51 protein-coding genes and 2 pseudogenes (2 of these 53 cut by a window edge) are annotated in these 57,671 nt (G+C 46.5%); 32 read left to right on the top strand and 21 right to left on the bottom strand.

From position 1 onward, the window contains the following. Positions 1-232, top strand: partial view of an S-layer homology domain-containing protein gene (locus FS628_RS20695; RefSeq protein ID WP_145324906.1) — the 3' end only. The gene continues 5,123 nt to the left of window position 1, outside the view; only the last 232 of its 5,355 coding nucleotides appear in the window; its start codon lies beyond the left edge, outside the window; its stop codon occupies positions 230-232. Positions 233-570: 338 nt separating this feature from the next. Further along, positions 571-2,679: a TerD family protein gene (locus tag FS628_RS20690; protein ID WP_145324905.1), complete on the top strand. Its 2,109-nt coding sequence runs from the start codon at positions 571-573 to the stop codon at positions 2,677-2,679. Between the two features lie 80 nt (positions 2,680-2,759). Here the strand turns inward: FS628_RS20690 and FS628_RS20685 are convergent, their stop codons facing one another. Next, the gene (locus tag FS628_RS20685) at positions 2,760-3,485 is read right to left on the bottom strand and encodes a glycosyltransferase (protein ID WP_145324904.1); all 726 of its coding nucleotides are present in this window, start codon (positions 3,483-3,485) and stop codon (positions 2,760-2,762) included. Further along, positions 3,485-4,222 (bottom strand): glycosyltransferase, encoded by a 738-nt coding sequence (locus FS628_RS20680; protein ID WP_145324903.1) that lies wholly within the window; start codon positions 4,220-4,222, stop codon positions 3,485-3,487. The genes FS628_RS20685 and FS628_RS20680 overlap by 1 nt, the downstream gene beginning before the upstream one ends. A gap of 307 nt (positions 4,223-4,529) precedes the next feature. Here FS628_RS20680 and FS628_RS20675 point away from each other — a divergent pair, with 307 nt between their 5' ends. The 4 genes from FS628_RS20675 (at position 4,530) to FS628_RS20660 (ending at position 8,946) form a co-directional block, all read left to right on the top strand. Continuing rightward, on the top strand, positions 4,530-5,402 hold the full coding sequence (locus FS628_RS20675; RefSeq protein ID WP_145324902.1) for an AraC family transcriptional regulator: 873 nt from the start codon (positions 4,530-4,532) through the stop codon (positions 5,400-5,402). A 215-nt stretch (positions 5,403-5,617) separates the two neighbouring features. After that, complete coding sequence (locus FS628_RS20670) at positions 5,618-7,243, top strand: rhamnogalacturonan lyase B N-terminal domain-containing protein (protein WP_145324901.1); 1,626 nt, start codon at positions 5,618-5,620, stop codon at positions 7,241-7,243. A 216-nt stretch (positions 7,244-7,459) separates the two neighbouring features. Continuing rightward, positions 7,460-8,419, top strand: a complete 960-nt coding sequence (locus tag FS628_RS20665; protein WP_145324900.1) for an SMI1/KNR4 family protein — start codon at positions 7,460-7,462, stop codon at positions 8,417-8,419. Between the two features lie 164 nt (positions 8,420-8,583). Then, positions 8,584-8,946 (top strand): winged helix-turn-helix transcriptional regulator, encoded by a 363-nt coding sequence (locus FS628_RS20660; RefSeq protein ID WP_145324899.1) that lies wholly within the window; start codon positions 8,584-8,586, stop codon positions 8,944-8,946. A 66-nt stretch (positions 8,947-9,012) separates the two neighbouring features. Here the strand turns inward: FS628_RS20660 and FS628_RS20655 are convergent, their stop codons facing one another. Both FS628_RS20655 and FS628_RS20650 read right to left on the bottom strand, forming a co-directional pair. Beyond that, a complete protein-coding gene (locus FS628_RS20655) occupies positions 9,013-10,083 on the bottom strand; it encodes an SDR family oxidoreductase (protein ID WP_145324898.1) in 1,071 nt (356 codons plus the stop codon). A 248-nt stretch (positions 10,084-10,331) separates the two neighbouring features. Continuing rightward, positions 10,332-10,829 (bottom strand): DinB family protein, encoded by a 498-nt coding sequence (locus FS628_RS20650; RefSeq protein ID WP_145324897.1) that lies wholly within the window; start codon positions 10,827-10,829, stop codon positions 10,332-10,334. A gap of 173 nt (positions 10,830-11,002) precedes the next feature. On the opposite strand from FS628_RS20650, the gene FS628_RS20645 reads away from it, so the two are divergent. The 4 genes from FS628_RS20645 (at position 11,003) to FS628_RS20630 (ending at position 17,655) form a co-directional block, all read left to right on the top strand. Next, positions 11,003-12,154: a response regulator gene (locus FS628_RS20645; protein ID WP_145324896.1), complete on the top strand. Its 1,152-nt coding sequence runs from the start codon at positions 11,003-11,005 to the stop codon at positions 12,152-12,154. A gap of 10 nt (positions 12,155-12,164) precedes the next feature. Further along, entirely contained in the window at positions 12,165-15,302 is a 3,138-nt protein-coding gene (locus FS628_RS20640) for an ATP-binding protein (RefSeq protein ID WP_145324895.1), read from the top strand. Between the two features lie 168 nt (positions 15,303-15,470). After that, entirely contained in the window at positions 15,471-16,790 is a 1,320-nt protein-coding gene (locus tag FS628_RS20635) for an ATP-binding protein (protein ID WP_145324894.1), read from the top strand. Further along, entirely contained in the window at positions 16,762-17,655 is an 894-nt protein-coding gene (locus FS628_RS20630; protein ID WP_145324893.1) for a response regulator, read from the top strand. Before FS628_RS20635 ends, FS628_RS20630 begins: the two co-directional genes overlap by 29 nt. 123 nt (positions 17,656-17,778) lie before the next feature. Here FS628_RS20630 and FS628_RS20625 read toward each other — a convergent pair whose 3' ends face one another. Beyond that, positions 17,779-18,396, bottom strand: a complete 618-nt coding sequence (locus FS628_RS20625; RefSeq protein WP_145324892.1) for an NUDIX hydrolase — start codon at positions 18,394-18,396, stop codon at positions 17,779-17,781. 213 nt (positions 18,397-18,609) lie between these two features. On the opposite strand from FS628_RS20625, the gene FS628_RS20620 reads away from it, so the two are divergent. Both FS628_RS20620 and FS628_RS20615 read left to right on the top strand, forming a co-directional pair. After that, positions 18,610-18,978, top strand: coding sequence for a DUF4180 domain-containing protein (locus FS628_RS20620; RefSeq protein ID WP_145324891.1), 369 nt, complete (start codon positions 18,610-18,612; stop codon positions 18,976-18,978). A gap of 64 nt (positions 18,979-19,042) precedes the next feature. Then, positions 19,043-20,173 carry an SGNH/GDSL hydrolase family protein gene (locus FS628_RS20615; RefSeq protein WP_145324890.1) on the top strand — a complete coding sequence of 377 codons (1,131 nt, stop codon included), beginning with the start codon at positions 19,043-19,045 and terminating at the stop codon, positions 20,171-20,173. A 127-nt stretch (positions 20,174-20,300) separates the two neighbouring features. Here FS628_RS20615 and FS628_RS20610 read toward each other — a convergent pair whose 3' ends face one another. After that, positions 20,301-20,840 (bottom strand): dihydrofolate reductase family protein, encoded by a 540-nt coding sequence (locus tag FS628_RS20610; protein WP_145324889.1) that lies wholly within the window; start codon positions 20,838-20,840, stop codon positions 20,301-20,303. 69 nt (positions 20,841-20,909) lie between these two features. Between FS628_RS20610 and FS628_RS20605 the strand changes: the two genes are divergently transcribed. From FS628_RS20605 to FS628_RS20595, 3 genes are all read left to right on the top strand, one after another. Further along, a complete protein-coding gene (locus tag FS628_RS20605; protein WP_145324888.1) occupies positions 20,910-21,818 on the top strand; it encodes a helix-turn-helix transcriptional regulator in 909 nt (302 codons plus the stop codon). Between the two features lie 264 nt (positions 21,819-22,082). Continuing rightward, positions 22,083-22,352, top strand: coding sequence for a CD3324 family protein (locus tag FS628_RS20600; RefSeq protein ID WP_145324887.1), 270 nt, complete (start codon positions 22,083-22,085; stop codon positions 22,350-22,352). A gap of 184 nt (positions 22,353-22,536) precedes the next feature. Further along, the gene (locus FS628_RS20595; RefSeq protein ID WP_145324886.1) at positions 22,537-23,085 is read left to right on the top strand and encodes a hypothetical protein; all 549 of its coding nucleotides are present in this window, start codon (positions 22,537-22,539) and stop codon (positions 23,083-23,085) included. Positions 23,086-23,164: 79 nt separating this feature from the next. Here the strand turns inward: FS628_RS20595 and FS628_RS20590 are convergent, their stop codons facing one another. The 5 genes and pseudogenes from FS628_RS20590 to FS628_RS20575 all read right to left on the bottom strand — a co-directional run bounded on the left by FS628_RS20590 (position 23,165) and on the right by FS628_RS20575 (position 28,403). Then, positions 23,165-24,025, bottom strand: coding sequence for a GNAT family N-acetyltransferase (locus FS628_RS20590; RefSeq protein WP_145324885.1), 861 nt, complete (start codon positions 24,023-24,025; stop codon positions 23,165-23,167). Positions 24,026-24,185: 160 nt separating this feature from the next. After that, a pseudogene (locus FS628_RS32740) lies at positions 24,186-24,575 on the bottom strand (AbfB domain-containing protein); the annotation flags it as partial. A 54-nt stretch (positions 24,576-24,629) separates the two neighbouring features. After that, positions 24,630-26,055: pseudogene (locus tag FS628_RS20585) on the bottom strand (family 43 glycosylhydrolase); the annotation flags it as partial. Between the two features lie 284 nt (positions 26,056-26,339). Then, positions 26,340-27,785, bottom strand: coding sequence for a DEAD/DEAH box helicase (locus FS628_RS20580; protein ID WP_091035459.1), 1,446 nt, complete (start codon positions 27,783-27,785; stop codon positions 26,340-26,342). A 261-nt stretch (positions 27,786-28,046) separates the two neighbouring features. After that, a complete protein-coding gene (locus FS628_RS20575) occupies positions 28,047-28,403 on the bottom strand; it encodes a hypothetical protein (RefSeq protein ID WP_145324884.1) in 357 nt (118 codons plus the stop codon). A gap of 431 nt (positions 28,404-28,834) precedes the next feature. Between FS628_RS20575 and FS628_RS20570 the strand changes: the two genes are divergently transcribed. Both FS628_RS20570 and FS628_RS20565 read left to right on the top strand, forming a co-directional pair. Further along, positions 28,835-29,767: a macrolide 2'-phosphotransferase gene (locus FS628_RS20570; RefSeq protein ID WP_145324883.1), complete on the top strand. Its 933-nt coding sequence runs from the start codon at positions 28,835-28,837 to the stop codon at positions 29,765-29,767. Between the two features lie 53 nt (positions 29,768-29,820). Then, entirely contained in the window at positions 29,821-30,507 is a 687-nt protein-coding gene (locus FS628_RS20565; RefSeq protein ID WP_145324882.1) for a hypothetical protein, read from the top strand. A 105-nt stretch (positions 30,508-30,612) separates the two neighbouring features. Here the strand turns inward: FS628_RS20565 and FS628_RS20560 are convergent, their stop codons facing one another. After that, positions 30,613-32,901 carry a 5'-nucleotidase C-terminal domain-containing protein gene (locus FS628_RS20560; RefSeq protein ID WP_145324881.1) on the bottom strand — a complete coding sequence of 763 codons (2,289 nt, stop codon included), beginning with the start codon at positions 32,899-32,901 and terminating at the stop codon, positions 30,613-30,615. A gap of 252 nt (positions 32,902-33,153) precedes the next feature. Here FS628_RS20560 and FS628_RS20555 point away from each other — a divergent pair, with 252 nt between their 5' ends. After that, the gene (locus tag FS628_RS20555) at positions 33,154-34,116 is read left to right on the top strand and encodes an endo-1,4-beta-xylanase (RefSeq protein ID WP_145324880.1); all 963 of its coding nucleotides are present in this window, start codon (positions 33,154-33,156) and stop codon (positions 34,114-34,116) included. 121 nt (positions 34,117-34,237) lie between these two features. Here the strand turns inward: FS628_RS20555 and FS628_RS20550 are convergent, their stop codons facing one another. From FS628_RS20550 to FS628_RS20540, 3 genes are all read right to left on the bottom strand, one after another. Further along, positions 34,238-35,416, bottom strand: coding sequence for an MFS transporter (locus FS628_RS20550; RefSeq protein WP_145324879.1), 1,179 nt, complete (start codon positions 35,414-35,416; stop codon positions 34,238-34,240). 308 nt (positions 35,417-35,724) lie between these two features. Beyond that, positions 35,725-37,065 carry a glycoside hydrolase family 30 protein gene (locus FS628_RS20545; protein WP_145324878.1) on the bottom strand — a complete coding sequence of 447 codons (1,341 nt, stop codon included), beginning with the start codon at positions 37,063-37,065 and terminating at the stop codon, positions 35,725-35,727. 286 nt (positions 37,066-37,351) lie between these two features. Beyond that, positions 37,352-38,869, bottom strand: a complete 1,518-nt coding sequence (locus FS628_RS20540; protein WP_186327901.1) for a leucine-rich repeat domain-containing protein — start codon at positions 38,867-38,869, stop codon at positions 37,352-37,354. Between the two features lie 358 nt (positions 38,870-39,227). Here FS628_RS20540 and FS628_RS20535 point away from each other — a divergent pair, with 358 nt between their 5' ends. From FS628_RS20535 to FS628_RS20505, 7 genes are all read left to right on the top strand, one after another. Then, positions 39,228-40,118 carry a diacylglycerol/lipid kinase family protein gene (locus FS628_RS20535; protein WP_145325025.1) on the top strand — a complete coding sequence of 297 codons (891 nt, stop codon included), beginning with the start codon at positions 39,228-39,230 and terminating at the stop codon, positions 40,116-40,118. 147 nt (positions 40,119-40,265) lie between these two features. Then, entirely contained in the window at positions 40,266-41,183 is a 918-nt protein-coding gene (locus tag FS628_RS20530; protein WP_145324876.1) for an aldo/keto reductase, read from the top strand. Positions 41,184-41,457: 274 nt separating this feature from the next. After that, the gene (locus FS628_RS20525; protein WP_145324875.1) at positions 41,458-42,840 is read left to right on the top strand and encodes a helix-turn-helix transcriptional regulator; all 1,383 of its coding nucleotides are present in this window, start codon (positions 41,458-41,460) and stop codon (positions 42,838-42,840) included. A 242-nt stretch (positions 42,841-43,082) separates the two neighbouring features. After that, positions 43,083-43,253, top strand: coding sequence for an aspartyl-phosphate phosphatase Spo0E family protein (locus FS628_RS20520; protein WP_145324874.1), 171 nt, complete (start codon positions 43,083-43,085; stop codon positions 43,251-43,253). A gap of 99 nt (positions 43,254-43,352) precedes the next feature. After that, on the top strand, positions 43,353-43,733 hold the full coding sequence (locus FS628_RS20515; RefSeq protein WP_036611682.1) for a GntR family transcriptional regulator: 381 nt from the start codon (positions 43,353-43,355) through the stop codon (positions 43,731-43,733). Continuing rightward, the gene (locus FS628_RS20510; protein WP_145324873.1) at positions 43,730-44,605 is read left to right on the top strand and encodes an ATP-binding cassette domain-containing protein; all 876 of its coding nucleotides are present in this window, start codon (positions 43,730-43,732) and stop codon (positions 44,603-44,605) included. Before FS628_RS20515 ends, FS628_RS20510 begins: the two co-directional genes overlap by 4 nt. Continuing rightward, positions 44,602-45,300 (top strand): hypothetical protein, encoded by a 699-nt coding sequence (locus FS628_RS20505; RefSeq protein WP_145324872.1) that lies wholly within the window; start codon positions 44,602-44,604, stop codon positions 45,298-45,300. The genes FS628_RS20510 and FS628_RS20505 overlap by 4 nt, the downstream gene beginning before the upstream one ends. A gap of 220 nt (positions 45,301-45,520) precedes the next feature. Here FS628_RS20505 and FS628_RS20500 read toward each other — a convergent pair whose 3' ends face one another. The 3 genes from FS628_RS20500 to FS628_RS20490 form a co-directional block, all read right to left on the bottom strand. Then, the gene (locus FS628_RS20500; RefSeq protein WP_145324871.1) at positions 45,521-46,036 is read right to left on the bottom strand and encodes a hypothetical protein; all 516 of its coding nucleotides are present in this window, start codon (positions 46,034-46,036) and stop codon (positions 45,521-45,523) included. Between the two features lie 50 nt (positions 46,037-46,086). After that, the gene (locus FS628_RS20495) at positions 46,087-46,860 is read right to left on the bottom strand and encodes an isocitrate lyase/PEP mutase family protein (RefSeq protein WP_145324870.1); all 774 of its coding nucleotides are present in this window, start codon (positions 46,858-46,860) and stop codon (positions 46,087-46,089) included. Positions 46,861-46,925: 65 nt separating this feature from the next. After that, positions 46,926-47,981: a bifunctional transcriptional activator/DNA repair enzyme AdaA gene (locus FS628_RS20490; protein ID WP_145324869.1), complete on the bottom strand. Its 1,056-nt coding sequence runs from the start codon at positions 47,979-47,981 to the stop codon at positions 46,926-46,928. 309 nt (positions 47,982-48,290) lie between these two features. Here FS628_RS20490 and FS628_RS20485 point away from each other — a divergent pair, with 309 nt between their 5' ends. Next, positions 48,291-48,668: a LysM peptidoglycan-binding domain-containing protein gene (locus tag FS628_RS20485; protein ID WP_186327900.1), complete on the top strand. Its 378-nt coding sequence runs from the start codon at positions 48,291-48,293 to the stop codon at positions 48,666-48,668. 369 nt (positions 48,669-49,037) lie between these two features. Further along, positions 49,038-49,607, top strand: a complete 570-nt coding sequence (locus tag FS628_RS20480; protein ID WP_145324867.1) for a hypothetical protein — start codon at positions 49,038-49,040, stop codon at positions 49,605-49,607. A 109-nt stretch (positions 49,608-49,716) separates the two neighbouring features. Here FS628_RS20480 and FS628_RS20475 read toward each other — a convergent pair whose 3' ends face one another. Next, on the bottom strand, positions 49,717-50,634 hold the full coding sequence (locus FS628_RS20475) for a phosphatidate cytidylyltransferase (RefSeq protein ID WP_076213755.1): 918 nt from the start codon (positions 50,632-50,634) through the stop codon (positions 49,717-49,719). Between the two features lie 96 nt (positions 50,635-50,730). Between FS628_RS20475 and FS628_RS20470 the strand changes: the two genes are divergently transcribed. The 3 genes from FS628_RS20470 to FS628_RS20460 all read left to right on the top strand — a co-directional run bounded on the left by FS628_RS20470 (position 50,731) and on the right by FS628_RS20460 (position 54,015). Continuing rightward, positions 50,731-51,285 (top strand): hypothetical protein, encoded by a 555-nt coding sequence (locus tag FS628_RS20470; RefSeq protein ID WP_145324866.1) that lies wholly within the window; start codon positions 50,731-50,733, stop codon positions 51,283-51,285. A 245-nt stretch (positions 51,286-51,530) separates the two neighbouring features. Next, complete coding sequence (locus FS628_RS20465) at positions 51,531-52,826, top strand: GntP family permease (RefSeq protein WP_145324865.1); 1,296 nt, start codon at positions 51,531-51,533, stop codon at positions 52,824-52,826. 22 nt (positions 52,827-52,848) lie between these two features. Continuing rightward, positions 52,849-54,015 carry a glycerate kinase gene (locus FS628_RS20460; RefSeq protein WP_145324864.1) on the top strand — a complete coding sequence of 389 codons (1,167 nt, stop codon included), beginning with the start codon at positions 52,849-52,851 and terminating at the stop codon, positions 54,013-54,015. A 145-nt stretch (positions 54,016-54,160) separates the two neighbouring features. On the opposite strand, the gene FS628_RS20455 is transcribed toward FS628_RS20460, so the two are convergent. Both FS628_RS20455 and FS628_RS20450 read right to left on the bottom strand, forming a co-directional pair. Then, positions 54,161-55,207, bottom strand: a complete 1,047-nt coding sequence (locus FS628_RS20455) for a CdaR family transcriptional regulator (RefSeq protein ID WP_145324863.1) — start codon at positions 55,205-55,207, stop codon at positions 54,161-54,163. A 125-nt stretch (positions 55,208-55,332) separates the two neighbouring features. Next, positions 55,333-55,908, bottom strand: a complete 576-nt coding sequence (locus tag FS628_RS20450) for a GbsR/MarR family transcriptional regulator (protein WP_145324862.1) — start codon at positions 55,906-55,908, stop codon at positions 55,333-55,335. 199 nt (positions 55,909-56,107) lie between these two features. On the opposite strand from FS628_RS20450, the gene FS628_RS20445 reads away from it, so the two are divergent. Next, positions 56,108-56,983, top strand: coding sequence for a carbohydrate ABC transporter permease (locus tag FS628_RS20445; protein WP_145324861.1), 876 nt, complete (start codon positions 56,108-56,110; stop codon positions 56,981-56,983). 35 nt (positions 56,984-57,018) lie between these two features. Then, on the top strand, positions 57,019-57,671 hold the 5' portion of the coding sequence (locus tag FS628_RS20440) for a carbohydrate ABC transporter permease (RefSeq protein WP_145325024.1). Its footprint extends 217 nt past the window's final position; 653 of the gene's 870 nt are visible here — the first part of the coding sequence; its start codon is at positions 57,019-57,021; the stop codon falls past the right edge of the window.

The following is a 57,671-nucleotide window of genomic DNA, read 5'->3' as shown; positions in this document are numbered from 1 at the left end:
CGAACCGGAAGCAGTAATCAGCCCAGATCAGATGAACACTGAATTGGAACGTTACAGTGATGCAGCCGATGTATCGAATTGGGCGAAAGAAGATGTAGCCCAGTTGATTGCAGCGGGTATCATCCAGGGTAACGGGCCAGAGGTTCTGAGTCCGAAGACCACGATGACCCGTGCTGAGGTTACTGCATTGATTGCAAGAATGTTGAAAGTAACAAACTTGATTGATCAATAAACACAATCTAAAATGAAAAGCCTTTGCTGACATTGGGGGTCGGCAAAGGCTTTTTTCTATTTCATTAAAATCTTAAATCTATGTCGTAATACTTTCGCCCTGTTGGAAGATCATGGAATCTGAGATGATGGGTTCACCAGAGGTTCGGGTGATGAACTTCGAACCGCTGGCCTTCAGGCTATTGCGATCCTTCCTTCTACAATCATTGGAGATCATAGGGTCGCAGCTCTCCTGAAGATTTCATTTCAGAGAGGAGGCGTCCAGGCTATCATATTCCTTCCTTCTAACCCTAACCTTTCACGTTATATAGGGATGTGGCTTTCCTGGACTCTTTTATCATGAACAATACCATCTATTTGCGCAGAGCGAACAAACTCATTATCGAATCAAACGAAGGGAAACAACAGTTGCCGAAGACTCATCTGGCGACTGCCCTTAAAAATATCGAAGCACTCGGATACACCTTCTCGCACGAGTTGATGCAAGCAATGCGGCAGCTATCCAAGGAACAATTTGAAGCAGTATATATTCAACTCGTGGCTGATCTGAGAGTCATGGTCGGCGCACATGTGAAGTACACACCGATGTATGCAGGATTCCCGATGCAGGTGATGCAAGCGGATGAAGCGGAGTTATACCTTAATGCGATTATTCATTATCTGACTCATCTGACCGTGGTCTATCCGGATCAACCATCGGTGGAGAGAACGCCTTTGCTGGAGAAGACGGACTTGAAAGTCATCGGTTTGGGAAACAAACAAGCGTTTCAAGCGCTAATCCGTCAGATCATTGAAGCCAAGGGTTCCATCTCTGAAACGGACAAGAAAGATATCGATACAGTATTGGAGCATGCAGACCCAAGTGAAGTGGATGCGATTCTGCCTGATGAAATTCCGTTCAAGGAAAATGTAGGCTTCGTTGTCTCCTCACTGTTGAAGCATGAAAAAGCAGGTATCGACCGAATCGGCCTGTATTTTAAAACGGCAAGTGATGTCCTCCGTCTGGCTGTTGCCTGGTCCAATGGTGACGTTAGTCTGGCTACGGCTTCTCCCTTCCGGAAATTCAAGCGGCGTGAGAGACGCCTTTTGCTCGGATTGCTAGAGCATTGTGGTTCCATAACAGAGGATATGCTGCGATATAAGGACCGCTGGATTCGCCTCGGCGAAATCCTTCATCCTTCGGAGTATAAGCTTCGGTATCCGCGATGCGAAGAAGCCTTTGATATTTTGCGTAATGATAAGCCGTATTCGACCTTCAACGGAAGTGTGGAACTTGCGTTCCAATATCGAAATGTCTGGAGTCTGATCGATCTGTTGTCACAGCGTCCAGGTGAATTCGCGAGAAGACTGGATCACTTGCTGCGGATGACCGAAGATGAAGCGTATGTGCTGCTGGCATTTGGTGAAGTTATACCACAGGTATCTACCCCGGTATTGTTGCAGGTGCGACAGCATTTTGCCCGCCGTAATGAACCGCAGGATCTGCGTATCTTTTTCCCGAAAGGTAATGTAGCCAAAGCCTTTGCCGTTCCGAATGAGCTGCCAGAGATCGATGAAGTGACGTGTCAGGATGTCGTACAATTGTGCGAGCAGGCACTGGTAGAACGATTCGCTAACCTTTCCCCGCTTGGGAAGACCTATGTTGATCCACAGCTCCATGATTATCTGGTGCCCTTTTCTCAGAGATCTGCGAGCAAGGCTCTGCATACCATCGTACGTGGAAGCCGTGTGCCGATGGCAGAGGGTGATACGATTCGTTTCTTCAACTGGTGGAAAGAGGGGGATGTGGATGGCAAGTCAACAGGGCGCGTGGACATTGACCTGTCTGCGGTGATGTACGATAAGGATTGGAACTATGTGGAGCATATTTCCTACACGAATCTGCGATCCTCTAACTATAAGGCTGTTCATAGTGGAGATATCGTGACAGCACCATATGGCGCAAGTGAGTTCATTGATCTGCATATTCCTTCGATCGTTGATTATGGCGGACGTTATGTGGTGGCGAGTCTGCTTTCCTTTACGAGTCATCCGTATTGCGATTTGCCGGAATGTTTTGTGGGTTGGATGATGCGGAAGAAGCCGGGTTCTGGTGAGATCTTTGAGCCGTCCATGGTGGCTAACAAGATTGATATCAGTGCGGATACGCAGATAGCGATTCCCGTCATTATGGATCTGGTGGAGCGTACGGTAATCTGGACGGATCTGGCGCTAACCAGACACCCGGATTATTACAATAATGTCGAGGGCAATCAAAAAGGGATGGTCCTGATGGGCAAAGCCCTGACAACGTTGCGTAAACCGGACCTGTACGACTTGTTCACGCTCCATGCCAAGGCCCGAGGTAAACTGGTGGATACGTTGGATGAGGCCGATACGATCTATTCGGTGGAGAAAGGGGTTACCCCATTCAATATTGAGCAGATCATGGCGGAATATCTGGCTTGAGTCCAACCACATATGACTATCGGGTCGAGAACAGAGAAGAGCAGCGGAATGCTGCTCTTTTTTTGAGATTCAATCTGCCGTTAATTTGCATTTCGACAAACAAAATTTTTGGGGTTTTTCACTTTCAGTACCTTAACATTTCTTGTTAAGAGGTCTTTATCGCTTACGATCCACGTGTGATCTGCAGAGTTCCTCCTGCGGATCGCAAGGAAGTTGGATGGACTTCCCGCGTAAATCTTGTAGCCTTTTGCCAGACTATCGGAACAAAACGTTACGCATTCGCCTCGATTTTTATCACGAAAACCAACCTCGGTGACCACATGTCGTTTTACGAGAAGGGTCGCTCCTTGAATCAGGGGAACATATTGATTCGCCTTGGTAGGGTAACGAAGCAGAAGGAGATTTTTGCTGCTCAAATACATATAGTGGGCTCGTTTCCCAACAATATCTGCGTTGGTCTTTAAGAGGGTTTGCACGCTATCCGTTAAATAGCGCGGAGCATAATAATCATCGTCATCCAATTTAGCAATGAGATTGTACTTAGATAGTGAAGCCCCATAATTCAGGCAATAGCCAAGCGATACATGTTCCGGCTGTGAAACGATCCTTACGTTCCTATATTTTTTTGCCTCCTTCATATATTCGTTCACACGCAGATTATTATTATTTAATATGATGATAAGCTCTTTACTCCTATAATTCTGCCTGTTGTAGTTACGAAAAAGGTTGCCCATGCATTGTCGCCTTTTGGTACAAACAATGATGGAAACCCCATTCAGATCACGAGAATTGCCTGAGTTCACCATTACAATACGCCCTTTGGCTTTTTCTGCACATATCTCTTGTAATGCGTAACGGATGGTATTTTTTGGCTTTGAGAGATTAGTTCTTTGTCGCTAATGATCCATGTATGGTTGGATGAGTTTTTCCTGCGTATCGCGACAAAATTACTTTTTCCAGCAGAATAAACGTTGTACCCGTTTCGTTTACTTCTAATGCAAAAAAGATCATCCTCACCGACACTTCGATTCGGGAACTGAACTTTGTTGACTACCTTGCGTTTAAAGACAAGCGTTGCGCCAGGGATTAGGGTCACAGGTCGATGTTCATCTTGTGGAAAACGAAGGATAAACGTCTTTGATCCGCGTAAATACATGTAATGTGCCCGCTTGCCAATGACATCGGCATTGGTTCTTTGAAAGGTCTGCACGCTTTCCGTCAAATAGTAGGGAGCGTAATAATCATCATCATCAAACTTGGCAATATAGTCGTATTTCGTTTTCTTAATAGCGTAATTTAGACAAGCGCCGAGGGAGGTACGTTCCGGAAGACGATAAACGTGTACGTTTGGAAGTTTTTTGGCTAAGCTTAGATAAGGAGTAAGGGGGATGTTATCGTTGTTAACAATAATGATAAGTTCTTTCTTGGCGTGGTTCTGTCGGCTGTAGTTATTAAACAGGTTTCTTATATAGCTTTGGCGTTTCGTGCAGGCAATAATAGAAACTCCCTGCTTTTTGATAGATCTTTTTGGCCTGGCTCCCATTTTGACCGCTCCCCTTATCCGTTATGATCAAAACTATCTCTCTTTAAAATATGTGAACGGCAAATAAGAGGAACGGCATATCTGCAAAATGGAGAATACGCACAAAAACCTGTCAATGTACCTGTCTGCTCCATTGTTTTCTTCATTCGATTCTTTTCTTTTCTAGAGGAACATATCCTTTCATCAACTTTTTTCCTGTTTCAGGACGATTCGAACGATGTGGGAGCTACCTGCAGAATGGTGCAGGAAATGTCGGATGCGATGGGAACGGCTTTGCTATCCTTAAATTAACGAGGGAGGGAATGACATGGATACGCTGGCGCGATTGAACGAGGCTTTGAGTTATATTGAGGAGAATCTGACGGACACCGTGGATATGAAGGAGATTGCACGGATCGCCTGCTGCTCGGAGTACCATTTTACGCGTATGTTTTCCTTTCTTAGCGGCTTTACGCTGTCGGAATATATTCGACGTCGACGCTTGACGCTGGCGGCACTGGAGCTAAGCCGGAATGACAGCAGAGTCATTGACGTTGCACTGAAATATGGGTATGCCTCGCCGGATTCCTTCGCCAGGGCTTTTCAAAGCATGCATGGAGTTACACCCTCCGAAGCGCGGAGTCATGGTCCATCGCTCAAAGCCTTCCCTCGGATGACATTTCAATTGACCATTCAAGGAGGAAGCGAAATGAATTACCGCTTTGAAGACAAAGAGGCCTTTCGGATTGTAGGTATCAGTAAAAGGGTGCCGATCGTATTCAACGGGGTGAATCCGGAGATCGCTGCGATGTATCAGCGTCTTACACCGGAACTGATCGATACAATCAAGGGATTATCGAACATCCAGCCTACGGGCTTAATCAGTGCATCGGCCCATTTCAGTGAAGGGCGAATGGCAGAACAGGGAGAACTGGATCACTACATTGGTGCAGCTACGACCAAAGAAGCGCCTGAAGGCTTGGCACAGCTTGAGGTTCCTGCCTCGACGTGGGCCGTATTTACCGTCGTTGGTCCGTTTCCAAGGACGCTTCAGGAAGTGTGGGGCCGGATCTACGCAGAGTGGTTTCCTTCATCAGACTATGAGCTGAGTGAGGGTCCGGAAATGCTATGGAATGAGCACAAGGATGTTACTGTTGAGCAATATAGAAGCGAGATATGGATACCCATTCGGAAGAGATGATATTATCTCTAGATAGGTATCTGCGGACGCAGCTTTTGAAGCTGCGTTTTTTGCTTTCAGAATATTCTACCAGGTCAATGCTCTGTTTTCATTGCAAATATATGTAATATAATGGTATTATTTTATTGGAATTGTAAGATATGAGACGGAAGTTTAGGTTGTTATACATCATAATGTAAGCGCTTTATAAAATGAATTCCAAGGAGGGATTACTCATGACCCAACGGAGTTTGAGAAAGGCACTTGGCTTGTTTTTAATTGTCGTTATGATCGCAACAGCTGCTGTATACCCTGCATCTACCGGACACGCGGCAACCATTAATGTTTCCGATAACGGCTCCAGAATCGAAGTAAACACCGGTTCAGGATTAGTCTATGTGGTGAACAAAACCAATGGAGATATTATATCGGCCAAAATGAACGGTATGGAGCTGAACAGCAACAGGGGATCGCATATCGGATCAGGCTTGGGTTCCTCTGCCAATGTAACTTGGAACACCTCTCCTTCAGGATCAACCGTGTTAATCACGGTATCCACAAGCACACTAACTCACTATTATGCTTCGCGTGGTGGCGAGAACATCATTTACATGGCAACGCATATCACGGCTCAACCTTCAATCGGGGAGCTGCGGTACATTTTCCGCGGTAATGGTAGTGTGTTGACAGGCGTTCCGGCGAATTCCAATAATCGGGGTAACACAGGAGCAATTGAGAGTCAGGATGTGTTTGGTTTCGCGAATGGTCAGAGTGCCTCGAAATACTATGGTAATGATCAGGCTAAAGACTTATCGGTTCGTGGGGTTACGGGTAATGGCGTCGGTGTATTTATGGCTTATGGCAATCGGGAAAAAAGTTCTGGTGGTCCATTCTTCCGTGATATCCAGTTCCAAAGTGGAACAGAGACGGAAATATATAACTATATGAACTCGGGACATGCACAGACGGAGAATTGGCGCCTGGGTCTGCATGGACCGTACGCTTTGATCTTCACAACGGGTGGCACGCCTAGTGTACCTGATTTCAGTTGGATGTCTGGCTTGAATCTACAGTGTTGGGTATCCAGTCGGGGGAACGTGGTACTCAATGGTCTCTCGGGGATGGATACGGGTTATGCGTACACGATTGGGTTCGCCAATAGCAATGCACAGTATTGGACGGGTACGTCTTCAAGTGGGGCGGCCGCCAAATATAGCATGATCCCAGGGACGTACACCATGACAGCCTATAAGGGAGAACTGGCCGTATATACGGAAACGGTTAATGTCACGGCAGGACAAACGACGACTCTGAATACACGTACGATTAACAATGACCCGAGTAAAGCCTCTAGCATCTGGCGAATCGGTAACTGGGATGGTACGCCACGGGAATTCCTGAATGGACAGACGATTCCAATTCGTCACCCTTCTGATAGTCGCAATCCAAGCTGGGGCCCTGTTACCTATGCTACCGGTAGTGCGACCAACCGATTCCCAGCAATCCAGTTCCGTGGTGAGAATTCTCCAACTACAATAACGTTTAACTTGAATGCATCCCAAGCTTCATCTTCTCATATGCTCAACATCGGTATTACCGCAGCCTACAATAATGGCAGACCTAGCGTAACGGTTAATGGACATGCATTAACTAATCCTGCCGCGTCTTCACAGCCCAATTCTCGCAGTTTCACCATTGGTACCTATCGTGGCAACAACACAACCTTTAGCTGGAATGTTCCAGCATCCTACTTTGTGAATGGTTCCAATACCATGACCATTACGCCGATTAGCGGTTCCAGTGACTTGGGTAACTGGTTGAGTGCGGGTTGGGTCTACGATTGTGTTGAGTTGCTGAATTGAATGAAGAATGCAATGTAGTGGAAGGAATAAAGGAGGTAGCCTGCCTGGTTCTCTTAACAGGGTTCAGGTTACCTTTTTTTTAGCCTTTTCATCGGAAATGAAAAGATATCGATTCCTGATATCCCTAAGGATCTTGCTTTGCTGGAGATGGTGATCCGGATAGTGGTATAATTTTCAATACGTAATCATGAGAGAATGAACGGGGAGGCCAAAGGAATGAGAGACGAGCTGTTGGTTCAATTGCAAGAGTGGCATGAAGAAGATGAATTTCAGGAAATTGTAGATGCAATTCAAGCGATTCCTGTGGAAGAAAGGGATTATGAGCTTGTAAACCATCTGGGACGAGCGCTGAATAACCTGGAACGATATGAAGAGGCAGTCGAACAATTCCTGACGGTTGCTAAAGAGGGCACAGCTGACCCGCTCTGGCATTATCGGATTGGACTGGCTTATTACTATCTGGAGCAATATGCTCATGCGCTGCAGGCGTTCGAAAGAGCGGATGAATTGGATCCTGAAGATGAAGATACGCTGGAATTTCTGGAATGGATTCGAAGCAAAATGGAGGAGCCATCTGAATCTGCAGAGAAGCCCGCGGATACCGTCCCATCAGTCTCAGAAATCTCAATCGCACCTGTTGGTGTTAGCCATCTGGAACCAATGGGTTTTTGGAATGACAGTGCTGAAGCTGCGGATCAATATGTATTGGCCCCGCCTACCGATGGACAGGTCGAGTCAGTGGAGGAGCAGTTGGTGTTCAAGCTGCCAACTTCCTATATTAACATGATGAAATTACATAATGGTGGTGTTCCCCACTATCGGTATTATCCTGTTACCCAAGCAGAGGCTGCCAAGAAGATCCGCGTTGAGGTAGCGGGAATATTGGGTATTGGACGGGAGAAAGCACATTCGTTAGGTGGCGAAGCTGGCAGCCGGTATATCATCGAACAGGGGGGTTACCCCGAAATCGGTGTTGTTCTATGTGAGTGTCCTTCCGATTCGGAGGTAGTGATGCTGGATTATCGTGAATCCGGCAATGCGGGTGAGCCCGAGGTTGTTCATGTGGATAAAAAAGAAAGCTACAAGATCACTTGGCTTGCACCCAATTTTGAAACCTTTATTCAAGGTCTGTTGAATGAGGAAAATCAGCCTGCAAACCTTCAAGGTTCACTGTAAGTAAGGGGTGGAAGTCCTCGAAAGAGCAATATTGGAGGGCCAGAAGTTGCGTAAGAAATTATTCCAGAAATTAAACGAAGAGGATCGAGCGCAATTAGTCCATATTTTTGAGAAGATGAATCGGGAAGATTGAGCAATAGTCTGGAAGGGAGACAGAAGGTGATATGGAGGAACCGCTCAAAGTATATAACACCGCAGTTGAAGCTTTTCTTGAAGTGATCGGGGGAAAGTGGAAGCCCGTTATTCTATTCCATCTTACCTTTGGCAAGAAACGTAATGGCGAACTGATGAAGCTGATCCCTGCGATCACCCAGAAAGTGTTGACTCAGCAACTTGGTGAACTAACGGAGGCGGGGGTTATTGTCCGTATTTCCCATCACCAGGTCCCTCCTAAAGTGGAGTATGAGTTAACAGAGTATGGGTGGAGTCTTAAAGAAATTCTTCATCTGATGTGTCGATGGGGTGATACACATGTGGAGAAAGTGTATGGCGACAGAGGGGAAATTCTGTTTAAACCGCCAACCTGACGGTTGTAGTAGCATAATAAGCCGATTCTGCAATTCAGGATTCGGCTTATTATGCATTTTCTTTCTTTATGGAATGATCTTGCGATCACGCAGATTCTCAAAAATATCCATGAACATAGCCTCCGTGTCGATGAATTCGTGAAATCCGAATCGGCGAGCCTTGGAACCATCTGCGAAGAAATCGTAATCCCATGAGAAGACAAAGTCACCGAATGCCCAGGAAGAGACATCATCATAAGGGGTATTTACCAAACCATACTTCTCAATCATGGAACTCCAAAGAGCTTCTTTATCTGCCATTACCGTTGTAAGGGAGAGGGGGAGTGGAGGAGCCGTTTCCAGTTCGAAAAATGAAGCGATTTTGGGCCAGAGTTCATTCCAGCGAAACAGATCGCCATTGGTGATATTAAATGCCTGATTGGCACAGCGAGGTTCGGTTGCTGCCCATACAGTTGCATGAGCCAGCAATGTCGCATCAGTCATTTCAAGAAGGGAATGATACGCCCCTGGTTTCCCGGGAAAGCGAAGTGGTAAGCCAAGTTCCTTAGAGATGGAGGCATATATCCCGATCACCATCGCAAGGTTCATTGGATTACCCAGAGCGAATCCACATACAACAGAAGGGCGCAGAGCTGACCAGGTCCAGCTGCTTCCGGGTTGCCGATCCTCAAGAAACAGCTGCTGATCGACATTGAATTCAGGAGGCATATGATGTGCGTCCGTTTCTTTGGCAGGTGTTTTAAATGGACCCAGATGTGCACCGTACACCTTATAACCTTGCATCAGACTGATATGTTCGAGATTTGGGGCAATCGGTTCAATCGCATTCACCACATTGACGAGCATAGCCAGATTGGGTTGCACCAATTCGGCCCAGGTTGGGCGATCTTGATAAGCAGCATAAAAGATATGAGTAACTGTCGTTAAATGACTCAGTTTGTCTTGCGTGTCCACTTCGTTCAGTAAATCTGCTGATATATAACGTAACCTGGGGGCATCTTGCCCTCCACGGCGAGATACACCAATGACATTCCATTGCGGGAGTGTCATCAGATAATCAATAAGGTTTCTCCCAATAACGCCTCCAGCACCGATGACAAGCGCAGTGTAACGGGTAACCAATTGTTCGGGTTTCAATGGACATGCTCCTCTCTTCTTCTGTTCATATTGTGGATCAGAAAAAGAAGGATGAGAAGTACGCACCTCAAAGTCACATACGTACTTTGAAGTAATATATGAGGCTGGTACAGGATATGAGCGTTATAATCTGCACTTTAATGGATACTATTCGCCTGTAACCACAAGAAGCTGTAAAAGGAACAATCGTCCTTTCACAGCTTGGATGTGTCTGTATATTCGTTCTAAATAGATCTTTTTTAATATGGTTACGCCGGGAATCCGCCGCCTGGTGGTGGCCATGCGCCGTAGAAGCGGCGAAGCAGAACAATCTCGCCCAGATGGTACGAATTATGGGAGGCGATATTTCGCAGAAGTCCTGCCTTGGTTTCTCCTGGGAAATAGAGCAATGGATCATCTAATTGTGCCGTTTCGGCAATAGCCACCGCTTGATCGACCCCTTTCAGGAATGCCTGAATATCCGCTTTCCATGTAGCTTCATCCAGTGGGCCTTTCTCCTCAGGCCAGCTCTCACTCACGTTAGCAGGGAGCTGTGGCTTGCGCCCTTCCAAGTGTTCGAGCATGAATTGCTGCCAGTAATGCATGTGTTTCACTAACTGATAGATGGTATATGGCATGGCATCGTGTGTACGAGCCGCGAGTGTGACATCAATGTCCGGTAGAGCACGGGCGATGCGGATATGACCGCGTTCCCCTACTAATGATTTGACAAGGGCTTGCCCAAAGCTTTGATTCGAATCTGACATTTGGAACCTTCCTCCTCTGCTGGACCAGATCTGTTAACCTGTCCTCTATTAAGTATTATACAATTAAATTGCTGAAAATTAAAAAAAGGAAACTAGAATCCAAATACTTAAAATTCCTATGATATAATAGTGTAAATAAATCTCAAGACTTTAGGGTCGAGGAGGAAGCTCCGGTGAAAGTGATATTGGTTGACGACGAACGTCTAGCGTTGATAGGCCTTCAAAAATCACTAGAGAAAGAAGTAAGCGGTATTGAAATTATCGCTACATACATGAATCCGACAGAGGCTGTGGGGGGGATTAAGGAGCACCGCCCTGATGTGGTATTTCTGGATATCCATATGCCAGAGATGGATGGTATGGATCTGGGGAAACAGATCCAGGCCACAGTACCTGGGGTCGAAATTATTTTTGTGACCAGCTACGACCAATATGCAGTGCATGCCTTCGATCTACAGGCTTTGGATTATGTCATGAAGCCCATCCAGAAGGATCGATTAAAGCAGACGGTGAGCCGAGTACGGGAGAAACTGAGTTCGAAACGCGAGCAGCGGTCAAAGGATACAGATGTGCCTTTAATTTGCTGCTTTAATCAGATTCAATTCAAGCTTCCAGACAAGGATATCCAAGTTGCCAAGTGGCGCACAAGTAAGGCGCAGGAGCTGTTTGCATATCTGCTCCATCATCGGAATCAGACCATTTATCGCAGTGTGCTGCTTGAGATGCTGTGGCCTGAATTGGAAGAAGAAAAGACGGTACATCAACTCTATACTGCCATGTATCATGTCCGCCAAACCCTCAAAGCATGCGGAATGGATATGATTACAATTCAGAGTGGTCACTTGGAAGCAGGCTACAGGCTTGAATTGGGTGGAGCTCAGTTGGATAGTGAGCAGTGGGAACAGGAAATCAGGCAATGGAAGGTTGTAGACTCAAATACAGTTCATGCATATGAGCAAGCGCTTCATCTGTATAAGGGCACGTATCTTGGCAATTACGAATACATGTGGGCGGAGCCTGAACGAGAAAGGTTACGCTACCTGTGGTTGTATCACATGCGACAACTAAGTCTCTATTACCAGAAGCAGGGGCTAGGAGAGAAAGTCATTGAGAGCACAAGACGTATCCAGCATATGCTTCCGGATGAGGAAGAAAGTTATTTTATTTTAATGAAACTCTATGATGAAATGCACAACGATCTCGGTGTGGAGGAGCAGTACCGTCTCTTAACCACCAGAATGGAGCACGATTTGGAGATACCCATCAGTGAGGATATTAGCAAATGGTATCAGGACTGGAAGCTCGGTTTAACCAAAGTCAGGTAATGATAAATCTATGAATTCACTGCAAATAAAACCTGTAATACGTTACAGATATATAATAATTATGCTGGTCATTTTCGGATTGCTAGTGGGTATGCGATTAACTTGGTCGGAGTTTTTCCGCACGGTTGATGAGCACCGCGCTGTGAATGGAGTGCTAGACTTGCGGGGCGTGGATCTGAATCAATCTCCGGTCATGTACTTGAATGGGGAATGGGAACTCTACTCGAATGAGTTATTAACTCAGAAAGAAATCGCGACGAGGGATGGCAATGGGAAGAGTGTTCAAGTCCCTGGAGACTGGGGAAGTGCACAGAGTCAGGGACAAGAGAGTTCATACGGATTCGGAACGTATCGATTGCGTATTTTGACAGACCCACTTCAGACACCCGTTACCTTCTGGTTCAAGGGGATTCGAAGTTCATCCGAGATTGAGATGAACGGAGTCGCTGACGGCGGTATGGGTGAGGTCTCCGCGAATAGCAGTACATATATACCCAGAAGTACTTCATATACAGCGACCTACGATCGCGAAGGAACAACCTCCATTGAATTATTGGTCCGCGTAGCCAATTACGACAGCCCGTATATGGGCGGAATTAGCAAACCTGTTCGCTTCGGCTCTGAGGCAGCTGTTGATTTTTCGCGGTGGTACTCCATTGGGTTTCAGATGGTCACCTTTCTAATTTTGCTCCTTCACGGCATGTATGCTTGTATTCTCTACGCATTCAATCCACAGGAACGCGCTTTGCTGGTTGGAGCCATATTAACTCTATCAGTTGGTATCGCGGTTATGATGGGTCATGATAATATTTTGATGTTATGGCTTCCTGTTAATTATACTTGGGGTATTAAAATTCGATTGATCTCATTGTTGTTGCAAAACGCTTGTATCCTTCTGCTATTCCAGAGATTAATGATGGTTCATGTACGAAAGGCATGGCTTCAGTTGCACGTTGTCATTACCTTGATCTATACCGTCGTGATTGTGGTGGTGCCTATTCACATTACATATGCCATGATCCATTACAACGTCATTAACATATTCTTTCTTGTATCCATGATCTGGTTTCTATACATCGTCGGAACGATGATCTTCAGGAAACAGGGGGACCGGGACATTGTTTTTCTGCTGCTTACTGCAGGGGGCATTACATCTAACCTGTTATGGAGTGTGGCCGAGACGGCCAGAGATGTGACAACAGTGTACTATCCAATCGATATCATATTTGCCATTACTGGCTTCTCCGCCTATTGGTTCAAGAAGTACTTCAGGAATGCCAGTGAGAATATGAAACTGAATACAGAACTGCAGAAGGGTGACAAAATTAAAGATCAGTTCTTGGCGAATACATCCCACGAACTGCGGACTCCGTTGCACGGGATCATTAACATCGCCTATAACGTGGTCACCAGAGAGAAGAGCAGGTTGGATGAACGGAGCCTGGAGGATATGGAACTGCTCATCACAATCGGCCGAAGGATGTCCCATCTGCTAGGCGATCTGCTGGATGTCGTCCGGTTGAAGGAGCACCGAATTGTGCTGCATCAGGTTCCTCTTTCAATACAGTCAGTAGTGCCTGGCATTATCGCTATGCTGCAATTCATGGCAGAACGAAAACCGGTCCGCCTTCATATGGAAATTTATGAATCGTTCCCTCTAGTCATGGCTGATGAAGAAAGACTGGTTCAGATTTTGTATAATCTGCTGCATAACGCGCTCAAACATACGGAGGAAGGAACGATCTCTGTAAGTGCCGAAATTCGTGAAGGACATGCTCTGATTCATGTGACGGATACAGGTGTTGGTATGGATGAGGACACACGGATGCGCATATTCCTTCCGTATGAACAAGGGTCTTATGGTATAAGTGATGGACAAGGCATCGGGCTTGGATTGAACATCTGCAAACAGCTCGTAGAACTGCACGGCGGGAAACTAACGGTTCAATCGGAACTTGGAAAGGGTTCGGCATTCACCTTCGATCTGCCACTCGCACATGAAGCCGCCGATCAGGCTCAGTCGCAGCTACCTCTAATCTGGGAACAGGCCATGGAGATGATGGAAGATGCACCTGGCGGATTCCTGTTACCCCACCCCGGTCTGAGCGGCGTAGAGTCCTCGGCGACAGCGGAGATTGCTCCTTTGCTAAAAGAGGGGAGAGCCACCATTCTGGCTGTGGATGATGATCCGGTGAATCTGGATGTGTTGGTCAGCATCCTTTCGACGGAACCATACGATATAACTACAGCAGGTTCGGGTCAGGAAGCGATGGAATTGCTCGGCACACGTCAGTGGGATCTGCTCATTACAGATGTGATGATGCCCAATATGTCCGGATATGAGTTAACCCAGAAGGTGCGGGAGCAATTCTCGATGTCTGAGCTTCCTGTGCTGCTGTTGACGGCACGAAGTCAGCCGCCAGATATCTACACGGGGTTTGCGTCGGGTGCGAATGATTATGTCACGAAGCCTGTAGATGCGGTGGAACTGAAATACCGGATACGTGCATTAACCATGTTAAATCAGTCCATCAAAGAGAGCCTGCGCATGGAGGCCGCCTATCTACAGGCTCAGATTCAGCCCCATTTTCTGTTCAATACGCTGAATTCACTTATGGTTTTAAGTGACATTGATACGGAGCATATGCGGAAGCTTGGTGAAGCTTTTTCATCCTATCTACGAATCAGCTTCAACTATCTCAACACAGGAGAACTGGTGAAATTATCACACGAGCTGGAACTCGTGGAAGCTTATCTTTTTATTGAGAAAACACGATTTGAAGATCGGTTGTCGGTTGTATTGAACGTCGAGCCGGATCTTCCGCTGCTTCTTCCGCCGCTATCGATTCAGCCCTTGATTGAAAATGCCGTCAGACACGGTCTATTAAGCCGAAATGTAGGCGGTACGTTATGCCTATCCATCACTCGTCATGAGGGTTATACCCGCATTGAGGTCAAGGATAATGGCAAAGGCATGGAGCCCGAGAAGGTTACTGAGCTGCTGCATGCTACGCTGGGTGGAAAAGGCGGGATCGGCATTGCGAATACGAACCGCAGGTTGTTACAACGGTATGGTCAGGGATTATCGATCATAAGTGAACCAGATGAGGGAACGATGGTATCATTTGATATTCCGGATGAGATATAAGGAAAAGGCCGTAGAAGTGAAGACTTCCGGCCTTTTTATGTTGCTTGCGCGTTCATTCCCTAATTTTAATTATTTCTAATGCTTCTTTCATATGTTAGTATATTTAACATTAGAAGCGCAGGTTCGGGCAGTGGGCGCTAAACGTTGCTATAGTGGGTGAAGAGATTGATGCGCAACTGGGTCAAAAATGAGAATGTGCAGATGACGGCCATTGCCTTTGCCACAGCGGTAGGGGCACAATTCAAGATTAATCCGTTCCGGGAAGACTACTTCCGAATCGGGCTGGGCGTTAGCATTCTTTTATTTCTGCTGATGATCATGCCGCACCTGTCTTATGTGAAGACAGGAATCCTGACAGGCTTCGCGAATTTGCTGTTTCAGTCGTCAGATCTCATCAATCATGTACAGACTGTGTCCATACTGGAAAGCATGCGGGACAATCTGGGGGCAGGTGTGTATTACGTGGTCTTTGCCTATGGGCTTAGCAAGTTCAAGCATCGATTTCATGAAATGCAGCCGCTCCTGCTCGGCGGGCTGATTACCTGTATCGATTTCTCCTCTAATCTTGTTGAGTTGCTTCTTCGCGGAATGTTAAGTGGGACCAATATCTTTTATATGAAGGAATGGTTGTATCTGCTTGTGGTAGGCGGTCTGCGAAGTTACTTTGTGATTGGGCTCTATAACAGCATTGCGGTGAGGCAGATGCGGCTCTTACATGCAGAGCAGGAGAAGCGGATGGAGCAGATGCTGAATGTGAACTCAGGTCTGTATGGCGAGGTCTTTTACCTGAAGAAAGCGATGAATACGATCGAAGGCATCACAGCAGACAGCTATGATCTATATCGCGATCTGCGGGAGCAGGACATGCATCAATACAGTCAGCGCACCTTGGGCATTGCGCAGCAGATTCATGAAGTGAAGAAGGATTCACAGCGCATTCTGGCGGGTCTGCTGAAGCTGTATGATAACGAAAAAGCGGTCAATATGAGCCTGTCGGAAGTACTGAACTTTGCCAGCAAAGCAAACCGAAAATATAGCGAGATGCTGCATAAGCAGGTCGACATCGACATCGAGCAACAGTATGATTGTGAGTCTCCGTATTACATTCCTCTTCTCACGGTAATGAATAACCTGATTGCCAATGCGGTAGAAGCGATTGAGCATGACGGGACGGTCCGAATTCGTGTGTATGAGCATGAGGAAGACGTGCATTTCGTTGTGATGGACACTGGAAAAGGTGTACCTGAAGCCAAACGGGATGTTATCTTCGAACCGGGCTATACAACCAAGTTCAATGAAGTCGGCATTGCCGCAACAGGCATTGGTCTGTCCCATGTACGTGATATCGTCCAGTCGTTGGAGGGACGAATTAAGGTAGAATCGGGACCTCTGGAAGGAACAGGGACAACATTTGCTATAGCTATTCCCAAAATGAATCTAATCAAGGGGGCCGATGTCGATGACACTTTCTATCATGATCGTGGATGATGATGTGGTGAGCCGGAGCATGCTGCATGATATCATTGAATCCTGTGGAATCGGCGAGCTTGCTGGCATGGCAGAGGGCGGCATAGAAGGAGCGCGGATGATCATGGATCTGCGTCCCGATGTGGTGCTGATTGATCTGCTGATGCCGGATCAGGACGGAATTGAGACGGTAGCGAAGCTGAAGCACGGCGGTTATACCGGGAAATTCATTATGATCTCTCAGGTGGAGAACAAGGAGATGGTAGGGGCGGCCTACCAGAACGGAATTGAATTCTTCATTCATAAACCGATTAATCGGGTGGAAGTGGAGCATGTGCTCAGCAAAGTGAATGAACAGTGGAAGTACGAACGATACGTGCTGGAGATCAAGCAGTCGATGGCTCGATTGAATCTGGTGGAAGCGCCGGCCCCTGCCCAAGGTCGTACGGTGCGAGATGCGGCAAGAAGCATTCTGATGGATCTGGGGATCATTGGAGAGAGTGGTAGCAAGGATATCATTGCACTCATGGAGTATGCGATTGACCAGAAGCAGGTCGCGGAGTGGCCACCTCTGAAGGAGTCATATGAAGCGGTGGCCCAGACTTATAAGTCTACGCCGAAGGACGTGGAGAAAGAGAGCAAGGCGATGGAACAACGCATTCGCAGAACGGTAATTGCCGCACTGACGAATATAGCCTCGATTGGACTCACCGACTACAGCAACCACAAGTTTGAACATTATGCCCCGCTCTACTTTGACTTCCAGGATGTTCGAATGAAGATGAGAGCCATGGAAGAGGATCAGACAGGAGACAAAGGCAAGGTTAATATCAAAAAATTCCTGCATGTGTTCTATATGGAGACAATTGAAAAAATGAATAATTGAGGCATCATATGCCTCCGTCTGTTGGCGGAGCGGGTTTCGAAGCAACATCCCCTCACGGTAGACCGTGCACTAAGGACATCGGGTATGATGGACTTAGGTTTGGAAAGCCGGAGGGGGTTCAAGTTAATCAAGAATTACTTCTTTATCTGGTTGCTCAAGAAATTCGAACATGGTTTTAACTTGTTCTACCGTATTTCTTTCCAATGACAATTCAGGTAAATCGTCGATCGCAAAAAAATCCACAGCGCTGGTTTCTATACTTGTTTCCGCATGCCCTCCCACAATGTCACACCGGATAAACATCTTATATACGTGATAGGGCTCAGGCGGATGTCCATGAAATTTTTTGTCCAATACTGCTAAAAGCCGTATCGGCGCAACATCAAAACCGGATTCTTCTTTAATTTCTTTCACAGCTACTTCCGATGGTGAGAGGCCGATGTCACTCCATCCCCCTGGTAATGCCCATGCCCCATCTATTTTCTCCCGAACCATGAGTACTTTGTTTTCCCTGAAAACAACACCGCGAATATCGACTTTAGGCGTCGCATAACCTGAATCACTTGCAAATGTAAGTAGAATTTTCTCTTTGTTAACAGTAGTGTAGTTGCTTAAAATATCGATACTAATGCGCCTCATTTCCTCGTATCGCTCGATATCATAAACATCCTTGGCATAGGTTAAACCTGTTTGTGCGATAGCTTGAATCTGTTTTGCCCATTCTAACCACTTCATGTCCATAGGATCCCTCTTTCTTCGGTAAGTCACGAAATTTAATTTAGTTAGGAAATAAACCCATTATATCAGATCAATTCCAGTCAGTAATTACAAAGGAAGGAACAACTCACAGTTAGCAAATCGCTCCAATGATTAAGTGCACTCTAAAATTCATTGCTTTTCATGGTGGAGCTGCGAGATATTATAAAGAAACGATGTTCGAAAGGAGAAAGTGAAATGAACATAACTATCGATCAACAGGGCAACTCCAAGGTCGCCATAATTGAAAGTAATGACATCATCATCAACAATGCTCAAGACGCACTGGATTTGATGGCTTCGGTGAGGTATACGGATGACGCCGATAAGCTCATTATCAACAAATCGAACATCACGGAAGAGTTCTTCGAACTGAAGACCAAACTTGCAGGCGAGATTTTACAGAAATACGTGAACTATCATGTTAAGCTTGCTATTGTGGGAGATTTCGATGGGCATAACAGCAAGAGCCTGAGAGATTTCATCTATGAGTGCAACAACGGCAAGCATTTTTTCTTTTTGAAAAACAAAGAGGAAGCGCTTCAAAAGTTGCATAATATCAGTTAATCGCACGTCTGCAGCATGTGGAGAACCTGCATAAAATCTGAGTCAAACGTAGGAGGATTACATCGTGAAGGCAAATGAGAATTTACACACGTACGCATTGCCCGATGTCGACAATCTCAAAGTGCATGGCAGAACAACCGGGCAATTATCGCCCTTGGCCTTGTTTTGGACGGGAAGCGCGATTGAACTCAATGTACAGGGCTCCGAACTATGGGTTGAGGTAGAGTCGCAGTATGATATATATGAGTCATGGATCAGCATTCTGATCAACGGTGTCCCGGTGAGCAGACAGATGTTAATGGAAGGGCGGTACTGGGTCTGTGTGTATCGAGGCATGAACGCAGATGTGGTAAAAAATATACGGATCGTTAAAGATGTTCAAGCGATGAGTGGCGACCCGGGTTCTTCCTTGCAGATTCATGCGGTGAAGTCGGACGGAGTCTTCCTGCCTGTGCAGGAAAAACCGTACAAGGTCGAGTTTATCGGTGACAGTATTACATCTGGCGAAGGTGCAATTGGAGCAAAAGCAGAGCAAGATTGGGTGCCGATGTGGTTCAGCGCCATACATAATTATACGTTCATGACAGCAGAGGCGTTGAATGCAGACTACCGGGTCATCTCGCAGAGTGGCTGGGGTGTGCTAACAAGTTGGGATAACAATCCGAAGGGGAATATTCCCGATTATTATGAGCAAGTCTGCGGCTTGCTTACCAGTGAACGTAATGAAGCGCTAGGCGCAGGGGATCAGCATGATTTTGGTTCCTGGCAGCCGGATGTGGTGGTCGTGAACCTGGGCAGCAATGATGGAGGTGCATTTCAGTCACCTGAGTGGAAAGATCCCGACACTGGCAAGGTGTACAAGCAACGGCTGAACGAAGACGGTACGTATCATGAAGAGGATCTGGCTGCTTTTGAGAAAGCAGTGGAACAGTTCTTGTTCAAACTTCGGAAAAACAATCCGGCGGCACATCTCGTATGGGCTTATGGCATGCTGGGTTTTCCCATGATGCCCGCCATTTACCGCGCGGTTGATGCGTATACGAAAGAGACGGGGGATCGTAAGGTCTCGATCATTCAGCTTCCCGATACGACTGAGGAAACGGTGGGTGCTCGAAGTCATCCCGGCGAGTTATCTCACCGTAGGACGGCAGAAGCGCTGACGGCATATTTGAAGGGAATTCTATCATCGGAGTGACCAGTGTAGGGGAATGAAATAAAAGACAGCTCCAGATCGTGTAATACGCCAAAGGCTGAATGTGTATACATCGGACCATTGGGAGTACTGACATATCGGGCTGTCTTCTTTTCATTTATCGGCTATTTCAGCTGTTCTGTACCTCATAACGAATCGAAATGATCTGTCCCAGCGTCTGGGTCCGGACCATTTTGAATTGACTTGGCACAGTGCCTACCGGGAACAATGGGATGCCTTCGCCAAGAATTTTTGGAATGATAGCAACTTCGATTTCATCTAATAATTTTTTCTCCATCACGGCTTGAACGAGCTTACCGCCACCGACAATCCATACGTCTCCATCCGAATTCTGCTTTAATCTGGGAATGAGCGTATCTACCGACTCGGTTGTGAACTGTACATGTGGAGCAGTCGGCTGTTCTGAGCGGGATAGCACATACGTTGGGCGATCCGCATAGGGAAACTCCTCAGATAGTGTGAGCACCTCTTCATACGTGTAACGTCCCATAACGACGCTACCAATCGTTTGATAAAAGGCAGCATACCCGTTGTCTCCACCATCACCCTCCACATCAAATAACCAATCTACCGAACCGTCCAGTCTTGCGATATATCCATCCAAACTCATAGCAATGTACAAAATTGTTTTGTTATCAGACATGTTCATCGCTCCCTTCTAAAATGTATGATACACTTCAACTATGACAAAAGTTGACGTAGTTAGGATGTTGAATTCATGAATCATCGGAAGCTGGCCATCATGCGCCTGATGGATTCCAGACAGAAATTCACGGCCCGAGAATTGGCAGAACGGTTCGACGTCTCGGTTCGTACGATTCAGCGAGATCTGGATGCATTGCAGGCACTGGGTTTTCCCTTGTACACAGAAGTTGGCGTGAACGGCGGATACCGGGTGCTGCCCAATCGGATTTTGCCACCCCTTCAACTGACACAGCAGGAGGCATTAGGACTGTTTATGATGCTGGAGTATCTACAGCAAGTCCCGGATTTTCCGTACGGTTCCATGCGTGGACATCTGGCTGAGCAGTATTTTTCTACTTTGCCTGAGGATGTACAGGATCTTATTACGCGTATGAGGGAACATATCACCTTTGTCCAGCATCCCGGTGAGCATGCGGAGCCATTAACAACTGAGATATTGGGTGCTGCAGTAGAAAAGAGAGAAATCGAGTTTATGTATCATGCCCGCAATGGTCCTAAAAAAGTCCAGGTCTTCCCCTATGGCATCTACTATGAGCAGGGACATTGGTACATGCCAGCCCGGAATAAGGATCGCGTATTGTTGTATCGGGTGGATCGCATGCAGCAGTTGGCTGTTACGGATTCGGTGGATGAATCTGTCCCGAGTCTCAAAGCGTGGTTAGATGCCAAAGAAGGCAGAGCGAGCGTAGAAGTGGTGCTGCAATTCACGGAATTTGGAGCAAGGATTGCCGCGTCAGATGTGTTGTTCAAGTCGGTTCAAGGTCATGAATGGCGAGGACTGGTTCCGCCTGAAGAGTTTTCTTTTACAGCGCGAAAGTTACTTTCCTATGGACCAGAAGTGAACGTGATCTCACCACCTGAGTTGAAGCAGCAGGTTAGAGAATTGCTTGAACGGAGTGTAAGCCAATATATCAACGAGTAGAAGGATATAAAGGTTCTGACATGGAAGATATAGGAGTACCATATAAAGTAACCTGATCTTGATTGACTGAATGGGGGGCTACCATGATTCGATTCATAATAAATTTAACGACACGCTCTATGCAGAGTCCATGCGATGAACAACGGCGGTTGTTTGCATAGAGCCTGAAATTCATTTCCGCCATACCATTGTAGTGCATATCTAATGCGTTCATCGTAAGACTCTGCTGCCTTAAAGATTTTAACTTTTAAGGAGTGGAGCAACGTGAAATATATTAATGCAGATACGATCTTCCCGGAAGAACTACTCAAAGAAATACAGCGTCATATCCCTGGTGGCTTAATCTATATTCCGAGGCCCAAGGATGCCCATAAGAAGTGGGGCGAGAATTCGGGCGGCAGAAGGGTTGTCCGAGAGCGGAACGACGAGATCCGCCAGCTTTTTGCTGCGGGAACAACCATCGATCAGCTTGCGGAGCAATACTGTTTATCCATCGATAGCATCAAGAAAATTGTGTATTGCAAAAAGGGATGAAACTAAAGAAGCCATGTTCGAGCAATCGAATGTGGCTTTTTCCTGTAAGAATAAAGAATGGTTGTTAAAGGTTTTTTACATATTCGAGGTTGTTAACTACGCGTACAATTCATTTGACGGTACAAGGATATGCGGTGAGAGTTCTTGAAATAACTCCTTAAATCATATGGTAAGGATGGTGAATATGAATATAGAAGTGAAATTAACGAATAAAGACGAGGCATATCTGATTAAAAATATGTACCCGCTATACTTGCATGATCTATCTGGACATTACGGTTTGGGTGGAGAGTACGCTCCAAATCATCATGGGATTTTTGAACAAAGCCAACAGTACAGAACGTTACAGGATCAGTATGATGTACAGAACATTTGGTGGGAAAAACCGGAGTGTCTTTATCCGTTTCTCATGATTGTGGATGGCATACCGGCAGGTTTTGCGTTTATAGCTACTCCGCCATATTGCTCTAAAGGAACGGAGTACTTTGTACATGATTTCTTTCTGATGCAGCCGTTTCGAGGTCTAGGTGTTGCTGAACATGCAGCATCGATGATCTTCGGTATGTTTAGAGGGAATTGGGAGTTGTTCACCAATCCATCGGAGAAAAATAAGATCGGCCAATCTTTCTGGCGGAAAACAGTGGCTAATTATACCGAAGGTAACTATCGGGAAATGTACGGGCAAACGTTCGATGGCTATAAATTGATTTTTCAATTCTCCAATCAGTTCTAAAAAATTTATGTAATGGTCTACACCTATAAAAGAGAGAGATCGTCTCCCTTTGCGGAAAACGATCTCACTGTACTGCCTTTTATAAATTACCGCTGAAATAGTGGTACTCAGAATTCACTTCAAAACCAACACTGCGGTATAAGTTCAAAGCACGTTCGTTCTCAGTAACAACGGATAGGCGAATATCTGTATAACTTTGTTTTCGTAAGAGATCAACCAGGATGCTAAGCGCAGTGCGCCCCAGTTTCTGTCCCTGATAAGCAGGTAAGATACAGAAATTATGAATAAATGCAGTTGTCGTATTAATGGAGTTAACCCGCACCAACCCAACAGGCTTTTGATCCTGCCATGCAATATAGGTGACTCGGCTGGGTTCATTCGTTTGCATGAAATAATTGCGTGTCCAGTCCTCCGAATCTCCAAAGGCTTGGGATGAGCAAGTGACCATAAACTCCATATCCTCTTCTTCTGCCACGGACAACGTTAGTTCAGGCGGCTCCACAACCGAAAGGACTTCATTCACAAGTTGCATTGAGTACTCGGCACGATCATAAATGGCTCCAAGGGATTGAGCGGTATGAACACCCGGAGATAAGCCCTGAGGAACGCGATAGCTGTGTTGTTGGATACCCTGTGGTTTCATGTCTAAGATAGCTCGGTCCAGTAGGCTGCGGAAAACACCTTGGCGACGAACATCTGGGTGTACGATGGCATTAATGTTGCCGGTTACGGTGTCAGAAGCATACCAACTGAGGAGTCCTACCAATTCGCCGTCGCGATAACAGAGAAGCGCGTGGTCTCCGTCTTTTTTGCTGATATGGTCAAGGTCTGCCTTCAGATGAATGGAATCGAGCTGTTTACATTGTTGTTCGAGTAAAATAATAGCTTCAATCTGCTCCTTGGAATCATAGATCATAGGAACGACTTGATAAGTTGACATAGCTTTCACACCTTCATTGTTGAAGGAAACACGCAGTTATTGGACCCGCAGGCGCTATCCTTCGAAATTCGGTCCAGTTGTAATTTTGATAATCATCATTATCCCCTCCAAATCACTTCCCGATGACTATAACACAATCTATGATGCAGATGACACCCAATTAGAAATTAGTTCGCCCAAATGTGGCATCACTCTTCACTGTTGAGCTGCTGGATGCATTGATGGCATCGAGCTGTAATGCGTAATCATAATGCCGGATGTAATATCCGGGCTGACTGTACGATTGAAGGGATACTTTGGTGCTGTCCGCCCAGCCGGCACTGCTCAGGAACGTGGCATCTCCCTTATATGCGGCGGTGTCGGAGTAGGCTTCAAGTACAATTTTGTTGCTGGCGTTGCGCTTTAGGAAGTAGCCTGGGAAGTTGATGGACTCCAGTGATATTCCTGTGGAGCTGGCTAGACCCGGTACGACGCGGAACTGTGAATCCAGAACAGGGGAGACGTTGGCATCCACGCGAGCGGTGTAGTTGGTATGACGGATGTATCGATCCGGATAGTTGTGTGAATTGAACCGGCTGTAACCTGTGGCTTCCGGTGTTGCAGGGCCCAACATTTTGACCTCATGAAGGGTCGGGGTATACCAGTTCCCTGGATTATTCCACAAGACCGCGTTCACCATATTGATCCGTACATAACGAGCTGTGAAATGAACAGCATCCGTGGTGAAACCGTAGGTCAGATTGTTGGTGCGATCCAAGGTGGAGTAATTGACTCCATCGTTACTGATCTCAATTTTGTATTTGTAGTAGCCTTCGGAACCTTTATACATAAACCAGGACGTGTCGATTTCGGTGATCGTCCTTCGGTGCGCCAAAATCCACTTGCCACCAGGCAGGCCAGCTATTGGAGGAAGCCACCCATGAAGTCTGGTAGTTGCCATCATTGACATTGGATACGGACGAGCCGGAGGCTGTGGAGCTGGCGGTAGCTGTTTTGCCTTGGGCATGATTGACGAGAGCAGGCGGTGTTACCACACCCGTTGCTGCGTCGATATTCCACGTTGTATACCACTCCAGTGATGCTGTTCCGTTCGAATCATTCAAGGTTAGCGGCAGCCAGATATGCTTGTGCTCTCCGAGGTTCATCGGATTCCAGCGATCCCCCATGTAGATGTAGGATGTGGTGTTGCTGCCTGTGATCGTTGCAATATCATGAATCTGCGAACCGAAGGCAGATGGATTGCCATAGGGCGTAAGCGCAGTCCATGGACCCGTCATGGAAGTTGCTGTAGCATAAGCGCCCTGATTCGGATACCAGCCAGCGGCTTGGGAGGTGAAGAGGTAGTAACGGTTTCCTTTTTTCACAACAGCAGGTGCTTCACGGTAGGCGTTCTCGAACAGCCATCCCTCGAAGGATTGTATTCCGGTGTAACTTGCATTCATTTTAAAAATAGCCATTGTATCATTGGCACCGCCATTTTTGCGTGAAGCGGTAACCAGATATCCTGTGCCATCTGTATCGACAAAGACGGTCATGTCACGAGATTCATAATTCATTGGGCGGAAACTGCCCTCATAGGTGAATTTGCCATTCGGGGTATTGCTTGTTGCGACCGCTACACGCCCGAGGTTGTAGTCCGTACCGTTCTCGTAGTGTGCCCAGAGCACATACTGGTTGTTGAGGGCGTTATAGATGACTTTGGGGCGTTCAATCTTGCTGGAGGCCAGTTCAGTTGCCGAATCTTTCGTCAGAATGGCGTTGCTGAAAGTCCAGTTCTTCAGATCGGTGGAGGTGTAGACGTTCACGCTGTCGAACTTGCCGCCGACCGCATGTTCACCGTACAGATAATACGTCGAGCCTACCTGCAGAATGTTGCCGCTGTTCGCATGGATGGGGTTGCCTGCGGTGTCGAGCCAATCGGTGCCATTGGTTATCGTGACACTTGCTGCGCTTGTCCGTTCAGGATGAAGTCCAAACAGGGTGAACGTGAGTGCGAAGACCAGAAACCAGACAACTTTCCTGTTACCCATTACATACACCTCCCGAAAGATATCAAAATATAATATAGCGCTTTCATTTATATTTTAGATGGGCTAGACTTCTTTTCAAGTGAACAATTCATCCATTGCTGAACAAACTGGCATTCCATCAGTGCTGAGCGGTGAGAGCGGGGTTGATTTTTTCAAAATTCATGTTTCATACAAGAGCCATTTGACCAAAAACGAAAGCACGGAAAAAAGGGATAGCCGACATGTTTCCCAAGTCGATTACCCCTTTTTTGGTCTGGACCTATTTATTTAACCCATCTACTAAACTACTTATGACCTTTGCGAACCTTGAGCTGCATCTTTTTGATCGTTGTGTTTTGCATGAGCTCCAGTACGAGTGGGCCTTTGCCGTTCAGGATCTCTACATCCGTTACATTATCCAGAATCGTAATGATCCCGATATCGTCTGCAGTCACCCCTTCAAGCTTGGCGATGGTACCTACAAAGTCTACGGCGCGAAGTTTCTTCTTCTTGCCTCCGTTGAAGTTCAGCTTCATGATCTGTTGGTTCAGCTGTTCACGCTTGTCCTTTTTGCGTTCAGGAACGATCTTCAATCGTTTCTCAAAATCTTCTCTGCGGCGATCCACAGCTTCTTCGGAAGGTGCTTTCACGACAGGGATTTCGAATCCAATATAGGATTCAATCTCCGCCAGACGTCTGCCATCTTTCGGTGTAATCAACGTAATGGCTTTACCTGTTTTGCCTGCGCGACCCGTACGGCCTGTGCGGTGAACATATCCCTCTTTTTCCAAAGGAATATCGTAGTTGATGACATGGGTGATATTCGTGATATCAATACCCCGTGCGGCTACATCCGTCGCGATCAGATAACGGAACTGTCCCCGTCGGAATGCGTTCATCACTTCGATCCGCTCATCCTGCTCCATGCCTCCATGGATACGATCTGCTGGATAGTCAAGGTCAGCCATGACCCGGAACAGCTTATCTACATTCTCTTGCGTACGGCAGAACACGATACAACTGTCTGGATTCTCTACAATGAACAAGTCCTGAAGCAGCGCGGTTTTGTTCACCTCTGGCACGTGAATTACAGCATGTTCAATCGTAGCTGTTGTCAGTCCGCTTGCCTTGATCTCAATCTCCACCGGTTTGTTCATGTATTTACGTGATAGCTTGGCGACATCTTCAGGGAACGTTGCGGAGAATAACATGGTCACTCGTTCCTGTGGAAGCTTCTGAATGATCGATTGTACCGTCTCGATGAATCCCATATTCAGCATCTCATCGGCCTCGTCAATGACGAGATAAGCGATCCGTTCGAGTGGCAGCGTGCCGCGTTCGATATGATCCAGTACCCGACCCGGCGTACCAACAGCCACATGGGTTCTTTGTTTTAACTCCGCTTTTTGGATATGAAAGGGGGACTGTCCGTATAGCGCGGTTGCTTTAATACGCTTAAAGCGGCCGATATTCGTAATATCTTCGTTAACTTGCAAAGCCAGTTCCCGGGTTGGGGTAAGAATTAAAGCCTGTGGCTTATTCTCATTCCAATCCACCAGCTCGCAGAGCGGAATGCCGTAGGCAGCTGTTTTACCACTACCTGTCTGTGATTTGACCACAAGATCCTGATTCTCCAATGCTACCGGAATAACTTTAGTTTGAACCTCGGTTGGTGTCTCATAGCCCAGACTGTCCAGTGCTTTTACGATCTCTTCACCAAGTCCATAATCTTTAAATTGTTGCTCGCTCATTGTTTACCTCTTTTGCGTTAGTTTTGAATACTCTACATACAAGCATTGCTCCGTACATTTATCGTATACCTTTTTATTATACTCTATAAGCGGGCAACCTAACGGAGTAAATGCATCGAGTGATTGATTTGTTTTCACCAACTCTGATTTTAGGCGCTGACACCTGTTACTGTTCGTGTGTGAATGCCCTAACCTCGAAGAGAAAATGTGTATCAAAGCGTTCCGCGTGAAACGAAATGTATCGGCGTATTTTGCTTGGTGTTAATGAATGACCATCTTCACAGCCGTGGTTTGGGGAGGGTAAGATTGAGCAATAACTCCATTGATCCACACTTCTGCACTTCGACCAACGAGTGTCTCATCCAAAGAGACGGTCACAGTCTCTCCTTCGATGATCAGTTCGGCGTTCTTGCTGAGCGAAATCCAAATCGGTCCTGATTCAACACCTCCATCTTCTTTATTTTCGATGAGTACCTGACCTCTTTCTTCCTCATAATCCGTAATAATTCCTCGTACATGTGGCTTCTCTTTCCCTTGTTCCTCAGATTGCTCTGCACATCCGAGCGTTAGCAGAAACAAGAGAACTGGTAATAAGGATAATCTTCGTACAATGGACATAACGATGCTCACCTCTCATCCTTTTTTAATGTAGCTATAACTATGGACGTTACCTGATGCGACGAAGTTCCTGTATATCAATAAAAAAACGAAAATCAGTCCATTCAGTCTGGTACTGAAAATTGGAATATGTTAGCATATAGTTAACTTACTGAACGGAGGGATACGTGTGGTAAATTTTTTTCGATTGAGATAGTAGCGGAACGTTTGCTTGCGCTTGCTGTTTCACTGCCTGTGTGCAGATCATCGGGAGAAGTTTGCCTGTTTACACGTATGCCGTTATTTGTAGTGGACACTCTTGCATAAGAGTGGTTCTTTGATGTACCACTATGGGGATGCGCAAAAATAGGTATAGCCGTATTCCGAAATCGAAAGCACAGGCATGAATGTCTGTGTTTTTTATTTTTCCAAGGAAAAGGGGAGGTTTGGATATGACAAAGTCAAATGAACAAGTGGATTTCACACAGGATATATGGTTGCTGGCTGAACAAAATGGGCTTCAAATCCGCAAGGAATCGATGGAAATCAATGAGTCCGGGATGGACTTCCGGGTAGCCTTCGCCACTGATATAAGTGGACAAAAGTGGGTTCTGCGTCAGCCGCGGCGTAAAGACGTATGGGGGCGTGCCGAGAATGAACGTAGAGTACTGGATGTTGTCCGGGGGAGTGTTCCGGCACAGGTGCCGGACTGGCGAATCTGCACGCCCGAACTTATCGCTTATCCACTATTGGATGGCGACCCGATTGCAGTGGTAGATCCTGCTGGCGCAGGATATGCGTGGCGTTTCCCGCAGGAGACCTTGTCTGACGAGTTCCTGGATTCACTGGCTGCTACACTTGCCGCATTGCACAACATTGATCCTGAGGAGGCGGCCAAGGGCGGAGTTCGGATCAAGACGCCTATGGAAGCTCGCAAAGAGTTTGCGGCAAATATAGAGGAGATTAAAAAGAATTTTACGGTACCGGACCAACTGGCGGAACGCTGGACGGTGTGGCTGTCAGTAGGTAGCTATTGGCCGAAGCACTCGACGTTTAATCACGGTGATCTGCACCCACCGCATATCATTGTCGATGATACACAGCGGGTAACCGGACTCATCGACTGGACGGAAGCGGAGATCGCTGATCCGGGTAAGGATTTTGTAATCCTTTATGGACTTTTCCAAGATGATGGACTGCGCGATCTGCTGAAGCGATACGAGAAGGCAGGGGGAAGGACATGGCCTCAGATGTTTGAGCATATTCGGGAACAATGGGCTGCTTACCCGGCACTGGTTGCCAAATTTGCTCTAACCACAGGGGAAGAGTCGACGATGGAAATGGCGAGAGGCATGCTGGCAAACTGGGATGTGAGGCGGGATTAGGTGCTCCCGTGAAGGTGTAAATCTAAGTATGTCGGATGAGGGGAGGTGGATATGTGGCACGAGAGGGTAAGACGCGATGGTTAATAAGCATTGTACTGACGGTTAGTTTAGCCGGTTGCTCGGCCCCTTTTCCCAACTCACATGAAGGCGCAGGAAACAGGTTGTCGCCAGAGCGGATGCAAGAATTGAGGAAGGAATACCCGCTATCTACTGACACCCCGGTGATGATCAATATCAGAGAAGTAAGTTTCAGAGAGATCATGGATTTTGCGGACTCCGTTATTGTAGCAGAGGTTGTGAGTAGCCTTCCGAATTTTAGCGTGGATTTGCCTGCCGAACCGGGCACGCCTGAGGGTGATTTTGCAGAAAAGGATCGGGCTGCTGGTCTTGTACCCTACAAGCCTGAATTCATTACTTACAAGGTGAAGGTGGATAAGGTTGTAACAGGAGAGGATGTAGAAAAGGATACGTTTCTCTTTTACAATGCTGACTTTGCAGGTGTGGAGCCTGAACTTAAACCAGGTATGAAGATTATCGCTGTAGTCAAAAAAGGGACAACAGGAGAACAAATCGGAGGCTATTCATTCACCCGTTATGGCACATACTTTATTGTCGATGATGACTATGTGCTTGCCGCGTATGAGGGAGAGTCGGAGGAAATACTCGATTTTACGGAACAAACGAATGGCATACAGTTGGACGTTTTTATGAATAAAATCAAGAACCTGCCAAAAGGCTAGCGGTTTCTTTCGCCGTTAACATGGCAAAGGGCGATCCCGACCATGATTTCCATGGGAGAATCGCCCTTTTTCTTTTTCGTTAAGCGTGGTGCGTAACGATTGTACCTATTTCAGAATACTCACATATTTCCCGTATACGAAGGCTACACGTCCATCCAGCTTCACTTTTACCCAGCCAAACTTGTCTGTGCTGATTACTTCAAGTACGGTGCCTTTCGGTACAGCAGCTACGACCTTGGCTTTGGATGAAGCACCAGCGCGTACGTTCAGGTAAGCTGCAGTAACCTTGGCTTGTTTACCTTTGTTGACGGTATCTGGTTTACCTGTGTTCGGTGTTGATGGCTTACCAGGTTTCGGCGTGCCTGGTGTTGGTGTCGGTTTTGGTACTGTTGGTGTTGTAGGCTTCTCAGGTGTGGTTTCTTCCTCGCCATTACCTGCTGCTTTGCGAGCTTTGTTCAGCTGTTGATAGAACGCTCCCTTGGTTTTCACGCCAGAGAATTGGGCTGTATTCACACCTGCTTTGGCAGATAGAGTATCCATCTCTTCCTGGGTCACCGCATCCAAAATGTTAATGGAGGCAATATTGGTGTATTTGCCATCTTCCGTTGTTGGCACAGACATGATGCCATCGTTAATTAACTCCACCACATCTGCACGTTCTGGTGCAGTCAGGTCTACGCCGGTGATTTTCCAGTTGTGCTGAATCTTCGGTTCGTAGACACCCTTCATGACATCTTTTAGATAGGCAATGGACAGGTTACGAATCGTACCTTGGGTCTCGCCAAATGCCGAGGCATCCTTGGAGGACCAGAGCTGCTTGAACTTACGTCCTTCCATGGCGCCGCCTTTCGCAATCAGGGCTTCCATTCGATAGGCGTTCATGCCAAGTTTCAACGTATCGTCTTCTTTTACTGCCGTACCGTTACTGTACTTCAGATTCTTAATCCGACTGCCGTATGGCTTGGTCAGGTCTATCTCATACGTTACGCCGCCAAAGAAATCATCGGTGCTGTATTTGGAAGCACGTCGTTTCGGATCGAAACTAATGGTCACATCACCAGGGCGTGTAGAGTTGAAGTACCCCGCAGACCACTCCATATAATCCATCAGATCGCGTCCGGACACTTCATACACGGTTACTTCACCGAAGGTGTATTGATAGTTGAACGCAATATCCTTTTTCTTGATCGGGCCTACATCCAGCTTGGCCTTGTCGTTATCTATCTGGTGCGCGACCACATCAGCATCGCTATAATGCAGCATAACTTCGGTGAAGAAGTCTGAGAGTGGAGTCTCCTGAATCTGCACAGCAGGAATGCCTTTGATTTCGTCCGCAGGTACCAGATTCGTTCCTTTCAGTTCAGCCACTTCGATGTTGGCATCGGCACGAGCGAACTCGTGAAACGGGTGAAGTGTCTCTTCCAGCGCAGGATCGGAGACTTCATACGTTCCGTCAGCTGCTTTTACAGCGAGAGCTTGAGCTTCCTTGCTTTTCAGCACAACTTTATCGCCGTCTTTAGCAAATGTCAGATCAATTCGAGAGATGTGTGAGCCATATTTATTCGGTTCGGAGATTAATACGCCGTTAACCGTTTGAAATTCAATCAAAGTATGCATGTGTCCGGCAAAAATGGCAGCCAGCTCCGGGTTGGCATTGGCGATATCCGTCACTCCGGTTCCCGGATTTCCGTTCTCGTTGTCCAGTCCCATATGCATGAGTCCAACCATGACATCGACTTTGCCTTTCAGCTCGGCAATAGCCTTCTTGGTCTCTTCTACAGGGTCTTTAACGATGATGCCGTCCAGGTGATCCGTACCTTTCTCGAACTCGGTAATCATAGGTGTGTTCATTCCGATAACACCCACTTTGATTCCGTCTTTCTCGATAATTGTATAGGCAGGCATGTAGCGGTCGCCGTTTTCCTTGAAAATATTACCCACGAGAGGCTGTCCATTGAATTGGGAAGAGATCTTCTCCAGTACGTCCAGTCCAAAGTTAAATTCATGATTACCCATAACCCATGCGTCATATTTCATTTCGTTCATTGCAACCATCATGGGAGATTGGGGTTGATCATTAAACAACTCAGCCGAGTTATCCTGAATCATGTCGCCTGCATCAAGCAGAATCGTATTGGGATTCTCCGCACGCACTTTTTTAACAATCGTGTAGAGCTGCGTCATGCTTCCAGTTGGATTGGGGCCGTCCAGAGCATAGTCCCACGGCATGAATCGACCGTGAATATCGGAAGTTCCCAATAAGGTGATTTTGGTTTCTTTGTCTGCTTCAGCAGCCTTCACTGGGGTAGATGCAAACGGGGCGAACAAAATGGAGGCACATAAGAGGAACGATAAGGGCCATCCGGCGAAACGTTTCGTTGAAATTTTGCGCATGTTGTAATCTCCCTTGTTATCTAGTGTATGTAAAGATATGTATCATTTTATACTAGATAAACATTTGGTGAATGTAAACTCCAATGTAAGAATCATGTTGGATTTAGACAGATAAATGGATGAAATTATAATATAGGATTCTATTTTTGGGATAAAATACTATAATTTGTCAGGTTTCTAAAACCATAATTATCCAGTAAAGTGTATTTTGTAAGCGCTTAACAAAATACAAGAAACGAAGGAGGAAATACATTGATCAAGTCCAAATGGTTTAAGACGGTCGGCTCATTGGCATTGGTAGGGATTCTCGCTGCATCTGTTGCGGTTGGTAGTGTGAGTGCAGGTTTAGCGAAAGGCAGCAAATTTCTGGGCAATATTATTGCCAACCAGGTTCCTTCGAATTTTAGCCCGTATTGGAATCAGGTAACTCCGGAGAACTCAACCAAGTGGGATGCTGTGGAAGGCACACGCAACGTAATGAATTGGGGCCAGGCGGACATGGCGTACAATTATGCTAACAACAATGGATTTCCGTTCAAATTCCATACCCTCGTATGGGGAAATCAGCAGCCAACCTGGATTAACGGTCTCTCGGCCGCAGATCAGAAGGCTGAAGTGACACAATGGATTAAAGCCGCAGGACAGCGGTATTCAAAGTCTGCCTTCGTTGATGTGGTGAATGAACCTCTGCATGCGAAACCATCTTACCGCAATGCCATCGGCGGAGATGGAGCAACGGGGTGGGATTGGGTCATCTGGTCCTTCCAACAGGCGAGACAAGCCTTCCCTAACTCCAAATTGTTAATCAACGAATATGGTATTATCGGTGATCCGGCTAAAGCGGACCAATATATCCAGATTATTAACCTTCTGAAAAGCAGAGGTCTAGTCGATGGGATTGGAATTCAAGCGCATTACTTCAATATGGACAATGTCTCTGTAAGCACGATGAACACGGTATTGAACAAGCTTGCAGCGACTGGATTGCCAATCTATGTATCCGAGCTGGATATGACAGGTGATGACAATACACAGTTGCAGCGTTATCAGCAGAAATTCCCTGTGCTGTGGAAACACTCTGCGGTTAAAGGTGTGACGCTATGGGGTTACAACCAGAATCAAACCTGGCAGGCTGGCTCGCACTTGGTCAACAGCAATGGAACAGAACGTCCGGCCATGCAATGGCTGAGAAATTACCTGGCGAACAATCCTTAAGCTCGCGTTTGGACGAGTCTGTGCTCTCATCTAAATCTGGGGATTATGTAAAATCAAATAGCGCCATGTTCCTCTTGATGAGTATGGGGACATGGTGCTACTTGTGTGTGGATGCTTTGTTTCAATTGTTTTTCGCAATTCCTGGTGTAGTGAAGCATTTGACTTTAATCCATATCAATACAAAAGCGATGAGTGCAAATATTATCCCGCTCCAGATCAGTTGATGTATCCCCAGGTTTGCGATAAACCATCCGCCGATGGCAGTACCCAAGGTAATACCGAGGTTGGAAAAGGATACATACAAGCTGTTGCCGAATTCAGGCGCGTCCTGCGCTTCAGTGGTTAACCAGGTTTGGCTTACAATCAATCCGCCCGAATGAATGGATGCCCAGATGATGACTACAATAATCATCCACATGAAGTGGGGACCGGCCCAATAGACGAGTGCATAAGCTGCTATGTATAGCAGGGGGAACAGGAGAACAGTACGGACCACGCTCTTGCGCAGAAACTGTCCAAACGCCAAATTTCCAATAATCATGACGACACCGAAGACGGTGAGCATAACACTGATCCATGATCCGCTCATTTGGGTAACCTGCCCAAGATACTCGGCGAAATAGCTGTACACGGAGAACATGGCGGCGAATATAAAAATGACTGCGGCAACATTCAACCATAATCCAGGTTTGCGCAGAATACCGAGTTGCTTGCCATAGGACATCTTTTCCTTGACGGGCATCGAGGGTAACCAGATCCATATGCCGATCAAAGCGACCACACTAACCATCGCTCCAAACAGGAAGGCGATTTCGAGGGATAGGCGTTCAGCAAGATACGATGTCAGCGGCACGCCAAAGGCAAAGCCTGCGGTAACCCCGGTAAAGACTTTGGCAACAGCTTGACTGCTTTTCTCTGCTGGAACGAGTTGAGCACTGGTGACCAGGGCTACGGAGAAGAAGACGGGATGGAACAGCGCGGGAATCATTCGAAAGATAAACATGGTATCAAATGTTGTAGCGTAGGCATATACGACGTTCGAGATGGCAAACATCAGCACAGCAGCTAAAAGGATGATTTTGCGATTGATCCCGGACGCCAGTAAGGTGAGAAAAGGGCCCGCAATGGCTACGACCAGCGCGAAAATACTGACCAGCCAACCTGCCTGTGCAGTCGAGATACCGAATTTATACGCGACCTGAGGCAATACGCCGACGATTCCCATTTCCGTTGTAATGATCCCGAATACACCTAGCGCCAGAATCAAAATAAGGAGTGGGTTGACCTGTTGTGATTTCATGTAGAGCGTACCTCCAATAAATTTAAATATACAGAAAGGTAGATATAATATGCTAAAATGGGACTGCCTTTCCTCCTATATGTGATGGACATGAGAGTAGGTTCTCTGGATTACATTATATCTAGATTTATAGATTTGTAAATATAAAAGGTGAAATGTCTTATCTTTAAGTCGTCTTCGCCTTGTGTTCTACAGTATTTCAATAATAGTGACAATAGCATTGAATGGCCCATGAAAAATAGCGCCAGCCCGGAAAATCCTGAGCCTGACGCTATTGATGTCTATGTTTTTAAAGATGTGTTAAGTTGTTATTTCGGTTGAATAACCATGCTGTTGAACGAATCAGCTTCCAACTCAATGCGAAGAGTCTGTCCTTCTTCAAGGGTTAGATACAAGTCGCGGCTGCCCTTGAATGGATTATTAATGACAACGATGAGACTGTTGTCCGGGTTGCGGAAAGCAACGGATTTACCGCTCCAGGCGCCAGACAAGCCGACTCTTCGAGCACCAGGAACAATATGATGCGCGAAGTGCTTCATCACATAATACTCGGGGTTCCGAGTAACCTCCGTCGTATCCGGATCTACCGTAATCATGGAGTTCTGCTCCCAGCCCCACGTGCTACGGCCTTTGGGTTCCAGAACCATGTTCCAGTAGATATACGCGTTCACTCCGTTGCTGAAGTAATGTTGGTAGAGGTTATATACATATTTGGCGTAATTCCATGAGTTGTTGCCATCGCCGCATTCGTTCTCGGTCTGCATATAACGAAGCTCCGGATAGCTTGCCGCGGTACGTTGAATGGCATTTTTGCCTGCCCACTGATATCCAACACCTTTGATGTAGGAATAGGCCTTCGGATCACTTAGCACCAGCCCGGCGTACTCGTCGAAGTCGTTTGTTTTCTTCTTGATTAATTCCTCCCATGGATCAGGGGCATTGATCGTTCCGAGCCAGATTTCTGTATCCAGACCGTGCTTGTCAAAAGCCGGGCCCAGATAATCGGCAATGAACTCACGAAGCTGCTCGCCTGTCCACATGCAAGAAGGGAATTTCTGATCTGCAATCACTTCGTTCTGCACATGCACCTGATGGATGGTAATGCCTGCGTCACGGTAAGCCTGTACGAATTTTACAAAATAAAGAGCATACGCATCCAGAATGTCTTTCTCCCAGCGCAGTGTGCCATAGTTATAGGCTTTGGGCGACTTCATCCATGTTGGCGGACTCCATGGGGAGGCGAAGAAGTGCAGATTCGGGTTATAACTCAGAGCTTCCTTGATGTAAGGAATCAGATATTTGAAATCACGTTCGATCGAAAAATGTTCCATGGCCACGTCGCCGTCCACCTCGTTGTGACTATACCACTGCTCTGCATAATCACTTGCGCCAATCGGCAGGCGACAGATGTTAAACTTATGCTCGCCATCCGGATGGAAGAGAGAGTGGAATACCTCGCGGCGCTGCTCCTCATTTAAGTGGGATAGAGCCATATAACCAAGCTCGTTGAAACAACCACCAAACCCTTCGACAAGCTGGTGCTGCTCCCCTGTGAGTTTTAAGTTAGCGTTTTCATTTGTCGGTACCAAAGATAACTCTTTCCACGGGCTGTCTTGGGTTGTGGAATAGCCGCTGAACGTGAATGTCATGTAAATTCCTCCTCGTTTGAACCTTAGCTGTCATATAAATTACGTTCAGTATAACAACTCCCGCTGCAAAAGAAGATATGCTAAACCGTGTGAAATTTACCCTAATCCAAGATGGAATGTCACTAGATTAAGTCCGTACAGACAGTTGATATGCTGTATTTTCTTGTACATGACTCTGTCCATATACCATTATCCAATGTGATAACACAACAAAAATCCCTGCCGATGGTTCAGACAGGGACTTTCGCTGTAACTCTTATGGCTGGAAATGAGTTTGAGATACGACTCAAGGCTCTGTACGTTCAGCAAGTGGTTTATTTTCGAAGATCAGAATCGTTTTGCTGCTTCCGATATACGCAACCGTCGTATTGAATTGCTCCGAGATGAAGCGCACCGGTACAAATGCTTTGCCATTTTTCATCAAGAGAGGAGCATCATTGATCGCAAGCCTATCGTTCACGACAACTTGCTTGTTGCCCACGCTCCAGCGAATGGTCTTATCATTTTGTGTGATCACGGCTTCGCGCGTACCGCTGTTCCAGTTCACACTGGCGTTTAACTGCTCCGAGACAAAACGCAGAGGCACATAGGTCCGGCCTTCATCAATAAAAGGTGCAGCCTCCAATGCATAAGCGCGATCACCTACATAGGCAGTGGTAGATCCCTCGATCAGACGCTGGAAGCTGCCCTGCGGCGTTCGTTTCTGCTCCCGCACATTCATCTGATTCAGAAGCTGCATTGTATAACTGCCACTCACGACATCCAGGTAGTTGTTCTGCACCGTGAGTCCGGCAGGCTCAACCTCTGAGGTGGACGTCTGAATACCGGAGGATAATGAGGTGGACGCCGAGATATCCTGAATGGCATTTGTCGCGGACTGATCACGGGTAAATGTAAAACCTGCAATCGGTGTCAGATCCCACACCCGGTTGTTGGACAATTTTAATACATCCAGGTTGGAAAGCTGCCGTAGAGGTTCCAGATCATAGATCTGGTTAGATTCTGCATTCAACTCTGTAAGCCCAGTCAGTCCCTCAAGCCCCTTGAGGTGCTGTACCTGGTTACCGGAGATATCGAGTGTACGTAGCCGTGTCATGTGTTCTAATGGTGTCAGATCCGTGATGAGATTGCCTGCCACATTCAGATTCCGCAGCGTATTTGGCAGTTCAGCCAGCACGTCCAGCGTCTGAACCTGGTTGTTTGCTACATTGAGTTGTTGGAGCTGGGTTTTATCGACGAGTGGCGTTAGATCACTGATGATATTGTTCGAGATCTCAAGCCAATTCAGTTCATCCGCATCCGAAAGTGCTTCAAGACTGGCAATCTGGTTCCCACTGGCGTGGAATGTATGTAATCGGGTGAATCCGCGTACAACCTCTATGGAAGAAATGGAGTTATTGCTGATATACAGCCGTCCCAAGTCTTTCAATTCGGCTAGTGCGTGTATGGATGTAATGTAATTGTTGCGAACATCGATCTCCCGAAGCTTGGTCAGGTGCTCCAGCGGTGTCAGATCCTCAATCTCATTACCGTATAATCGGAGGTGAGTCAGATTGGTGGCATACTCCAGACCGGACAGGCTGTGAATACCTGCATTGCTCAGATCCACCACCTCAAGCTGCTCTAGATCAGTTGAAGTCAGTGGAACATCCAGAGGTTTGTTCAGGATTAGCTTCAGTCCGTCCTCCAGTACGGGATCTTCAATGATTCCCTCGCCCAAGTCTGTAGTTGTGTAAGCCATGGCTTGCCCTGATGCACCGAGACTCAGGATGAATACTAGAAATAATAGCGTCATTCTTTTCATTGCATGCATTCCCTCCGATTCCGATTCTTAAAATATAAAATTATAAAATACTCCGAACAGTAGTAATCGTAGGGTTGTTCTGCCCTCGGAGTGCTATGTGTAACTGGATCAGTTTAACTTTTGCACGTTGGAATACAATCACATCTATAGTTATTAACCCGTCAACGGGAAAAAGGAACAAAAAATTAGTAATGGGTATTCCTATACTTCTATTCTATATGAAACAAACCCTGCTCTGCACTCTTCAGAGACATGTTTATCAAAAAAAATGGAACATCTCCCGCAGACCCTATTCAACCCACCCTTGAAACGGGTATAGATGAAGTAAAGATGCCAATTTGGAGGGGAAGATGTGAGTATGCGCCAAGCCATGATCATTAGTAATCCATCGTCAGGTAAGGAAGAGGCCCAGCAGTATGTGTCCCAAGTCAGAGAGATTCTGGAGTCACAGCAGTATGAGGTGGTAGTTAACGAGACAGCCGGGGAAGGTGATGCCACGAACTACTGCCTGAGTGCCTGCAAAGACGGCTGTGATCTGGTCATCTCTATTGGTGGGGATGGTACGCTGCATGAGACGATTAACGGCATGATGGATCAGGATCATCGTCCCCGACTGGGCGTCGTACCGCTAGGAACGGTGAATGATTTTGCACGTGCGCTGAATATCTCGCTTGACCCCGAAGAAGCCATTAGGCAGTTACGTTCGGATCAGACCCATATCGTGGATCTGGGGAAAATCAATGATCGCCTGTTTGCCAACACTGTGGCTGCAGGTTCTTTGGCGGAAGCCCTGTTCTCCGTATCCTCGGAAGAGAAGTCGAAGCTGGGTTCATTCGCATATCTGAAAGAAGGCTTGAAAGACCTGGTGCATACACCAGCCAATCCATTAACCATCGAATATGATGGCCAGATCTGGGAGGGGGAAGCGCCTCTTTTTCTGGCGGCACTCACCAATTCGGTTGGGGGATTCGAGAAGTTGTCCCCGGATGCTGAGGTGGACGATGGTCTGATACATTGCTTTGTTGTTCGTAATATCAGTGTGTTCAACAGCCTGACCCTGGGCACTTCCCTGTTATTTGGTAGTCTGAAAGACCATAAGGATGTGGACTATTTTACGGCAAAAGAAGTTCATGTTCGCTCAGCCGAAACCATTCGCACAAATGTAGATGGGGAGGAAGGTCCTGCCCTGCCGATTCATATCCGTGTCCTGCCACGACATATTGAGGTCATTGTACCGGAAGAAGTATAACTCACTTCTGTTTATTTACAGGCGGGGACTCAGAACCTATCATTTCTCCATATGAATGTAGGATAAATCTATTGAAACCGATTGCAGATTTGTGTCAAAATCAAAAGTAAGATACACGATAATATTCGAATATGGAGGGAAAACATCTTGAGAACCATGAAATTGGGCAACAGCACACTTGAAGTACCCGTAGTCGCCGTAGGCTGCATGCGGATTAATTCATTAGATGGCAAGGAAGCCGAACATTTTGTTCGTTCTGCGATGGAGGTTGGCGCGAATTTCTTTGACCATGCTGACATTTACGGTACAGGAACATGTGAGGAGATCTTTGCCGACGCGGTACAGATGAATCCCCAAGTTCGTGAAAATATGATTCTTCAATCCAAATGCGGCATCCGCAAAGGCATGTTTGATTTCTCCAAAGAGCACATCCTGAATTCGGTGGATGGTATCCTGCAACGTCTGAAGACGGACTATCTTGACGTTCTGCTGCTGCACCGTCCAGATGCTTTGGTCGAGCCGGAGGAAGTGGCTGAAGCCTTTGATCAACTGGAGCGCGAAGGCAAAGTGCGTCACTTCGGGGTATCCAACCAGAATCCGAACCAGATCGAATTGTTGAAAAAATACGTAAAACAGCCACTGGTAGCCAACCAGTTGCAGATGAGTATTACCAATACTACGATGATTGACAGTGGAATCAACGTGAACATGGAGAACGACGCTGCGGTTAACCGTGACGGCAGTATCCTGGATTATTGTCGTCTGCATGATATCACCATTCAACCTTGGTCTCCGTTCCAGTACGGATTCTTCGAGGGTGTCTTCCTGGGAAGCGATAAGTTCCCGGAATTGAATGCGAAGATCGACGAGATCGCTGCGAAGTATGACGTGAGCAATACGACAATTGCGATTGCATGGTTGCTTCGTCACCCTGCGCATATGCAGCCTGTGACAGGCACGATGAATATTGAACGTCTGCAAGATTGTGTAAAAGCAGGAGATGTTCATCTCACGCGTCCAGAGTGGTATGAAATTTACCGTGCAGCAGGCAATATACTGCCTTAAATTCAAGTTATGATGAGCATACTGACTGCTGAGTCAGTTGAGAACACGAGCCCGTCGCTGGCTCGTGTTTTTTGTCTGTTTTCAGGTTTGATGCCGGACGCATTTCCGATATAAAATAAGGGTAGAGACCTTTGTTTTAATTAAAGGATTAAAATGGTTTTATTACAAATTAGTTGAATTTATTATATTGACCGCTACTTTCTAATTACATATAATTACTTTTGCATACCGATAATCCTGTTTATGGTTTTTTATTTTGGAGGGTGGTGTTCGTTTGGAGCCGACAACCACGATACGCGATCACTTGGAAAGTTATTTGAAGAGTGAACAGATGTCCATTAGTCATTTTTCGGAAAAGTCAGGGATTAATTCGGGTACGCTGAGCAATATTTTGAACAAAAATCGGCCTATTGCCATGCAGCAGTTGGATCGCATCACTTCCGCCATGAGGCTGGAAGAAGGTTACTTCTATGAATTATACATAGATGAGTGTTTCGTACACGCAACCCCTGACTGGAGAAGACTTGGCCCGTTCCTTCATCGCTGTGCCGAGTTGGACAAGTTAGACTGCATTGAAGAGGTTATTCGTCTGATGATGGATAATCTGTCCTATATTCCTTTGTTATTTGATGTGGCTGAAGAATTCTACCATGCAGGTAAATTCAAACCAGCCATTCTACTATATGAGAACATCGCTGAAAGCGAAAAAATGCAACATTCCGAACGGCTTGCACTCTGTCAGTATCGACTGTTCCGGTTGGGACTGACCAATGATCAGCAACGGAATCTGATTATCGCGGCCCGGTTCGAATACTATGTGGATCGGCTGGACGAGCGCTATCAATTGGATGCGCTTAACGAACTGATTAATGCATTTGCATCACTTCACAGATGGAGCAAAGTTCAGGAACTATCTGAAAAGCTGAAGGTGAAAGCAGCCATCCATTATGAGATGAATGGCAGACGGAAACAGGAAGAGACCAAACGACCTATCGTTTTTTATATTATGTATGCATATTTAGCGTGTGGAAGTGCCCACTTCCACATGAACAACTATGAAATGGCATTAAAGTATGTTGCGTTGTACACGGATTACAGTTGGGTGAAAGAACCTGAACCTGAGGAACAGGTAGTTATTCATCAGTTTCAGGAATGGGCTGAGGGTAATCGTTATATATATCAATTAATGGCTGGGCAGTTTGAAGTATTACCTGACTACCTCGCGTATATCTCAACGAAGGAAAATGAGATATTCCCAGCGCTTTGTGATATTGTAACGGCGGCTAACCGTTATGATATGAACATAGACCATGTACTCGATCAATATGAGTCTTACTTTACTTATCAGGAACAGAGAAATCGAATTGGGAAAGTAAGCAAGCAGGTAACCGATGATCGATACGTTCGTCTTTTAGCTGGATTAGGCACGTATTGTCTTAAAAAAGACAGGTTTGCGGAGGGATTAGATTTTGTCCTGAATAGCTTGAGATTTTCTATTGAAATTAGCGATGGACGAGGTATGCTTAGAGGTGTCGGACTGTTTGAGCAATATAGGGAATATGCATCTGACACAGCTATACAGCAGTACAAAATCTTGATTGGTGAGGTGCAGAAACTCAATGAAGAGAAAGCTGACTTTGCTGATAGTTACATGTAGTATAGTGGTGAGCATTGTAGCTCCTGTTACTGGACCTGTCCCGACTGTGGAGAATCCAGACCCTTCAATTAACCGAACGAATGATCATGGTTTAGGGACATAAGCCTGGACCAATGGACGCTTCTGAATTTCACTTCAGAGGTGTTTTTTTGTATATCCAAGTGGAAAAAAAAGTATGTCGTATCTCACCTGTTCTTTTGATTGGCATAATACACTAAAATATGACAAAAAGGAGGGGTACTATGGATCGCCTGGATTTGATATCACGGATCGAAGATGCCAGACAGTTGTTATATCGCATGCATATGGAGTACGGCAGTCTGCTTCATCCGGAAGTAATCCGGCAATCCGTAGTCCTGGACGGTCTAATTAATCAATACAACAGATCCAAGGTAGGAAAGGTGATAAATTAAGTCCGCCTATTTACATTTGCGTTTTTGTATACTATAGTTAGTTACATGAGTAACTAACCGACTAACTGACTAATGAATACGTATGAAAGTTGGAAGCACATGAAATCGACTTTGGATGAATCTCAGCCTATTTTTCATCAGATTGCCACGATGATTATGGATGATATTGTGGAGGGCAGATTGAAGGTGGAAGAACAGGTTCCCTCAACCAATGAACTGTCACGCTTTTACAATATCAATCCGGCTACAGCCCGTAAAGGACTGCAGGAGCTCGTGGACAAGGGGATTATATACAAACAGCGAGGTGTTGGAATGTTTGTTGCGAAGGGAGCAAGAGAAGCATTGCTCGTTGAACGGAAGCAGGATTTTTATGAAGAATACATCAAGCCTTTACTTGAAGAAGCCAGACGAATCCACATGAATGAAGACATGATCATTGATCTGATTCGAGGCAAGAAGGATAAGGAGAGTGAGTTATGATTCATATGGAGCAGGTCAACTACAGTTATCAAAAGACGCCTGTTCTGAACCAGGTCACGCTACATGAGAGCGAGCCGATCATTAGTGCGATCTGGGGAAGAAATGGTGCGGGTAAAACAACACTGATGAGTTTACTCGCAGGACATAATCGCCCGGATAGTGGGACTATTCGGATTATGGGCCAGGACCCTTACAATAATCTGGCAGCTCAAGAGCATCTATGCTACATCCAGGAGAACCATCCACTGGGGAAAAACTGGACGATTAATGATATGGTTCAATTGGGTCAATATTTCTATCCGCAGTGGAATCAAACCTTTGCGGAGCAGTTAATCGATATGTTCGAATTACCGGCGAAGAAAAAGATCGCTAAATTTTCGAAAGGTATGAAAACAGCTGCCCAGATTATATTGGGTCTCGCCAGTAATGCAAATGTAACGATCCTGGATGAGCCAACCAATGGACTTGATGCCGAGAAGCGCAAATTCTTCTACAATGCCCTACTGGAAAGTTATGAAGATAACCCGCGTCTGATTCTGGTATCCAGCCATCATATTGAGGAGATTCAGCCTTTATGCGAGTCCCTTATCGTTTTGCAGGCCGGAGAGGTGTTAATGAATCAGCCGATGGAAGAGATGCGCGAAAAAGGAATTCTTCTAACAGGGTTAATTGAAGATGTTAATCGTGTTACAACAGATGTTAAGGTCATCGACTCTTCCCAGTTGGGATCGACATTGAAAGTGATGATTGATGAGCCCTACTCGAAGAAGTGGAAGGACATCGCTCATACACAAGGGCTTTCCATTGAGAAGGCGACATTACAGGATTACTTGGTTAACATGACCCGTAATCAAGAGGGGGTTAGGCCATGAATTCAATCAAAGGCACCAACCGACTGATCCGTGAGGATATGCGTTTGTATTTGATTATCTTCTCATCCATTGCTCTGATGCTCACTGTCGTATATTTGGCCATTGGACTCGCATTTGACGTCACGTATTCCACACAACTGTTTGGTCCAATGTACGGCGGCATATGTGCGTTTGCGATCGCGGGAATCATTACACAGTTTCCGGTTGCGATCGGTATGGGCAGTACCCGAATTCAATTCATGAAGTCCTTCTATATGAACTCGATATGGATGGTTGCAGGCACCATGGCCATTTTGCATGTGATCTATTTCATCATACATCTGATTCAGGACAAAGGGATTGTTGACGTTACCTTATATCAACCTGGCATGTTGTATTCAAGCGAATATCATTTCTTCTCTTACCTGTGGATTGATCTGATGTGTGGCTTTCTCGTACTGGGATTCTCCGCCTTCCCAACGGTCTGCTGGAAGCGCTTGGGGATGCGTAACTTCTTCATTATGTTCTTTGGGGTGGGTCTGATCGTTACACTGATATTTGTTTTCGCAGATCTTGGAAAGTGGTTGAATTGGATTATGAGTGTAAACACGATGAGCCTGTTTACTGTTCTTGGGGCCTTTGGTGGTGTGCTACTCCTGTCTACCTATCCCATGATGAAGAACGCTCCGCTTACAATGAAATCCAGTAAAGATTAATAGAATAATGAGAAAGGGAATCGAAAAAGTCTGGGGATAATAGCGATTGGAAGGCTGTTCTGTCATCGTAGTGTCAGTGTGAAAATCTTTAGTTCAACTTATATAGGCAAGGAATCTAAGCGAAACTCCATGGAATCAAAGAAACACGAGTGCAAATTCGCCTCGTGTTTTTGGTATCATCTTGGTGAATCTTTGTGTATCCAAAATGAATCTGTATGTGTTAAGCCTGAGCTTGTGGCTTGAACCCTTCGTCTTTGAGATACTCGCCAGCTTCGCTACGCGTTTCGAAAGCCATATCCAGATTAACACCGGAATACACATACCACATGTCATCTTCATATTTTAAAGTCAGCGTATGTCCATCTTCATCGATCCACGTTCCGCCACCCGTAGAGGTTGTAGCCAATGTAGGAGCAACTTTTACTTGTTCTGGCTCTTTGAATTCAACTGCGTTGGGATTGTGAGACATCGCTTTGATCGTTTCATCTAACAATGTACGCAGATCTGCTTCGGAGTAATCACGAATATTGATGAATCCTTTAGCATCGGTCTCATAGTTAGGCAGTAGACCCGCATAGATATAACCGTTACCGTTAGGGTGAATATGCAGAGCAACAATCTTTTTCTCATACGCACTTTCTTCGAAGTGGAAGTTAACACGCCCGAGAGAAACATCTTTGCGTTGCAGTTGGGGATACGATTGTAGCACTTCAAGCTTTTGTTCAACGTTAAGCATATGTGCCTCCTGTAAATGTTCAATAGAGGTGATTATAACACGCCATCCAGTTAATTTCCCGTTAAAATACTTCGCCCCAGCTCTTTCAGGTGTTCCATGGCTTGCAGATAAGGATAGGGTCCATAGCTTACGCGAGCTACACCGAGTGCAGCAAGTTGGGCTGGTGAAGGCTCAGGAGAGGTAACCATAACGTTGATTGGAAGGGGGGAACGCTCACATAATTCCTGAATCAGTTGGTGATCCTGTAAGCCTGGTACGAACAGACCGCTGGCTCCTGCCTCTGTATAAGATCTGGAACGGATGAGCGCTTCCTCTAGCTGGGATTGGTTATGGTGTTCTGGCGCAAGTTGCAGGAAAATATCTGTACGAGCATTAATGAACAGTGGAATGCCTGCCTGCACCGCAGCTTCTCGGGCGGCGGATAGTCTCAGGCATTGCTCCTCTACAGCGTACAGTCCTACCTCATCTGGAAGTTGATCTTCCATATTAATCCCCACAGCACCATGCTCGATGACTTGCAGGACATTTTCCTTCACTTCTGACGCAGACCTCCCATACCCTCCCTCTATATCGATCGTTACAGGTAACTCCACACTCGATGTAATTCGTGCCAGATTAGCCAATACCAGCTGGAATGGCAGCACTTCACCATCGGATTCGCCGTGGGCAGCGGCTACAGACCAGCTACCTGTTGCAATCGCTGTTGCTCCAACCGACTGCATGGCTTGTGCACTTCCAGCATCCCACACATTGACCAGAACAAGTGGTTTTCCTTTTACATGGTATTGTTGAAACATCGCTGCTTTTTTTTCTAGCGTACTCATATATCTTAACTCTCCTTTGTCATATACATGCATTCCTTTAAACATCTGTTGCATACTTCATTCCATTATTCAGCTGCCTGTTCCTGTTTCTCGTGATTCAAAAGCCAGTTCTTGCGCGTTAACCCTCCGCCGTATCCGCCCAGTTCACCACTGGCATTGATTACACGGTGACATGGAATCACAATCGCTAGTTGATTGGCCCCATTCGCCTGTGCCACAGCTCGACAAGCCGTCGGTTTCCCCAGTGCATTCGCTATATCCTGATATGACCTCGTTTCCCCTGCCGGAATGGCTATGAGCTCATCCCATACCTGTCTTTGGAATGGTGTTCCTAAACAGAACAACGGTGTGTCGAATGCTGTCCGAATACCTTGAAAGTACTCGTTTAGTTCACGCTCAATGGACTGGATGGGAGCTGTAGTGCCGGGCACAATCGCTGATTTGGTTCGTTTGCGCAGACGCTCAACTTCGCGTTCCAGACCTCTGCGGTCCACAAATTCCAGTAAATATAGCGCCTCCTCATCAGCAATGGCCATCATCGGGCCGAGGCGGGTGTCAATCCAGGACGCTTTCAGGACATGTCCTTCATCGACTTGTGTAGGGGCGGCACCCATGATCCGTGAAAAGGCATCGCGGAAGCCGCTGCTTGATTCATATCCGGTAGATAATTGGCTATCAATAACGGTGCGACCGGAGCGAATATTTTTCAGGGCAAGTCCCATGCGTCGAGCGCGAGCATACTCAACAAAGGTCATGCCGAATCGCTTTTTGAACTGACGTCGAGCTGTGGATTCATCAATAGAGAGTGCCTTGAAGTCCTGTTCTTTCCAGCGCTTCTCCGGCTGTTTCTCTACAGCTTCCACCAATATGCGAACAACATCTGATACTTGGTTAGGGTGAGATAGCGGGCGGCAACGCTGGCAAGGGCGATAGGAAGCCAGAAGAGCCTGCTGAGCCGTCTCATAGAATTCACAGTTTTCGAATTTAGGTTTTCGCGCAGGGCATGTGGGGCGACAGAATACACCTGTGGTTCGGACTCCGACATAGAATAAACCCTCGTATTCCGAATTCTTGGCCACAAGTGCCTCATAATATTGTTCCTTCAGATCAGCAGAAATCATGGAGAAGCACGTCCTTACCTCAGTAGAATCTTAATCATTAACTTATTATAGAAAAATATTGCAGCAAGCATCGCCGAAAATCAGGCATGAATATTGGATGGATTGAATCTGATGCAGCAATGAAATTCGTTTTGTTCAGAATTTGTTTAGAGTGAACTGGTAGTATAGACCTATCAGAGTAGAGCGACTTAGGCACGGATGCCTATTTCCGAAATAAGATGATTATTGAACGTTCATTGTTATATGAAAAATACATAGGTAAGCATGGAATTGAAGATGATCGGAACGAAAGTTTGGAGGCTGACTGGAATGAGATATTCTACGTACAAAAGTATTTATGAACCCGTTTATGCAAAAACGTCGGAATCTCGCACGATGTATGTTAAAAAGCTAATCATACAGCGTGTGAAGATGCCAACTTGGCTAATGAAGTTGGTCATCATAGCTCTAATTATAGTCATAGGGTGCAGTGCTGTATTCACTGCATTTGCCGGCGATGAGCAATGGTTATCGGGTGATCAGATGGTCGTATCGCAGGGAGATACGCTGTGGAGCATTTCTCTGGCGCATAAACCTCAGCAGATGGACACTCGTGTGTATGTAGAAGCAATCAAGAAAGTGAACGAACTTGAGCATAACGCCATTCGGATTGGCCAAGTGTTAGTTTTGCCAGGGTTTGATCGATAGGATAATCTGCATAATACGTCATTCACAAGTTCCTTTCAGATTCATCGAGGTGCGACAGCATACTGAATTTATTAGTCATTTACATATAATGGAGCTTCATGAGGGACGATATGGTGTAGTGATTAGTAAGTAGTGTGCTATATAAGTTGAACTAAAGAATATTTACACTGACACTACGATGACAGAATAACCTTCCAATCGCTGTTATCCCCAGATTTTTTGATTCCCTTTTCCGAAGGGGAAAATCCGGGGATAAAGGCGAACGCTTCGCTTTTTCAGGTCTTTTCTGTCCTCTCCGTTATCGTGTAAATGATTAGTTCAACTGATATAGATATATGTGCTGTAGATGGATGAAGGGAGAACGGGATAATGAACATCAATATAAAGAAATCTGCACTGTGCATGTCTGTGCTATGTATTTCGTTATTAGTCAGTGCCTGTGGCACTAGTGGTGAATCGGTTCAGGAACATGCCTATCCGGAATCGAAGCAGCCCATAGAGGAAGCAGGAAATACCTCTGTTCCGAATTCGGATGCGAAGAAAGACAATAACCAAGACAATGCGAGTGGCGAAGAAGGTAAGCCTACGGCTCAATCCGAATCCACTGAGACGTCTGAGCAGATTGATATCGTCATCGACCAGTCGGACAAACCGATGAAGGGCAACAGCTTTGATTTTGGAATTAAACAGGTTCCGAAAGGCTATGCCCTAACAGAGATGCGATGGACGTCTAACACGGTGACGATTGTGAATTCGCTACAGGAAGCCATTGAACATGGTGAAACTGGTGAAGAAGGCTTTTATTTTAGCGGGAACGGGCAATTCTCCGGATTTATCTATTCGGATGAGATGAAGGGCGAGCGCGGTAAAGCCACGTTTGTCTTCACCAATGATGAGGGTAACATGCTTATGTCCGAGAAAGAAATTAAGTTGAAGTAGCAGCCCTATCATTCAAGCTCCATCTGGAGCCTGTTGAACAGGAAAAGCAGCCCAAGTGGCTGCTTTTTTTGACATCCATCATTTATCATTCAATATCGCCCATCTGTTGCTACATAAAGTCAAAGAAATAACGGACCACGTGGAACATTACCGGAGAGGTGTAGGTCAGGCTGTCGACCCGGCTCAGGTAGCTTTTTTTGAGCGAATCGAACTTGTTGTCATCCCCAATTAACAGGTCGCGCTTCAGTACAGACACCGTTAGACTCCCGAAGAATCCGGCCAAACTGATCAGCACCCCGATGAACAGCGAGAACTTCCAATCAAATGGCGTCAGGTAGGGATGGATGAAATACGACGTTGCTGTCGTTACAATGAATGCACAGGCGAACCCTTCCCAGGTGACAAAAGGATTGGCGGTAGGCACCACTTTTCGTTTGCCCAGATAGAGAGAGACCAGATAGTGCACCACGTCATTAAGTTGTGTTAACACGACGAGGAACAGTACCAGCTTGGAGCCGTACTCCGGTGTGGCGAACGGGAAATAGGCAAGGTGACTCAGCCCGAACACCATCAGCATCAGTCCCCATTGTGTGGAGCTGACACTGCGCAGGAAACCGACCGTGCCTTTGTTAATCAGGCGTGGCAAGGGCAGCACAAGGAATACATATAGTGGAATAAACACGATAAACATGCCATACCATCCAATGTAGATCCAGTAAAACTGAACCGGAATCGCCAGATACGCCCATAGGAACAGCCTGCGGTCGGCTTTGCGTGTACTGCGAATCATGGAGAAGTATTCTTTGAGTGAGAAGAATGCGAGCACCATGAGGGAAATCAGCGATACAATGGGGTTGAAGAGGGTTGCGAGGCAGAAGATTACGAACATGCCCCACCAGGTTTTGATTTTTTGGCCGATGCCTGAATAGTCTTTGCTTGGCTGAAGCTTTGCAATAATTTTGTACACGATATGTATCACCAGTAAAGCTGTGAAGATTAGCGTTAGTGTAAATAATGAACTGCTCACGTACCGATCACCTGCTTATTCAAAGTAAGATTCCATTATAGGGTACCTATGTTATTATGAAGGAATAGTGCCAACTTGATAAGGGGAAATTTTGTTATGACAGATGAACGCTCGATCTATATCTTGCTTACGAATACAGGAACACTGTTTACCAAGGTCATTCAGAGTTACACCAGAGCGCCATATAATCACGCATCGATCTCATTTGACAAAGAATTATCCGAACTATACAGCTTCGGTCGCAAGCATCCGAGCAATCCGCTGAACGGCGGGTTTGTGAAGGAAGATATTCAGACAGGTACATACAGCAAGTATCCCAACACAACATGTGTGATCTATGAGCTTCAGGTGACGGATCGTGAAGTGGAAAAGATGAAACGCGTGCTGCATATCTTCATTCGCAGCCGCCAGAAATATATGTACAATCTGCTGGGGGTGATCGGCATTACGCTCAAGGAGCCGGTGGAGTTCAGCAACTCCTACTTCTGCTCTCAATTCGTGGCTGAGATTCTACAGCGTTCGGGTATCAAGCTGTGGAACAAGCTGCCAGCCCTGGTGACACCGGATGATTTTCGTCAGAGTGAACGATTGCAGCTGGTCTATGAAGGAAAGCTAAGCGAGTATACACTTGGAAACGGAGAGAAGGAGTAGGGTAGGAAAGAATCCAACAACCCCAATGCCAACCATGAAACAGCCTGCTGCTAAGGATTACGAGGCAACAGGCTGTTTGTGTGCTTCATATGAACGATGATGATGGTGATGATCGGCCGAAATCAACCTTCGCCCTTCTTGTTGTGCATATGCACAATGAATTTCGTCCTTTCATCAATATTTATTCTAGCCTCCAGCATCTATAATGAAAGCGTGTTCAACAAGTGCATGGGGGGCAATTGACAATGGAAGCATTAACAATTAGCTGGATTGGCGCGTTGGCAGGACTGGCTATTGCGATTATTTTGATTTTGAGGAAGTTGAATCCGGTCTATTCTTTATTTCTGGGTGCGATTGTAGGCGCTTTAATTGGTGGAGCGAACCTGGAAGAGACCGTAAATATACTGGTGGATGGCACACAAAGTGTCATGGGAACCGTACTTCGCGTACTGGCAGCCGGGGTGCTTGCAGGTGTGATGATGGAATCGGGAGCAGCGGAGACGATAGCCCAAGCTATTGTACGAAAATTTGGTGGAAGCAAGGCCATTCTGGCGCTCGCACTGGCCACGATGATTATTACCGCTGTTGGAGTGTTCATCCCTGTAGCCGTGCTGATCGTTGCACCGATTGCATTATCTGTAGGTAATAAAATGGGCATATCCAAATTGGCCCTGCTGCTGGCCTTATCGGGTGGTGGTAAGGCGGGGAATATTATCTCCCCGAATCCCAATACGATTGCAGCAGCGCGAGGGTTCGACCTGGATCTGAGCAACGTCATGTTGGCTGGAGTCATTCCTGCCATCTGCGGATTAATTGTAACCGTTATCGTAGCTTCAATGCTCAAAAACAAGGGTGTGATGGTTACCGATCAGGAAGCAGATCAGGGGGAAGTAGATACATCTCAATATCCTCCACTGGGCAAAGCCATTGTTGCCCCATTGGTTGCGATCATTCTGTTAATGATCAATCCCATTGGCTCTATTGCGGGCATCGAAGCATTGTCCGCGTTCAAAGTGGATGCGATGTATATCCTGCCGATTGCAGGAATTATCGGTATGCTGGCGATGGGACAAGGCAGAAACATCGTGCAATATTCAACCGCAGGATTAAATAAAATGACAGCAACCGTACTCATTCTGGTAGGTGCAGGAGGAATCGCAGGACTCATCTCTGCTTCAGATCTGTCAGGTCAGGTGGTTGGTCTGATTGAGGCATCCGGAATATCCGGTACCTTCCTCGCACCAATTGCGGGTATTCTGATGGCGGCAGCAACGGCTTCGACGTCGACGGGAGTTATTCTGGCAACAGGCTCATTCGGTGATGCCATCCTGAACATGGGCACAGCGCCGCTGGCAGCTGCCGTGATGGTACACACTGGGGCGACCGTTATCGATTCTCTACCACAGGGCAATTACTTCCACGTGTCGGCAGATAGCATGAAGATGACGATTCGTCAGCGGATGGGCGTTATTCCATATGAAGCGATTGTGGGTGGCACGATGGCTATCGTAGCGACGTTACTGTACGGATTTATCCTTTAATCTAATGGATGGAGTGAGAGCGATGAGAGAAGCTGGAAAGACTAAAGAGCAGACTTTTGTGTTGGCACCGGATTCGTTCAAGGAAAGCATGACAGCCAAAGAAGTATGTATCGCGATGGAAAAAGGATTGCGGAAAATATACCCGACCGCAGGATATATTCATGTACCTATGGCGGATGGGGGCGAAGGGACTGTGCAGTCCCTTGTGGATGCTTCCGGTGGTGTCCTTCACCAGCAAAAGGTAAGCGGGCCATTGGGCCAGACAGTCACTGCCCAGTATGGCATTCTGGGTGATGGAACAACGGCAGCCATTGAGATGGCATCCGCCAGTGGTATACATCTGGTTACCAAGGAAACTCGGGACCCACTGCGTACAACAACCTATGGGACGGGTGAGTTGATTCGAGCGTGTTTGGATCTGGGCATACGCAAAATCATCATCGGCATTGGTGGCAGTGCGACCAATGATGGTGGTGCTGGCATGGCTGAAGCGCTTGGCGCCAAGTTTCTGGATGCAGAGGGTCATCCGCTTGCGCGTGGGGGCGGGGCTTTGGATCAACTGACTCAGATTGATGTAACCGGTCTGGATGAGCGTTTGCAGGAAGTGGAGTTCATTGTGGCCTGTGATGTGACTAATCCACTCTCTGGGGAGCATGGCGCATCGAGGGTGTTTGGACCACAGAAAGGGGCCACCCCAGAGATGGTTGAGCAGCTGGATGCGAACCTGTCCCATTATGCAGATGTGGTGAAACAGCAGCTCCACAAAGATATCCGTGATGTGCCGGGTGCCGGTGCAGCTGGCGGTTTGGGTGCGGGACTTTTGATTTTTACACAGGCGGTATTACGTAAAGGAATTGAAATTGTCATTGAATATACCGGGTTGCGTGAAAAGTTGATTGCTGCGGATGTGGTATTTACGGGGGAAGGCGGTATCGACTACCAAACGAAATTTGGCAAGACCCCCTATGGCGTTGCTCGGGCAGCGAAGGAAGCAGGTAAACCTGTGATTGCTATTGCAGGCTGTGTGGGCGAAGGAATCGACACCCTGTACGCGGAAGGCATTGATGCCATATTTGGTATTGTGCCTGGGGCATCAGATCTGGAGAGACTATTGCGAGAAGGCCCGGAGAATGTGGAGCGAACAACGGAGAATATTGCAAGAGTGCTGAAACTGGGTCTGATATCTTAAGTCAGTGAGAATCGGAGCGTACGAGATCGTACGAGATCGTACGGGATTGTATCGGAATGCGATGTGAAAAAAGACGGGATATGGATATGCCTGAAATCAGGTGATCTGTTTCTCGTCTTTTGCCATTTTCGAAGTTGTTCTAACCCTACTGATAGAACGCGAGTAGTCCATGGGTAAGCTCGATGAGCTCCAGCCAGTTGCGAGGGTCTTTGCCGGTAAGGGTCTGTATGCGTTTGAGCCGATATTGAAGCGTATTGCGGTGAATATTGAGATGATCTGCTGTCGTGCTCATACTGCCGTTATGATGGATGAAGCTGCGTAGTGTGTCCAGCAGATCAGCTGTATCTTCAAGTTTGCTGACGATGTTGGCATACGGTGTTAGATCAGCCGCGCTGAATCGCACCAGGAAAGGCACATCTTCATACCGGATGATCGGTGAAGCTGGCTGAAGTGCCAACAGGATGTTCATCACAGACCGGGCCTGTCCATAACCGGTGGCGATATTCGCTTCTTTTTGGCTGATCGCGATGAATGCTTCGGGTGTAAACTGACTCAAACGCTGGATCATTGGATCCAAGTCTGCTTCATTCTGAATGAGGATGATCTGCGTATCTCCATCACCTTCAACAGAGAATGAAGGAACCTGGAGCAATATTCGGTTGATCTCAGTGTCCGCCTCCATCGATATCCTGGGAAAACGGATATATAGAAGAACGGTTGGCAATTGCAGATCAATACGGTATTGCAGAGCTTCTTTTTTGACCTTTTGTGAGTAGGAACCGGGCTGCTTCAACAGTCGTTCGATAAAGGCTTTTTTACGTGAAGCTTCATGGGCCATACTTTCCAATTGATTACGCTGTTCGATCAGGAGGGATACGGTGGTGCGCACGATGTTGCAGAATGGCCGAACTTCATCCGGATGACCGGATATGCCAATGACTCCGACATGCTGCTGATTGATTATAATCGGCTCATTGGTGCCCATTTTCTCAAGTGTGCCATCCTGCCAGACTTCAATTCTGCTTCCTGTCGTCAACGCGCGGACAGCTCCCTGATGAATCGTGCCCACACGTTCCTTCTGCCCGCTTCCAATAATAATGCCATGCTCATTCATAATGTTGATGTTGTATGGAATGTCCTGCATCATTTTATCGACAATATCCTGTGCCTGTTTTTCCGAAAGCTGTAACAACGGAGCTCCTCCCCTTCCACCTCATCATGCAGAATGTACATCTTCTCTGATGATCATTCTACCCGATATCCATATTGTGCATCTGAACGAAATTATAGAGGAGTGGTACGTTTATCCCTTTCGAACTACTCCTTATCGGTAGTTTGCAAAGTGTTATTTCCGTAAAATTTACCGTCGCGCAACTGATCCACGAATCCTTGGAGCCACACATAATACTGCTCCGCATGTTGAAGTTTGTGCAGATCACGCAGCGCATCATCTCGATCTTCGGAAGAGGTATGTTCCGAAAGGATCATTGCCGACAGGTCAGGGATGACCTCACGAATGCCTTCTAACATCACATCCACTTCCCGTTGCAGCTTGGAACCGAAGAAGTTCTGAAATGTACGATAGAAATCGGTCTCAGCCAGATACTGATCCTGACGCTCCTTCTTTTCCTCCAGTTTATAAATCATCTGTGATTCTGTAAGCGAACGAACCGCGTAGCTCATGTTGCTCTTACTCATATTCATTGAATTCTTCATTTCTTCAAGTGTCATCGGTCGATCCTCAAAATACATGATGCCGTACAATTTGCCAAACGTATGATTAACTCCATACAGATCCATCGTATTGGCGATAGCCTCAATGACTCTCTCCCTCAGCGCATGCCGATCGGGTAACGAAGAATGATTCGGGTTCCCGGCAGTTTCTTTTCCCACAATGTCACCTCTGGTTTATGATAGCGTTCCCACTAGCCTCTTCATATTTTACATGACTTGCTCGAAGTTTAACATAAGCCGGAATTAGATTTTTCAATACGAGTGTACAATCAATTTTGTACAGAATAGAAAAAATGCTGATTATACTCGAAAATTTCCCAATCATTAAAGAAAATTTGGACAGTAAGGAGTGGGGGAATTGCGTTTAAAACTATGGAGGGAGTCTGAGGCGGTCCTATTCACGCTGCCAGCTCTAATCCCATTGCTGATCTTCTGGCTGGGACCTCTGGGATATATCGTTTATCTCAGTTTCACCGATTGGGATTTCATGAGCCCGGACAAGCTGTTCGTTGGGTTGGACAATTACACTTATCTGCTGACGAATTCCGAATTCTATCGGTCACTGAAAGTCACCTTGTTATTCGGACTGGGGAGCGTGATCCCAACCATTGTGGGCGGATTGGCACTTGCGATGCTCATGAATAGCAAAATCAAATCATCGGGCATCTTCCGGACATTACTCTTCTCACCTTGGGTCACACCGACAGTTGCGGTGTCCATTGCGTGGTCCTGGATCTTCGAGCCAGAAGTCGGACTCGCTAATCTGATGCTCGGCTGGGTAGGTGTATCTCCCATTGGCTGGTTGCGTGACGCGGACTGGGCACTGGTTGCCGTTCTGATCGTCACGCTCTGGAAGTCGATTGGGTGGGCGATGGTATTTTATCTCGTTGCGCTACGAAATCTACCTTCCGATCTGCTCGAAGCAGCTTCAATCGATGGGGCAAACGGTTGGGACAAGTTCAGAAGTATCACATTGCCGCTGATCTCACCAACGACGTTTTTTCTCTCGATTATTCTTACAATCCAGTCTTTGCAGGCCTATGACCAGATCAATGTCATGACGCAGGGTGGACCGGCGGGATCAACAAGAACGTTGCTGTACATGTATTACCAGTCTGCATTCGAATCCTTTAATGTAGGTGAAGCTTCGTCCATCGCCGTTGTGATTATTCTGATCTGCGTGTTGCTGTCGGGAGTATCGTTCCTGCTGGGCAGACGTCTGGTGCACTACTAATGACAATGACATTACCTACCAAAAAGTCTAAACGGATGAAGCGCAAGGAGTTGCAGAATGTGTCGCATACGAATTTTAAAATAAGTAAAATAATCCGCTACCTTCTGTTAGCCATTATCGCGCTGGGTACAGCCTTTCCCTTCTATTGGATGGTCATTAGCGGATTCAAAACCAATGATGAGATCTGGCAATTCCCGCCGACCTTCTGGCCGGAGACATTTCTGTGGAGCAATTACGTGGATGCCTGGAATGCCGCACCATTTGCTCGTTACATCCTGAACAGTACCGGGGTGGCGTTAGCCATCTGTCTATTTCAGATCGTCAACTCCAGTATGATGGCGTACGCCCTGACACATATGAAATTCCGTCTCAAAGGTGTACTGACATCCCTGATTCTCGTGGGTTATATGATACCGAGTACAGCTGTGTATCTGCCTAGTTACCTGGTACTTAGTGAACTTAACTTGCTGGATTCCTACACAGGCTTGATTGTATCCAACTGTGTCAGTGTGTTCTCGATCTTCCTGATCCGTCAGGCGTTCATGCAGGTATCTCATGAATTGGTGGAAGCCGGTCAGCTGGACGGTGCCTCTCATTTCCGGATTCTCTGGACGATTATCACACCGCTTGTTCACTCAAGCTTCGCTGTGATGGTTCTGATTACGTTCATTGAACAATACAACAACTA

The sequence above is a fragment of the Paenibacillus xylanexedens genome (assembly GCF_007676705.1).
Classification (GTDB): domain Bacteria; phylum Bacillota; class Bacilli; order Paenibacillales; family Paenibacillaceae; genus Paenibacillus; species Paenibacillus xylanexedens_C.
This window is presented reverse-complemented; position numbering and strand designations above follow the sequence as displayed.

Excerpts from the sequence above, each read along its gene's own strand:
- FS628_RS20605 (WP_145324888.1), top strand. The coding sequence starts at position 20,910 with ATGAATCATCGGAAGCTGGCCATCATGCGCCTGATGGATTCCAGACAG.
- FS628_RS20550 (WP_145324879.1), bottom strand. The coding sequence starts at position 35,416 with ATGAAATCACAACAGGTCAACCCACTCCTTATTTTGATTCTGGCGCTA.
- FS628_RS20500 (WP_145324871.1), bottom strand. The coding sequence starts at position 46,036 with ATGCTTAACGTTGAACAAAAGCTTGAAGTGCTACAATCGTATCCCCAA.
- FS628_RS20595 (WP_145324886.1), top strand. The coding sequence starts at position 22,537 with ATGAATATAGAAGTGAAATTAACGAATAAAGACGAGGCATATCTGATT.
- FS628_RS20660 (WP_145324899.1), top strand. The coding sequence starts at position 8,584 with ATGGAGGAACCGCTCAAAGTATATAACACCGCAGTTGAAGCTTTTCTT.
- FS628_RS20520 (WP_145324874.1), top strand. The coding sequence starts at position 43,083 with ATGGATCGCCTGGATTTGATATCACGGATCGAAGATGCCAGACAGTTG.
- FS628_RS20540 (WP_186327901.1), bottom strand. The coding sequence starts at position 38,869 with ATGAAAAGAATGACGCTATTATTTCTAGTATTCATCCTGAGTCTCGGT.
- FS628_RS20510 (WP_145324873.1), top strand. The coding sequence starts at position 43,730 with ATGATTCATATGGAGCAGGTCAACTACAGTTATCAAAAGACGCCTGTT.
- FS628_RS20665 (WP_145324900.1), top strand. The coding sequence starts at position 7,460 with ATGAGAGACGAGCTGTTGGTTCAATTGCAAGAGTGGCATGAAGAAGAT.
- FS628_RS20630 (WP_145324893.1), top strand. The coding sequence starts at position 16,762 with ATGACACTTTCTATCATGATCGTGGATGATGATGTGGTGAGCCGGAGC.
- FS628_RS20535 (WP_145325025.1), top strand. The coding sequence starts at position 39,228 with ATGCGCCAAGCCATGATCATTAGTAATCCATCGTCAGGTAAGGAAGAG.
- FS628_RS20480 (WP_145324867.1), top strand. The coding sequence starts at position 49,038 with ATGAACATCAATATAAAGAAATCTGCACTGTGCATGTCTGTGCTATGT.
- FS628_RS20590 (WP_145324885.1), bottom strand. The coding sequence starts at position 24,025 with ATGTCAACTTATCAAGTCGTTCCTATGATCTATGATTCCAAGGAGCAG.
- FS628_RS20465 (WP_145324865.1), top strand. The coding sequence starts at position 51,531 with ATGGAAGCATTAACAATTAGCTGGATTGGCGCGTTGGCAGGACTGGCT.
- FS628_RS20680 (WP_145324903.1), bottom strand. The coding sequence starts at position 4,222 with ATGGGAGCCAGGCCAAAAAGATCTATCAAAAAGCAGGGAGTTTCTATT.
- FS628_RS20485 (WP_186327900.1), top strand. The coding sequence starts at position 48,291 with ATGAGATATTCTACGTACAAAAGTATTTATGAACCCGTTTATGCAAAA.
- FS628_RS20650 (WP_145324897.1), bottom strand. The coding sequence starts at position 10,829 with ATGTCAGATTCGAATCAAAGCTTTGGGCAAGCCCTTGTCAAATCATTA.
- FS628_RS20625 (WP_145324892.1), bottom strand. The coding sequence starts at position 18,396 with ATGGACATGAAGTGGTTAGAATGGGCAAAACAGATTCAAGCTATCGCA.
- FS628_RS20575 (WP_145324884.1), bottom strand. The coding sequence starts at position 28,403 with ATGTCCATTGTACGAAGATTATCCTTATTACCAGTTCTCTTGTTTCTG.
- FS628_RS20470 (WP_145324866.1), top strand. The coding sequence starts at position 50,731 with ATGACAGATGAACGCTCGATCTATATCTTGCTTACGAATACAGGAACA.
- FS628_RS20580 (WP_091035459.1), bottom strand. The coding sequence starts at position 27,785 with ATGAGCGAGCAACAATTTAAAGATTATGGACTTGGTGAAGAGATCGTA.
- FS628_RS20560 (WP_145324881.1), bottom strand. The coding sequence starts at position 32,901 with ATGCGCAAAATTTCAACGAAACGTTTCGCCGGATGGCCCTTATCGTTC.
- FS628_RS20505 (WP_145324872.1), top strand. The coding sequence starts at position 44,602 with ATGAATTCAATCAAAGGCACCAACCGACTGATCCGTGAGGATATGCGT.
- FS628_RS20675 (WP_145324902.1), top strand. The coding sequence starts at position 4,530 with ATGGATACGCTGGCGCGATTGAACGAGGCTTTGAGTTATATTGAGGAG.
- FS628_RS20620 (WP_145324891.1), top strand. The coding sequence starts at position 18,610 with ATGAACATAACTATCGATCAACAGGGCAACTCCAAGGTCGCCATAATT.
- FS628_RS20635 (WP_145324894.1), top strand. The coding sequence starts at position 15,471 with ATGCGCAACTGGGTCAAAAATGAGAATGTGCAGATGACGGCCATTGCC.
- FS628_RS20545 (WP_145324878.1), bottom strand. The coding sequence starts at position 37,065 with ATGACATTCACGTTCAGCGGCTATTCCACAACCCAAGACAGCCCGTGG.
- FS628_RS20495 (WP_145324870.1), bottom strand. The coding sequence starts at position 46,860 with ATGAGTACGCTAGAAAAAAAAGCAGCGATGTTTCAACAATACCATGTA.
- FS628_RS20690 (WP_145324905.1), top strand. The coding sequence starts at position 571 with ATGAACAATACCATCTATTTGCGCAGAGCGAACAAACTCATTATCGAA.
- FS628_RS20460 (WP_145324864.1), top strand. The coding sequence starts at position 52,849 with ATGAGAGAAGCTGGAAAGACTAAAGAGCAGACTTTTGTGTTGGCACCG.
- FS628_RS20490 (WP_145324869.1), bottom strand. The coding sequence starts at position 47,981 with ATGATTTCTGCTGATCTGAAGGAACAATATTATGAGGCACTTGTGGCC.
- FS628_RS20515 (WP_036611682.1), top strand. The coding sequence starts at position 43,353 with ATGAAATCGACTTTGGATGAATCTCAGCCTATTTTTCATCAGATTGCC.
- FS628_RS20610 (WP_145324889.1), bottom strand. The coding sequence starts at position 20,840 with ATGAACATGTCTGATAACAAAACAATTTTGTACATTGCTATGAGTTTG.
- FS628_RS20670 (WP_145324901.1), top strand. The coding sequence starts at position 5,618 with ATGACCCAACGGAGTTTGAGAAAGGCACTTGGCTTGTTTTTAATTGTC.
- FS628_RS20570 (WP_145324883.1), top strand. The coding sequence starts at position 28,835 with ATGACAAAGTCAAATGAACAAGTGGATTTCACACAGGATATATGGTTG.
- FS628_RS20640 (WP_145324895.1), top strand. The coding sequence starts at position 12,165 with ATGAATTCACTGCAAATAAAACCTGTAATACGTTACAGATATATAATA.
- FS628_RS20685 (WP_145324904.1), bottom strand. The coding sequence starts at position 3,485 with ATGGTGAACTCAGGCAATTCTCGTGATCTGAATGGGGTTTCCATCATT.